The organism is Flavobacterium saliperosum (assembly GCF_900100625.1).
GTDB lineage: Bacteria > Bacteroidota > Bacteroidia > Flavobacteriales > Flavobacteriaceae > Flavobacterium > Flavobacterium saliperosum.
In genome coordinates this window covers 565,453-623,123 of the sequence record NZ_FMTY01000002.1, presented here as the reverse complement: position 1 = coordinate 623,123, position 57,671 = coordinate 565,453, and the positions used below count along the sequence as shown (strand labels likewise).

The window sequence follows — 57,671 nt, the reverse complement described above, 5'->3', positions numbered from 1 at the left end:
CTGAAAATATTCATCAAGCATTGCTTTTTCTAAAATATTATAATTCTGATTTATTTCATTAGGAGCAATTTGCCTCAGTTCTGCTATTTTATGAATTGAAAAAGAATGTGTTTGAGCATTTTTTACATATCTAACTCCAATTGAAGTAATTCTTGGAGTATTACCTTCAGGTAAATCATAAAAGCTTTCACACGAGTAGTGAATAATTAAATATTCTAAGGAATTATCAGAAATTTTCTGTAAAAGTTCTTTTGCGTTTTTTCTTTTTTTAAATCTTTCTGATGGTTTTGACATATTAATTTTTTAATTCTATAGCTTTGGTTTTCAGTCAGTTTTGGTAAAATTGCCTACAACTCATATATATACGCAGTTGTTGAGTAAATAAAGAGTTGGTTAATTTGTTTTAAATCAAATGGTTATGAAAATATATTTAAAAAAATGCATTTCGTTTTTTGAATATATTTTAAATATATATTTCGATACTTTGATAGGGTCAAATATAAAATAAAATAAAATAAATAGTTTTCGGGATAGGTTTGTGGTTTTTCTTATATTTTCATGATTGGGTAATATTTGGATTTATAGATTTTCAATCTTTTCTGTTTAATACTTTATTCGTAAAAGAGTCGCACATCTAAAAAAAAAAACATAGAAAAGCCGCAGAAAGTTCAATTTTGCGGCTTTTTTTCGGTGTAAAGTGTGCTATTTTTTAAGAATGTTGCGTAGTTCTTCTTGAGTTGTTCCTAATATTTTTCTGACTTTATCAAGCATTTCGTCTTTTTTTCCATCTATGTAAAGTAAATCGGTTTCGTTTAAAATAGCGAATCGATCTAAAAGTCTTTCCTTTTGTTCGCACCAATTTTCGCTGAACGGAGCTGTGGTTGTATGTATTTTCATCATTGTACAGTATTTTAGCAGTTTGAAGTATCAAACCAAGATTGTTTTGTATGCCGTCAGACATCATTTTGCTGTTATTTTCCAAAATAAGAAATGAGACAGCGGTTATTGTAGTAACCATAACCACATGTGTCAGTGATGTCGTAGAAATACAGAAGAGACTCAATACCAAATAAATACAGTAAAAATAGCAAGAAGATATATGCAGTTTTCCCTATTTTTTTGTGGAAGGACAAGATAAAAAAACCGTCAGGTTGTTACACGTAACGGTTTTGATATTTTAAAAATTAAAGCGCTGCTATGATTGCTGTCAATTCTTCTTTGGTTTTACCCAATTTGGTTTGCACTTTTCGTAGCATTTCGTCTTTTTTTCCTTCTTCATACTGTAAATCAGCATCGGTTAATGTCGAAAATTTGGCTTTCAGTTTCCCTTTTTGTTCATTCCAATTGGGCTGTTTAACTGTTGACATTGTGTTTTTTGAATTTTCCATTGTGTTTAATTTAATGTACCAGAAGTGGTACAGGGCAAAGATGCGACATAATGTAACATATTGTATTACAAAACTTTAGGAGTAATTTGCATCATTCACAGATTAACATTTCATGTGAAGGAAAAAACCGTTTCCCATTAGTGAATGTCTTCAAGAGCAATTCGTTTTTTGTGTTTCAGCTGTTTGAAAAACGTAGGGGTAAGGCCGGTAATTTTCTTAAATTGGTTGGAAAGATGCGCGGCACTGCTGTAATTCATACTGTTAGCTATTTCGGAAAGAGAAAGTTCATCATACAAAAGCAGTTCTTTAACCCGCTCAATCTTATGAAGAATTATGTAGTGTTCAATTGTAGTTCCCGTTGCTTCAGAAAAAAGATTGGCGAGATACGTATAATCAAATTCCAGTTTTTCACTCAGGTATTCGGAATTCTTTATTTTAGGGAGTTCCTCGGCATGATGAATCATTTCTACAATAACGTTCTTGATTTTTTCAATAACAATAGCCCGCTTGTCGTCCATCAGTTCCAGGCCACTTTCGTCCAATCGTCGTTTTAAAAGATCTTGTAATTCGTTACTAATGTCTTCTTCAATTTCCGCTTCACCTAAATCCACAGTTGTATAACGCAGTCCTAATTGCTTCAACACCGATTTAACGGCCATTTTACAGCGATTGCTCACCATGTACTTGATAAATAATTTCATATCAGACAATTTAAAGAACTGTTTTTTTTGTTAACACTCTCAAATTTAAGTATTTAACTGATGTAAAACGTAAATACGACCATTTCATTTGAAGGGATAATGTGAGAATGACTGCTAAAGGTTCAAAACAAATCATTTGAACAAATCCATTGGAATAATTAAATCGCCTTTACGTATATTTGTAACCATTTTTAGAATAATCATATAATCAAATACATAGTTATGTCAGACGATAAGAAAGTAATATTTTCGATGTCGAAGGTGAGTAAGACCTACTCAAGTACGAACAAACAGGTTTTAAAAGACATTTATCTGAGTTTCTTCTACGGAGCCAAAATCGGTATCCTTGGTTTGAACGGTTCCGGTAAATCGTCATTATTGAAAATTATCGCAGGCGTTGATAAGAACTATCAGGGAGATGTGGTGTTTGCTCCAAATTATACCGTTGGTTATTTAGAGCAGGAGCCGTTATTAGACGAAAATAAAACAGTGATTGAAGTGGTTCGTGAGGGAGTTGCCGAAACGATGGCGATTCTGGACGAATTCAACAAGATCAATGACATGTTTGGTCTTCCGGAAGTGTATGAGGATGCCGATAAGATGCAGAAATTGATGGACCGTCAGGCAGAATTACAGGATCGTATCGATGCGGCTGGTGCCTGGGAGATCGATAATAAATTGGAAATTGCCATGGATGCGCTTCGTTGTCCGGATTCCGATACGCCAATCAGTGTGTTGTCGGGTGGAGAAAAACGCCGAGTAGCCTTATGTCGTTTGTTATTGCAACAACCGGACGTATTGTTATTGGATGAGCCTACCAACCACTTGGATGCCGAATCGGTTTTATGGTTAGAGCAGCATTTGTCACAATACGCAGGAACAGTAATTGCGGTTACTCACGACCGTTATTTCCTTGACAATGTGGCAGGATGGATTTTAGAATTGGATAGAGGTGAAGGTATTCCCTGGAAAGGAAACTACTCGTCTTGGTTGGATCAGAAGTCAAAACGTATGGAGTTAGAAGAAAAAGTGGCTTCCAAACGTCGTAAAACCTTAGAGCGTGAGTTGGATTGGGTACGTCAGGGAGCAAAAGGCCGTCAGACCAAACAAAAAGCACGTTTACAGAACTACGACAAGTTATTGAATGAAGATCAGAAAGAACTTGACGAAAAATTAGAATTGTACATCCCTAACGGACCGCGTTTGGGAACTAATGTTATCGAAGCGAAGCATGTAGCGAAAGCATATGGCGACAAATTGTTATATGACGATTTGAATTTCACTTTGCCACAAGCAGGAATTGTTGGAATTATTGGGCCAAACGGAGCCGGTAAAACCACGATTTTCAAAATGATTATGAATGAGTTGCAGCCCGACAGCGGTGAATTCATCACTGGAGATACCGTGAAGATTGCCTATGTAGATCAGTCACACTCCAATATCGACCCGAACAAATCCATCTGGGAGAACTTCTGCGACGGTCAGGAGTTAATTATGATGGGGGGACGTCAGGTGAATTCAAGAGCCTATTTGTCCCGTTTCAACTTTGGTGGAAGTGACCAGAACAAAAAGGTGGCCACCCTTTCCGGAGGAGAACGTAACCGTTTGCACCTGGCTATGACACTGAAAGAAGAAGGAAACGTATTGTTACTGGATGAGCCAACGAACGACTTGGATATCAACACGCTTCGTGCTTTAGAAGAAGGTTTGGAAAACTTTGCAGGTTGTGCGGTGGTTATTTCCCACGACCGTTGGTTCCTGGACAGAATCTGTACACACATCTTGGCTTTCGAAGGCGATTCTCAGGTATACTTCTTCGAAGGTGGTTTCTCAGATTACGAGGAAAACCGTAAGAAACGTTTGGGTGATGTAGCGCCAACGCGAATTAAGTACAAGAAATTGATTAGAAATTAATTAAAAGAAAGCGGCTTTTTGGCCGCTTTTTTTATTGCCTTTTCCAAACTCCGCAATATAAGTTTAGGTTATGATTCCCTTTCGGATAAACGTGTTTGAAAGGATTATGGTGCACTTTTTGTTGTTACGAAGCCGTTTTCATGCATGTTGTAACTTTTGCCTAATGGGGTTTTGGGCCTCTGAGATGTTCAATTCGGATAGTTAAAAAAGAATCATAAACAAATGTTAAAATTTATAACAAAAAATCTTTTATTTTACATTTTTTTTGATGGTTGTTTGCAATGTGTTTATTAAATTGTCCTTTTTAAAAATAGAATGAACTTTATCCGACTGAACTTCTTTGTATCACTTATTCTGCTGATTTTTCAGGGGGTGCACGCGCAATCTGAAAAGGTAGACCGTACAAGTGTTTTGGATTTATTGTCGAAATCCGGGGAAAGTCTGCATAAATTAGAATGTAGCAAATCATTGGTTTATGCAAAAAATGCCCTTAATAAAGCCTATCAGATTGAAGACAATAGGTTAATTGCCAGATCCTACAATTTAATCGGACTCAATTTTGAAGAATTCTCCGACTTCAACAAAGCTGAAGGATATTACACAAAAGGGATAAAATTTGCCAACCTTACCACGAACGATACTTTAAAAGGATGGCTGCACAATAATCTGGGTAATTTATACTGTTACAGAAAAGTCAATTTTGAAAAAGGAATCAATCATTACAAGAAGGCGTTAGTCTATTCCCAAAATATTAAGGACACATTAGAAATTACCTATTCCAATCTTAACATTGCTGCGGCTCATTTCAGCAAAGAGCAATATGCATTAGGGTTACCTTATCTTGAAGTGGCAGCCCCTCTGGTGAAAAAACTGGACTTGTTGGAAGCCAAACTCTCTTTAAATTCACTCTACGGGTCGTATTATACTTTTAAGAATGATTTCCAGAAAGCCGAAGCTTCATTCAAGGAAGCCATAAAACTATGTAACACTAACGACGTTAATTTTCTCGAAAGTCATGCCAGCGAAGTATATGATGATTTTTCCAGGTATTATTTCAAAGTCAAAGATTATAAAAACGCCTATCTCTATCTCGAGAAATACAACGAGTTGAAAGATAAGATATATACTTCCGAACGAACAAACGAAGTTAATACTGCCGGTTCGAACATAGAATTGGATGAATATAAAAGAGAGATTGATAAAATAGAGAATGAAAAGTTGGTACAGTCTGACCTGTTGAAACAAACCAAACTGCTGGTTATCATGTTTATTTTCATCTTTATCATCCTATTGTTACTGGTGTATGCCCTTTACCGAAGTAACCAACTCAGAAAGAAATCCAATAAGAAATTAAAGGTTGCCAACGAAGAGCTTTTAATAGCCAAAGAACAGGCCGAAGAAGCCTCTTTGCTGAAATCACAATTCATTTCCACCATTACCCATGAACTCCGAACTCCTTTGTATGGCGTTGTGGGAATTACCGATATGATTGCCGACGAACACAAGGAATTGCAAAACAGTACGTACCTTAAATCATTGAAGTTTTCGGCTAAGTATTTGCTTTCCTTGGTAAATGATATTCTTCAGGTATACAAAATTGAAGAAAAGAAGATTGTGTTGGAAAGCTCTATTTTCAATCTTTCCGATGAACTGACCTCCATAGTGGAAAGTTTGCAGTTTCTGGCGGTTAAGAACAACAATAAACTGCGTTTGGAGGTAGATGAAGCTATCCCTGAGTTTATTATTGGGGATAAAGTGCGTTTGTCGCAGATATTCATGAATCTGGTGAGTAATTCACTGAAATTCACCAAAGACGGTAACGTGAAAATAATTGCCCGATTAGAACGGAACGAAGCTTCTTTCTGTTTTGTGACGTTTACGGTCATGGATGACGGTATCGGTATCGCAAAAGAACATCAGCAGAAAATATTTGAAAAATTTGTTCAGATTGAGCGTAAAGAAGACGATTATCAGGGAACCGGATTAGGATTGTCGATTGTAAAACAGTTGGTAACCCTTTACGGCAGTGAGATTCACTGTGAAAGTGAAGAAAATGTGGGAACTAAAATGTTCTTTACCATTGGTTTTGATACTGATGAAGTCAAACGGAACGATTTACTCAAAAACCTGGAGGTGGATTTTTCCGAAGAACGTACCTATAAGATTTTAGTGGTGGAAGACAATAAAATCAATCAGATAGTCACTAAGAAAATATTGGATATCCGCCATTTTGAAAGTGTTATTGTAGACGATGGCTATGAAGCACTGAAAACATTGGAAAATGAGGATTTTGATGTTATTCTGATGGACATCAATATGCCTAAAATTAACGGGTTTGACACCTCAAAACTCATACGTAAAAGCGGAATCACCACACCGATTATTGCCGTAACCGCTTTCGACAAACAGGAAATCATAGAACAGGTCCGCGCTTCTAAAATGAATGAAGTCATAGTAAAACCGTTCGAACCGAATCACCTGTACAAAATGATTATTCAAATTTCGAACAAGAACGAGGAAGAGTTGAAAGCAAAAGTGAATTTAAAAAACTAAAAGATTTGGTGTTCCTGAAATGAATCAATCGTGAAACCCATTGATAGTAACAACAGATTTCACGATTAAATCATTAGACTAACAGTATTGAAAAATTAGTTGATAGGAATATTCTTTTTGGAATTAGATAAACGACTCGAATTTTTAGGAATAGTGATGTGAAGAATACCATCTTTATAAATTGCTTCAATTCGTTCGGTTTCTGCTGCATCCGGAAGATGGAACGAGCGACAGAATGATCTGTAAGAGAACTCTTTTCGGGTATAATTCTCTTTTTTGTTCATCTCCTCCGATCTTTCTTCTTTTTCCGAAGCAATAGAAATGGTTTTGTCTTCAATTTCAACCTTAAAATCCTCTTTTTTCATTCCGGGAGCAGCCAAATCAATTTGATACTCACGTTCGGTTTCCGATAAATTTACAGAGGGCATGGTACTGCCAATGTCTGTGAAATTTTTGAAACTCCACTCCATCATGTCTTTTGGGAAAAACTCGTCCAATAACGAATGTGTGGTTGATTTTGAACCACTGTTTGCTAATAAATCCATAATGTTTGTATTTAAAAAGTTATTAAATATTGACATTATAAAAGTACTAAAAAAACAAAATCAATCAGTGTTAATTTGTATTAATATATTGTTAATCAATATGTTATGTTTAAAAAAAAACATTTAGTATCGGTGTTAAAAAAAAAGCAATGATTACAAAAAGTAACCATTGCCGATTTATAATTTCATGTGGTGTGATTAATACCAGCGCTTTTTATTTTTCTTGGAAGCTTCCGATTTTCTGGAATTTGACTCCGGTTTTTTGTTTGGATCCAGAGGTTTCTTCTTGTTTCTCAAATCAGGTTTTGCGTCGGGATTCTCATCACTCCACTGAAAAGGGTGATCGGTAACGACTTTTACTTTCTGGCGGGTTAGTTTTTCAATATCCTGCCAATAGGTTTTCTCGTCTTTCGCACAAAAGGAAATGGCCATACCTGAATTTCCGGCACGTCCTGTTCGGCCAATGCGGTGTACATAGGTTTCCGGAATGTTCGGTAAATCGAAATTGATTACATAAGGTAACATTTCAATATCGATACCACGGGCAGCAATGTCGGTAGCAACCAAAACAGTGGTTTCGTTGCGTTTGAAACTTTCCAACACACGCTGTCTTGCGCTTTGCGATTTATCCCCGTGAATGGCTTCGGCATTGATGTTTTGCTTTTTCAGGGCTTTCACCACATTATCGGCACCGTGTTTGGTACGTACAAAAACCAAAACACTTTCCAGTTTTTCGCCTTGAATGATTTGATACAAAAGGTTTCTTTTGTTTTCTTTATCAACGAAGTATACCTTCTGATTCACTTTTTCGGCCGTACTTGAAATAGGAGTAACCGATACATATTCGGGTTTTGTTAAGAAACTGTCGGCCAATTCGCGAATGGCAATCGGCATGGTAGCCGAAAATAATAAGGTTTGTCTGTTATCCGGAGTCAGTTTGATGATTTTCTTCACATCATTGATGAAACCCATGTCCAACATCAAATCGGCTTCGTCCAAAACCAAATGGTGCAGGTGGTTCAAATCGATGAATCCCTGTTTGTTCAAGTCCAATAAACGTCCGGGAGTGGCGACCAATACGTCAACTCCTTTTTTCAATTGATCAACTTGTGATACCTGATTAACACCACCAAAGATCACTAAAGTTCTGATATTGGTGTATTTTCCGTAGGTGTTAAAGCTTTCTGCCACCTGAATCGCTAATTCACGGGTAGGGGTAACCACAAGGGTTCGGATATGTTTTGTTTTGGTGGACGATCCAACAATACGGTGTAAAAGATTAAGAATTGGAATCGCAAATGCTGCTGTTTTCCCGGTTCCGGTTTGTGCGCAACCCACTAGATCCGTTCCTTCAAGAATAATCGGAATGGATTTTTCCTGAATGGGAGTGGGGTTGGTGTATCCTTCATCGGATATCGCGTGTTGTATGTTTTTGAGTAACTCTAATTCGTTAAATAGCATAAAAAAACGATAGTATTTAGTGACTATCGTTTGCAAAAGTACTCTAAAATTTTGAGAATGCTATTTATTAGATTTTGCTTTCATGAAATCGGTGATTAAATAGGCAATTAATTTTCCGATCAGATGGTTGTTTTTTTCAAAGGCCAAATCCGGTGCCCCTTCGCAGATGTGCAAATACGAAGCATTTGACTGTTGCCCGAAGTAATGCAAAAACTGACGCAGCTGTTCTACAGAAAAACCGCTTAACGTCATTGCGCTGCTTGGAATGTTGGGAACGGCATCCAGATCGATTTCAATTCCGAACGGGTCCGAACTGATATGTTTTTGAGCCAATTCCATTTCCGCTTCAAAGTTTTTCTCTTTGCGAACGGCAATTTGCTCATAGGTATTGTATTTTACTTTGTCTTCGGCCTTTTTGATGGTTTCCAGGATGCTTTTGGAAGTATAACTTTCGTGCAGTCCGAAAACAAAATACTTTTTCAGAAAACCTTCTTCGTAGGCATAAGAGAATCCATTACCGCTGTGACGCCCTTCCAATGCACGGAAATCGGTATGCGCATCAAAATTTATGGCATTTACGGGTTTTCCTTTGGCTAAAGCAAGTCCTTTGATGTTTCCATAGGCATTATTGTGACCTCCACCAATTACAATCGGGATTTTTCCGGCTTTTACGATTTTACAGACGATATGCGACACTTCTTTATCAATCTTATCGACAAGTTTGAAGAATTTCTTTTTGTGATCTTTGTCGTTAACACTAAGTTCCTCAATCTCTTCCATTTCCGATTTTACGTCCAGGGTGCCTAAAATCATCAGTCGGCTGCCTTTGCAAAAACGATTGTTCTGAATGTTCACGATGCTTTTCAGGGTGCTTTCCCATGCAGAAGCTGCGCCTGGCCTGCCTAAATTGGCACGAATACCAATATCTTCCGGAATTCCGATAAGTACAAATTCGGCATCACTGGCCTCGAGAAATTCTAATGTGTCCATTTCCTTCGGCACAGTCTGAATGCGTTCTCCAAACTTGATTTCGGTACTTCTGTGATTGGTGATTTTGGTTAAATCGCTTAATGTAAAACGAATGAGCTTGTCCATAAAACAAAAAAAGTTGTAGCCAAAAATACTATTTTCTGTAAAACTTTCGTTTAGTTATTGGGTTTAAATGAAAAAAAAATTAAATTTGGAAAAAACTATCTATCTATGGAAAATCAAAAAAGTAATTCTAGTCTAAAAGCAATCATTATTGTCTTAGCACTGTTGTTGTTGGGAAGTTTGGGGTATATGTACAAAATGAGTACTGATAATCAGACATCTGAAAATAAATTAATGACAGACAAAGAAAAATTAAGCGAAGAGTTACAGGCTTCAATTGCAAAATACGACGAAGCAATTGCTTCAAACACCACTCTTTCAGATGAATTGTCTGCAGAAAGAGAGAAATTGGTTCAGTTAAAAGCCGAATTGGAAAAATCACAGGGTGACGTAGCTGCCATGGCGAAGTTCAAAAACGATTATTTGCGTTTGAAACGTGAAATGGACAACCTGATGAAAGAAAACGATGTGTTGAAAAAACAGAATGTAACATTAACAACACAACGTGACAGTACACAAGTTGTATTAAACGATGCAAGAAAAGTGAATGATACTTTAATTGCTAAGAATGATAACTTGGCTAAAACTGTTGAAAAAGGATCTAAGTTGTCGGTTTTGAATTTGCAGACAATGGCTGTTAAACAAAGAAGTTCAGGAAAACAAATCGATACGGATAAAGCAAGCAGAGCCGATGTGTTGAAAATCAGTTTTATGATTGCTGAAAACCAAATTGCAAAATCAGGTGACAAAACTTACCACGTTCAGGTTATCGACAGTAAAAACAATGTATTAGGCGACAAGAAAACCGAGTCTTTCGGAGATAAAACATTAACCTATAGTTTTGAGAAAACTGTTAAGTATGAGAACAAAACCGTGCAGGTAGCTCAGGATTTACCTGTTAAGGATATTGAAGGCGGTACTTACTTTGTAAACATCTTCGACAAAGGAGAATTGGTTTCTAAAACTTCTTTCACTTTGAGATAATAAATTACTTTATTAGTAAATATAAAAAGGCTGTCTATATGACGGCCTTTTTTATTTAATGATTTTCTGTAATGTTTTACCGCAGATTCGCAGATTAATAATTATGGTAAATCCGCGAATCTGCGGTAAGGTTATTTTAATCAGAACTTTTTTGGAATTAAATCAACTGACCTTCAATAATTACCTGATCGATTAAATTACTTCCAAAAGCATACGGAAGTTGGTAATAGGAGGTAAGGGGTTTGGTGATAATAAGATTGGCCGATTTTCCTTTGGTAATACTTCCGTGAGTAGCTGCAATTCCCATTGCATAGGCGCCGTTTATGGTTGCTGCGTTGATGGCTTCTTCGGGAGTCATTTTCATTTTAATGCACGCGGTGGCCACCACAAAATTCATATTTCCCGAAGGTGTGGTTCCCGGGTTGAAATCGGAGGCCAATGCTAAAGGCAATCCCGCCGAAATCATTTGTCGTGCCGGAGTATACGGAATGCTGATAAAGTAAGAACAGCTGGGTAACGCCACCGGCATCGTTTTACTGCCTTTTAAGACTTCAATATCCGCATCGGTTACAATTTCCAGATGGTCCACAGAAAGCGCGTCATGTTTCACACAAGCTGCAATTCCGTTGATGGCAGTAAATTGGTTTACGTGAATTTTTGCGGTCAGGCCGAATTGCTTACCGGCTTCCATAATACGTTCGGTTTCTTCCACGGAGAAATAACCGGTTTCCAGAAAAGCATCAATATAATCGGCTAATTTTTCATCCGCAATTTTAGGCAGCATTTCGTTGATAATCAAATCGATGTAAGCCTCATGGTTTTCTTTGTATTCGGTTGGGAAGGCATGTGCTCCCAAAAATGTGGCTTTTATTTTAATCGGATAATTTTCAGCTAATTTTTTGATGACACGAAGCATTTTCAGTTCGCCTTCCACCGTTAATCCGTAACCCGATTTGATTTCCACAGCTCCGGTTCCCTGTTGCATCACTTCTTCCAAACGCACTTTCGACTGGTTGTAAATTTCTTCTTCGGATGTGGCATTCAGTTTTTTTGCCGAATTTAATATCCCGCCACCACGATTCGCTATTTCTTCATAGCTCAAACCGTTAATCCTGTCCACAAACTCCTGTTCGCGGTTACCCGCATAAACAATATGTGTGTGGCTGTCAACCCATGTTGGAAGCACGGTTTTTCCGCTGGCATCAATAATATTGTCGAATTTATCATCCGGACAGTCGCTCATTGTCCCGAAATCGGCAATAAGGTTGTTTTCAATAACTAAAAAAGCGTTGTCAATCTTTGGTAAAACGGCCATTTCAGCACCGCAAACGCTATCGATATTGTTTTCGCGAACCTGTAAAAGTTCTTTAATATTTTTAATTAATAGTCTCATGTACATTTTGTTTGTGTAAAAATAGAGATAAATGCTGTGGTATTAAAGAAAATGCGGGTTGATCTGTTATTAAAAATAGAGTGTGCTTTGTCGGTTTTTTTTGGTGTTTTACAGATAATGATGTTTTAAGAGCAATTCTTGTTGTTGTAATAGTCTAATTTAGAGGTGATTATAAATAAAATACGTATGTCTTCAAACTTAGTAGATCTCTTGAAAGGATATATTACTCCCGATGTAATATCAAAAGCCAGTTCATTACTTGGTGAATCCGAAAATGGTATTTCCAAAGCAGTTTCAGCGACTATTCCAACATTACTTACAGGATTAGTTAACAAATCAAATGATTCGAATGCTATGGGAAGTGTTATGAGCTTAATGACAGAAAACGAAATTTCAGGAAGCAATTTGTCTGATTTACCATCATTATTAAAAGGTTCAGGTGAAGGGATAGGATCTAAATTGCTGGATTTGTTGTTTGGTGATAAATCTTCTTCCGTAACCGATTTCATTTCGGGCATTGGAGGTATCAGAAATTCTTCGGCCGGTGCCTTATTGGGAATGTTAGGACCAATGATTTTGGGGCATTTCAGTAAATCAGGACTTTCTTCGTCCGGTTTAACCGATTTGCTGTTGTCTGAAAAAAACAATATTCTTTCTGAAACGCCCCGGGGTTTAAGTGGTGTTTTGGGTTTTGCAGATGGTTATAAACACGAAGCAAAAAGTCCGGTTAATCCAGTATCAGGTGGTAATGCCGGTGGAGGTTTGCCAAAATGGCTCTTGCCGTTATTGTTAGTTGGAGTGGCTTTATTAGCGCTGTATTTTTTTACCCAACAATCTAATAAAGAAGTGAAAACGGATCCTGATTCAGAATATATAGCAGATTCTTTAGATGTAGGCATGGACTCTTTAGGAGCTGAATTTGAAGACGCAACCATCGAAATTGACAAGGCTTTAGGGGATTTTCTCAAGTTTAAATTGCCTAACGGAGTGGAATTAAATGCACCCGAGTTTGGTATCGAATACCGATTGGTGGAATGGATGAATGACAAAAATAAACTGGTTGATAAAACAACATGGTTTAATTTTGACCGATTATTGTTTGAAACCGGAAAATCCACCTTGCGTCCGGAATCCAAGGATCAGCTTGAAAACATTTCTACAATTATGGATGCTTATCCTACGATGGAAATTAAATTGGGCGGTTATACCGATAATGTGGGCGATCCTGCAGCCAATTTGAAATTATCCGATGAAAGAGCAAAATCGGTAATGGCAGAATTGGTTAAATTAGGCGTTAAGTCCGAAAGAATCACCGCAGAAGGCTACGGAGAGCAACACGCCATCGCATCAAATGAAACCGAACAGGGAAGGGCTTCAAACCGTCGAATTGCTATCCGTGTCACAAAAAAAATAAACTGATTTTATATTAATTAAGTACGAAAAACTGTCAAAATATCATTGGCAGTTTTTTTTATGTCGATTAATAGCTTAATTTTAAACAGTTTTAGACTACTTAAATTGACAGAAAAGTGCGAAAAATAAAGTATAAAAAAGGACGTAAAACCCACCCTAATTTTTATGAATACACCGGTATTCATAAATCGGATGCTGTCGATATGCAGTTATTTGTTTACAACGACAGTCATTATAAGGAATTTAAAAACATACCCATAGATAAGGTTCAGCAAACACTTGAAAATTCGTTTCATGTAAACGATGTTAAGTGGTTGAACGTTCACGGGTTACATGATGTTGAGATTATAAAAAATATTGGCGAACTGCTTAAGGTGGAACCATATATTGTTGGTGATATTTTAAACACCAACCGACGTTCCAAAATGGAAGAATTGGATGACACGCTCTTTTTCAGTATTAAATCGATTTTACCGGATGAAGATTTGGATAACATGCGGGTGGAGCAACTCAGTTTCATTCTTAAAGAAAATTTGTTGGTTTCTTTCCAGGAGAAGAAGAGTGATTTTTTTACGCATATTCGGGAACGTATCAGAACCAATGCAGGGATTGTCTGTAAAAAGAAAAACGATTATCTGTTGTACCTGATGCTGGATGCGATTATGGAAAACTTCTACATCACCATCGAAAATTACGAAGACCGAATCGAAGCCCTGATGGTGGAAGCCAAAAACAATCACCGCCAGGATGTGTTGGTGCGCATTGAAAATAACCGGGAGAATCTCAATTATTTAAAACGGGCCATTGTTCCGTTACGCGATGCTTTGTACAGTCTGAAAACGTTTCAGGATGATGATGAATACGACGGGATTGAAGCGGCCAATTATAGTTTTTTCGCCCGATTGCATCAGAAATGTCTGGAATTGTTAGAGCAGATTGATTACGATTTGAATTCGTTGGACAGTGCTTCTCATTTTCATTTTTCGGCGCAAAGTCAGCGAATGAATGAAATCATGAAAACCCTTACGGTTGTTTCGGTAATATTCATGCCTCTGACTTTCATAGTGGGTGTTTACGGAATGAATTTCGACTATATGCCGGAATTACGCTGGCATTACGGTTATTTCGAAGTGTTGGCTTTCATGTTTGTTCTGGTCGTCGGAATGCTTGCCTATTTCAAGAAAAAGAATTGGTTTTAAACCATGTCTTCCGGTTTTACCCAAGCATCGAAATCTTCCGCGGAAACATAACCCAACCGAACCGCTTCTTCTTTTAAAGTGGTGCCGTTTTTGTGCGCGGTTTGTGCGATTTCGGCCGCTTTGTAATACCCGATTTTTGTATTCAGGGCCGTAACCAGCATAAGCGAATTACCCACCAATTCTTTAATTCTGTTGTAATTCGGTTCAATGCCTTTCGCACAATGCTCGTTGAAAGAAACGCATGCATCGCCTATTAATCTTGCCGATTGTAAAAAATTAGCGGCTATCATTGGTTTGAAGACATTCAGTTCATAATGACCCTGAGTGGCACCAACGGTAATCGCAACATCATTTCCCATCACTTGAGCGCAAACCATGGTTAGGGCTTCACATTGCGTAGGGTTCACTTTTCCCGGCATGATGGAAGAACCGGGTTCGTTTTCGGGAATCAGGATTTCACCGATACCACTGCGCGGACCGGATGCCATCATTCGTATATCATTGGCGATTTTATTAAGAGAAACAGCCAGTTGTTTTAAAGCGCCGTGTGTTTCCACCATCGCATCGTGGGCGGCCAGCGCTTCAAACTTGTTTTCAGCGGTTTTAAAGGGAAGTTTTGTAAAATCGGCTATGTATTCGGCCACTTTTATGTCGTAGCCTTTTGGAGTGTTTAAACCTGTTCCTACGGCCGTTCCGCCCAATGCCAGTTCGGATAAATGATCTAACGTATTTTTTAGGGCTTTCAGTCCGTGGTTCAATTGCGAAACATAACCCGAAAGTTCTTGTCCTAAGGTTAGGGGAGTGGCGTCCATTAAATGGGTTCGGCCAATTTTCACTACCTCTTTAAATGCCTCTGATTTCAACTGTAAGGTATCACGAAGCTGTTCAATGCCCGGAATCGTGGTTTCGATTATGATTTTATAAGCCGCAATGTGCATGGCAGTTGGAAAAGTATCGTTGGAAGATTGCGATTTATTGACATCGTCATTGGCTTTGATAAAAGGGTCTTCTCCGATTTTTCTTCCGGACAAAACCTGTGCGCGATTCGCAATGACTTCGTTTACATTCATATTGCTTTGTGTACCCGAGCCGGTTTGCCAGATTACCAACGGGAAATTGTCCTCCAGTTTTCCTTCCAGAATCTCTTCGCAAACCTGAGCAATGGCGTCGCGTTTTTCTTCAGACAGGACACCCAAATTGCAATTGGCGAAAGCCGCTCCTTTTTTTAAATAGGCGAAAGCTTCGATGATTTCTTTGGGCATGGACGCCGGTTCGCCTATTTTGAAGTTATTTCGGGAGCGTTCGGTTTGTGCAGCCCAGTATTTTTCTGACGGAACCTGCACTTCACCCATAGTATCTTTTTCAATTCGGTAGTTCATGATGATGGTAATTTCCCTTAAAATTAGTGAATATCAATCGTTTAATTGTTATCCTTAAAATAATTTTAAGAAAGTATTGTTCAGGCTGATTTTTACCCGTATATTTGGCAAGAATTCATAAAATTCCGGAAAACATGTTTGAATTTCAACAGTATTTAGGCTTTTTACTTTTCTTAGGTATTTTCTTAACAGGATTTTGGCTTATGCTTTTCTTGGTAAACTTCGTTTTTTACTGGATTGGCGGCGCTTTATTCGAGTTGTACAAAGAGAAAAGAGCTGAAAGAGCACAAAAACAAGCGTAAAAAAATTTACGCCTGTCTTGAAATAAAAAAGTCCCGATGTATCGGGACTTTTTTTATTGGTTTTGTTTCCAAAAGTTTTATGGTTTATGCTTTAGCCCCGTCCCGATAGCTATCGGGTGGAGCGGTATCTTTTTTGTCTTTTCCAGTAACAAAAACGGAAAAGACAAAAAAGATATAGCGGAAAACGGGAACATGGACTGCCGGTACCTCCCGAGCCACTCGCTCCAGAGTAATCAGAGCTTGGTTTTAGCCACCGATGAATTCCTCACCGTTGTCGCCACCATTTTTAACCGGTCGTTCTTTTTCGTTTTTCTTTTTGTTGAAACGATAGGTGAACGAAAGGTTTATCTGGCGTTGTCTCCACTGCATTTCGCTATAAGAGTTTAATACGTTTTCCAGATTGGTTTCTATAATTCGCTTTCTGGAATTAAAGATATCGCTCACGTTTAACGCTAAAGTTCCTTTTTCTTTGAAGAAATCCTTGCTCAACGCTAAATTCGCCGAAAGCACTCCTTTGCTGGTTCCCTGTGCATTTTTTTGCGGCGCGTTATAGGTTCCGTTGGTTTGCCAGTCAATTCCGTAAGGTAAATTGATTTTTGATGTTATTCTGGAAAACCACGAATAGGCTGTATTGTCAAAATTCTGAACCACTTCTACACCGGCAAAATTGGTGTAAGCGTAATCGCCTTTTGTTTCGTTACGGAAGAAGTTGAAGTTTCCGTTTAATTTCCACCATCGGTATGGGGAATAATTCAGCGTGAATTCAAATCCGGTGCGGTATTGTGTGGCTAAGTTAATTGGCGTGCTTAGAATTACCGGAACACCGTTTACGAAATCACCGGATTCTCTTCGGATAAACTGATAAGAATCGGTAGTTTTATTGATATAGGCCGAAGTGTTGAACGTTAATTTTTCCCAACGTTTCATGTAACCAATGTCTATTGCATCGGTCATGGCCGGATCGATATCCGGGTTTCCTTTGAAAAGATTGATGTTACTGGAGTAATTAGAGAAAGGATTTAAGAAATGACCTCTCGGACGGTTAATACGTCGGCTGTAGGATATACTGGCGCTGGATTTTTCCGAGAATTCATAGGTAAGAAAAACACTTGGAAAGAAATTGCCGTATGATTTTGTGTTCAGATCATCGGTAGTTAACTGATTCACGTTGATTTTAGAATTTTCATATCGTAAACCAAGCAAATAAGAAAACTTATTGATTTTTGTGCCGAATTGCGTATAAAAAGCGTTAACCTTTTCTATGTATTCCAAGGTGTTGGTATAACGGCTATTATTTACCCAAACATCGTTATCGTCTAAAAATTGAACTTTAAAATCGGTTTTTAAATTGGTGAAGTTTCCGCGATATCCTGCTTCAAACTGGCTGTTTTTCCCGATGGGCAACACATAATCCGCCTGAATTAAATTTCGTTTCTGGTTTTCTTTACTGATGGTTCTTTCGAAGTCCGTATTGGCTTCATCTCCAAGAATATAATCCGAGATTATTGAATTGTCATCCTCCCTGTCACCTGAAAAAGCCCCGTCAATGGTTAATTTATGTCCGTCTTTTTTGAATTTTTTCGTGAAATTGGTTGAGTACTCCAAATTAATTTCTTTGTTGTCCTGATCGTTAAATCGGTTTCTGACGAAAGTGGGCGTATTGTTTTCATCGAAATTATAATACAGTACATTGTCCGGATTGGTTCCGTTGTTTTTTCTAACAGAAAGCGTATTGGTCCAAGAGATGGATTTGTCTAAAAACCATTCAAAACCGAAGTTGCTGTTGAAACCTTCACGCGCTCTTTCATTATTTCGTCTTTCGTTGATGTAACCTGTTGTGGCTCCGGTATTCCTGTCAAGATATTCGGTATCCGTCATGGAATTTCCGGGACTTTTACTGTTGGTGTATCCGGAAGTGGTGAACAAATTGAATTGCTCGCTTCTAAGGTTAATGTTCCCATTCAGCCCATAATTTTGAGGGTCTCCCACCGTTGCGGTAACGCTTCCGTTGATTCCCTGTGCTTTTCCTTTGCGAAGGATGATATTTACGATACCGCCACCGCCTTCAGCTTCGTAACGTGCAGATGGGTTGGTGATTACTTCCACTTTTTCAACGGCATCTGCCGGTAGCATTCTAAGTGCATCGGCTACATTACCGGCCATACCGGATGGTTTTCCGTCGATTAGAACCCTTACGTTATCGTTTCCGCGCAAACTTACATTTCCGTCAATATCCACAGACACCGAAGGGACGTTATCCAATACATCGCTGGCCGTTCCTCCTTTAACCATCATGTCCTGCCCAACGTTGTATACTTTTTTGTCCAATTTGATTTCCACGGTTGAACGTTCGGCAATAACTACCACTTCGTCCAATTGTTTCGAATCCTGAACTACATTTACAACACCAAGATTGGTGTCTTTATCAATAACCTTGTCTTTAAATTCAACGGTTTTAAAACCTAAAAATTCCACTTTAATGTAGTACGTACCCGCAGGAACATCAAAAGTGAATTCTCCTTTCGCATCTGTCATTCCTCCTGAAACGATAGCAGGATTTTTAGAGTTTTGTGCATAAATACTCGCGTATTCCAAAGGTTGATTGGTTGATTTTTCAATTACCTTTCCTGATACTTTTACTTTTGCTTTTTGCGGTCCTCGTTGTGCAAATGAAAATAATGTGGTTGCCAGTAATAAAAAAGTTATTACCGATTGAAGCTTTTTCATGAATGATTTGTTTGATTTGCTCTTTATGACTGCAAAATTACTCCTTGGTTTAAGGCTATATTCACAAATGTTTGTTAAAACAAATATTGAATTATTCTAAATAATCTCAAGAATTCGTTCAACAGGTCTGCCAATCACGGCTTTATCTCCGTTGATAATGATGGGTCTTTCGATTAGGACCGGATTTTCGAGCATGGCAGTGATGATCTGATCATCAGAAAGTTCTTTGTCTTTGAAGTTGTCTTTCCAGAGGGTTTCTTTGGTTCTGACCAATTCGATGGGTCTGATGTTTAGTTTTTTGATGATGGAAGTCAGTTCGCTTTTCGTGATTTTTTCATCAAGATACTTAAACGTCTCAAATTCAATTCCTTTTTCTTCCAGTAAACAAACGCCTTCACGGGATTTACTGCATCTTGGGTTATGATAAATGGTAATCATTTTAATTTTTTTACAAAAGTACTCCATATACTTCGAAAAATCGAGTAAATTCGAGCGGATAAATCAATTATAGAAAAGCGTTATGTATATCGAACAAATAAAAAGCAAAGAGTTTAGTTTTATCTTGTATCTCCCTGTTTTACTGGGTTTCTTCACATTAATGGCTGCCAATTATTTTATGACCCAAGGTGTTAGTACCGATGATTTAATGCATCAGTTAATTGCACAATGGGGGGCCAATATCACTTTTGTTATTGTGATCGTACCTTTGTCGTTAATGTGTCTGGGATTGCTGTTTTGGGTGAAATTCATTCACAGACAAAGCATCAGAAGTTTAACCACATCCCGTAAAAAAGTCGATTGGAACCGTATTTTGTTTTCTTTTGGTTTATGGGCGCTGATTTCGTCTGTATTAACCGGAGTGGCTTATTATTCATCACCCGAAAATTTTGTAATCAATTTTGAACCGGTTCCGTTTTTTACATTTATGCTTTTGGCCGTAATCCTGATTCCTTTGCAAACGAGTTTTGAAGAATATTTGTTCCGGGGTTATTTAATGCAGGGCTTAGGCGTAGTGACCAATAGCCGACTGATTCCTTTTTTAACCTCCTCTGTTTTGTTCGGATTGATGCATATTGCGAATCCGGAAGTGGGTAAATTGGGCATGGTAATTATGATTTATTATATAGGTACCGGAATTTTTCTGGGAATTTTAACTTTGATGGATGAAGGATTGGAACTCGCTTTAGGGTTTCATGCTGCCAATAATTTAATCGGAGCCCTTTTGGTTACCGCGGATTGGACCGCTTTTCAAACGAATTCGGTTTTAAAAGACATTTCGGAACCAACAGCTGGTTTCGACATCATTGTTCCGGTTTTTGTGGTTTTCCCGCTGCTTTTGCTTTTGTTTTCCAAAAAATACAAATGGACCAACTGGAAAGAAAAACTTACCGGAAGGCTGACTCCCGAAACAGATATTGAAACAATCGGACGATAATGAAACACAAGTATCAAACGGTACATCCCGGTTTTAAATTCAACGGAAAACATTTCAGTAAGAGCGAATTATGTCTTTTTGCCAATGAAAATGCGGTTTCAAAAGAAGAATATGAGGAACAGTTGGCTAAATTCATTTTGGAATGGTTTGACGATAAAGACTATGTTGCACTAACCACATCCGGAACAACGGGAACACCGAAAATCATCCATTTGAAGAAAGAAGCTATGGTAAATTCCGCTTTGGCTACAGAAGTTTTTTTTGATTTAAAGGAAAACTGTAAAGCGCTGCATTGTCTGCCAACACAATACATCGCCGGAAAGATGATGTTGGTTCGCGCGCTGGTTTTAGGTTGGGATTTAGATTTTGTAAAACCTGACACTCATCCGCTTGACGGTAATAAGGAAACGTATGATTTTGCTGCTATGGTGCCGCTGCAGGTGGAAAAATCGCTGGAGCAACTGCATCGTGTTAAAACCATTATAATTGGAGGGGCAAAACTGAATCCGACATTGGTTAACAAACTGAAAATCATTCCTTCAGACCTTTACGAAACGTACGGAATGACCGAAACGATTACGCATGTCGCAGCCAAAAAAATACAGGATAATGCTTTTTCGGTTTTACCGGATATTCGGATTTCTACCGATAAAAGAAATTGTCTGATAATTGCCGCACCACGACTTTCTGAAGACAAGATCATCACGAATGATGTGGTAGAAATCATTGACGGAAATAAGTTTATCTGGCTCGGACGTTTTGACAATGTGATTAATAGCGGCGGCGTGAAGCTGTTTCCAGAGAGAATAGAGGAGAAGCTTTCGGGTAAGATTCCGCAGCGTTTTTTTGTTATCGGAAAACCGGACAGTTCTTTGGGCGAAAAACTCATTTTGGTTGTTGAAGGAGAACCGTATGCCATTGGGAATTCCATTTTTGAAGGTTTGGATAAATATGAAAAACCGAAGGAAGTTGTGTTTGTCTCGAAATTTTCGGAAACGGAAACGGGTAAAATAAAACGCGCGGAGTCGATGCAATAAAAAAAACCACAAAGCGCTTTTTCAGTTCACATCGCCCCAATGACGAAGGTTAAGCATGCTTTGTGGTTATTATGTATAGAAAAAAGTTGTTTTCCTTATTGCTGCATTTTAAAATAATAATCTGCAGAGTGTTTGCCGCTTCCGTAGAACAGGAAGAAGACACAAAGAATTAAGGTAACGGATGCGAGAATGAAATTCTGCGTGTTGAATTCTCCGATGAAATTTACGGCAACCGCTCCAAGAAGAATGGGTAACTGTGCCCAAATGGACCATCTTGTCAGTAATCCGAAAACAATCATCAGGCCTCCCATCATGTGGGCTGCCGCGATGTAATGAATCAACAGCATTTCACTTCCGAAATTTTGCATTGAATTCAGAATTTCACTCAGATATTGCTTGTTGGTTATGAAAGAAATTCCTTTTATGATTAGAAAAACTCCCAAAGCAATTCTTAATATATCCAGCGGATAGCTCGTGTGTGCATTCGCCCATTTGTTTAAATTTTTTACAGTATCCATGGTATTTCCGATTTGATTTACCCTAAATTATTAATTACAAATTAGGTAACGTAATTTTTTCGTTAAAACCAATTTTAAAATCGACAAAGCGTTTATTTGTACATAAATAACTACGAATCAGTACATTAAAATAATAAATGAGACTTGTAATCGGTTCTATTTCAGTTCGTTTATTTTGAAATACTGAAAAACATTTTCGTTTTATTGAATGCTACCTTATCCAAGTTGGTTTTCTTGGGTAGGCTTTGCCAGTTATTGGTTGCGTTAATTCTTGAAACAAATCCGTCAAGCGTATATTCTACCGGCATTTCAAAATTTGCAACGTCGGTTTTCCAGCGTATCTGTACATTTTTTTTATGCTGACGCACTTCCAGAACGGGAATGTTTTTATAACGTAAATATTGGTTGAAAATCGGAGTAAGGTTTAAGCCCGACTCTTTGTTGAAGAAATCCACAACGGTTTCCGTATCGATAATTTGATGGCGGTAGGTTTCGGAATACTTTAATATCAGCGCCCACCACTTTTCATCCTCGTTGAGAACATGGCGAAGGGTGTTTAACATTAACGATCCTTTGTAATACATGTCGCCGGAACCTTCGTTATTAACCCCATAAGCACCGATAATTGGTTTGTCGTTTTGAACATTCAGACGTTGTCCGTTAATGTATTTCATGGCTTTTTCATAACCTTGCGTACATTCTATGAAAACCGTTTCCGAATAAGTGGTGAAACCCTCATGAATCCACATGTCGGCTATATCTTTCGAAGTCACGCTGTTTCCGAACCATTCGTGACCGGTTTCGTGAATGGTGATATAATCGAAAGCCAATCCCACACCGGTGAAGCTCAAATCGTTACCTAAATAACCTTTCATGTATTTGTTTCCGTAGGCCACGGCACTTTGGTGTTCCATGCCCAGATAAGGGGTTTCCACCAATTTATACCCGTCTTCTTTAAACGGATATGTTCCGAATTTCGATTGAAAACAATCCATCATAGGTTTAACATCGGCTTCAAAATGTTTACGGGCTTTTTCTTCATTGGCTCTTAAAACGTAATAATCCAAATCCAAACCTTTGTAAGTGTCATGAATATGAACGTAATCGGCAATATTTACAGTGATGTTGTAGGTGTTAATCGGACTTTTAACCTCCCAATCCCAACGGGTGTATCCGTTTTTTAAATCTTCGGAGCCTAAAAACCGACCGTTGGAAACATTCATCAGTCCGTTTGGAACAGCCACTTTCACGGAAGATCCAAAATCAGGTTCGTCGCTTTGTGAATCTTTTACCGGATACCACAAACTGGCTCCGGTTCCCTGAACGGCAACACCAATCCAGGGTTTGTCCTGCGTGTCTTTTTTGAAAACAAATCCGCCGTCCCAAGGTGCATTTCGGGCTACCAAAGGCTTTCCGGAATAATAAAAACGAATTTTGCCTTCCGTTCCGGGTTGCATCATTTCATTAAAATTGATAAAAACCGCATGATGATCCCGTTTGTATTGTAGCTTTTTCATATTGAAAACGATACTGTCCACTTTCATGTTGTCGAACAAATCGATTTGGATTTTTTTTGTCGGCTCCGCAATTTTAAATGTTATATCGTTATAACCGATGATGGTTCTTTCTTCGGGATTGATTTTGATATTCAAATCATAACGTTGCACATCGAAACTTGTTCGCTCATGGCGTAATCCGCCTTGTAACGTATCTTTGCGGGTGAAATGCTGAGCTGAAACCTGCTGTAACCCTAAAAGAAATAGGGAAATGTAGAGAATGTTTTTCATAATACTATAAAGTTAAAAAAAATCTGCTACGGTATAGGTAGCAGATTTTGTTGTTTTGTTACTTTGTATTGATAATTCATTAATCGTTTCTACTCGATATGCTTTATCATATGTGGTATGTTAGGTTCATTCTTACGAAGTTTATTTGCATTTTCATGAAGACCGTCAAACGTTTCTTCATCAACGCCTTTACATATTCCGTACGAATAATGGTATTTAAGTATTTCTCTGTCAAGAATACTGAATTTTTTTTCCCCTTCCGTACAAATTGAATAGAAACTGGAACAGTTCAGTTCATCTGTTCCTTTGAAATGCCCTAACGACCGAATGAAAAGTTCTTTCATTTTTTCTGTCATTAGCGTTTCAGTAAAGAAAACAACAGGATTAATTTTAATGTATCCTTTTGTGATTTGATTTTTGCCATTCCAATTCAGATAATAGTCTGCGTCAGAATTTTCCAAACTGGTATTATATTCAAAATCACCATTCAGGTAAATAACATAATTGGCCTCATTAATATTTTTCTTAAATGAAATATGAAGCGAATCAATATCTCTTGAAATTTCATCAGCAAAACGTTTTAGTGCTTTTTGTGTTGAAAGAGGCACACTTTCACTCAGGTAAATCTTTATTCCGTTTTTCCAGTATTTTAAACGTGTTTTTCCGTCTTTACTTTTGTTGTTATCATTAAAAGCAATTTTTTTATAGGTTTCAAGAAAATTAGCATCTTTATATTCAAACGGAACCACTTTGGCTTTAAGGTTTTCAACTCCAACCAAGGTGTCACCGTGTACAATAAAATAGTTTTTGGGATCACTTAAATCAGGTTCTTTTTTGAAGATACTCACATATTCATCTATAGAAATGAAAATCCTTTTATCCTTTGAATTTTTTGAACCGTGATGTTGTGCCAAAGCTGTGGTGACACACAAAAAGAATGCTGTAAAAAGAAAAACGTTTCTCATGTTATAAAGTTAAAGTGAACTTTCCGCTTGTGTTGGTAAAGGTTGTACTTTGGATTTTCTGTAATAGTTTTTTGAGTTCGGGATATCCGATTGCATTTTTATTATATAAACCGTAATGAAATCGAAGAATAGTGTAATCATAATTCGAAATTGTTCTGCTCCACTGATAATTCTCTGACAACAAGCTATCCGTTCCCAATTCATTTCTAATGCAAAAATTACCAAGGGAAGCAAAGAAAAACTGCCTCAATTTTGTTTTCAGTACCGTATTGTCCTTTAACTGATTCGGATTGAATAGTATTCTGCCACCATAAAACTTATTGGACTCATCTGTTAACAGGGAAAATGTTATCCCTTTATAGAAATCAAGTTCAAAATCATCCAATTTTTCAGTTACAGGGTAAATATAAAAGTTGGATTCTTTTTTATTGCGGACAAATGAAATGGTTAACTTCTCGATTTTTGGTAAAAATGTTACGAACTGTATAAAATCATCCTGAACGTCTTTAGGGATTTTGGAATCCAGATAAATTTTTATAGGTACAGACCAATGCTTGGTTTTACTGTAATCCCCGCTTGACACTCTGGTGAAAATGTGACGGTAATAGTCGTAATGAAATTCCTTTTTTAAGTTGAGTAAGCTAAACTCCTTCGGATTAACCCCTCCCGACATTACCAATGAATCATCCGTGAATGCATAATCCTGATATAACCGATTCTCAGAGTTATGGTGCTGGGCATTTAAAGAGCCTGCATATAAGAGCAGGAGTGCAAACAGAAATAGCTTCATTAAATGTTTTTGAGTTATAATTGAAAGTCAATTCAAACTTAATTAAAAATATAAAATTAAACTTACTTTATATTGTTTTTTAATGACAAAAGCCTGAAGAAAATATTCTTTCAGGCTTTTTGTTGTACTGAAGATTCCTGTCTTAAACCTGAATCACTCCCAAATTAAACTGTTTTTCAATAGGAGCGTGGTTGGCGGCTTCGATTCCCATGGAAATCCATTTTCGGGTATCCAACGGGTCGATGATAGCATCGGTCCATAATCTGGAAGCGGAATAATATGGGGAAACCTGTTCGTCGTAACGTGATTTTATTTTATTGAATAATTCGGCTTCTTTTTCCGGAGTGATTTCCTCGCCTCTTGCTTTCATGGACGATTCTTCAATCTGTAATAATACTTTTGCGGCTTGGGCGCCACCCATTACGGCTAATTCGGCACTTGGCCAGGCGAAAATCAAACGAGGGTCATATGCTTTACCGCACATGGCGTAGTTTCCTGCTCCGTAAGAGTTTCCAACGATAACCGTGAATTTAGGCACAACGGAATTGGCTACCGCATTTACCATTTTGGCGCCGTCTTTAATGATTCCGCCGTGTTCGGATTTGGAACCTACCATGAATCCGGTAACGTCATGAACGAATACCAACGGGATTTTCTTTTGGTTGCAATTGGCAATAAAACGGGTAGCTTTATCGGCTGAATCAGAATAGATTACGCCACCGAACTGCATTTCGCTTGGTTTGGTTTTTGCTCCTGTTGTTTTTACGATTTTACGTTGGTTGGCTACGATTCCCACTGCCCATCCGTCAATACGGGCGTAGGCCGTGATTATGGATTGTCCGTAACCGGCTTTGTATTCGTCCACTTCCGAATTGTCTACCAAACGTTTGATGATTTCCATCATGTCATATTGTTCGGTACGTGCTTTTGGAAGGATTCCGAAGATTTCATTTTCGTCTAAGGCTGGTTTTTCGGCTTTGATTCGGTTGTAACCCGCTTTGTCATAATCACCTATTTTTCCAACGATGTTTCGGATGGTGTCTAACGCATCTTTATCATCTTTTGCTTTATAATCGGTTACACCTGAGATTTCACAATGTGTAGTGGCACCACCTAAGGTTTCATTATCAATACTTTCTCCGATGGCGGCTTTCACCAGATAACTGCCGGCAAGAAAAATACTTCCTGTTTTGTCCACGATAAGCGCTTCGTCACTCATAATCGGTAAGTAAGCGCCACCGGCAACACAACTTCCCATAACGGCTGCAATTTGGGTGATTCCCATACTGCTCATGATGGCGTTATTGCGGAAAATACGTCCGAAATGTTCTTTGTCGGGAAAAATTTCATCCTGCATCGGAAGATACACTCCGGCGCTGTCCACTAAATATATAATAGGTAACCGGTTTTCCATGGCGATTTCCTGAGCACGCAAGTTTTTCTTTGCGGTTATTGGGAACCAGGCTCCGGCTTTTACGGTAGCATCATTGGCAACGACCACACATTGTTTTCCGTTAACATATCCAATTCTCACGACAACTCCTCCAGAAGGGCATCCACCGTGTTCTTTGTACATTCCTTCACCAACAAAGGCGCCGATTTCAATACTTTTTGCACCTTTATCCAAAAGATATTCGATACGTTCACGGGCTGTCATTTTGCCTTCTGCATGTAATTTTGCGATACGTTTTTCACCGCCACCCATTTTTACTTTGGCAAGACGTTGTTTCAGTTCGGAAAGTAAAAGTTTGTTGTGGTCTTCGTTTTTGTTGAAGTTAATGTCCATTATGTTGTTGTTTTAGCTCTGATAGTGTAATTTTGGTTGGCTAAAATACGAAACTTTTCATTCTGAAAAACAAAGATTTGCTCATCTTTTTCGACTTTCTTATTAATTGTGAATTAACATTGTCTTAACGTTAACTTAACATTGCACCGGTACTTTTGCGGCAATAAATTAACATACGATGTCAATAAACAGTATTTTCCAATTTTTGGTACCAAAAGACAAAAAATTCTTTCCTTTATTTGAGCAAGCAGCTGCTAACTTAACATTACTGGCGGAAACATTACATGAGGCAGTAAATGCTCCGAAAAACGAAAGAGAGACTTACTACAAAAAAATCGAAGAATTAGAAGCCAACATTGAGGAAATCACTCATAAAACGCATCTTGAACTAAGCAGGAACTTCATTACTCCGTTTGACAGAGAAGACATTCATGCTCTTATCAAAGCAATTGATGATGTTGCAGATTATATGCATGAGGGGGCAAGCAGAATGCGTTTGTACCAAGTGGAAAAAATCACAAAATCCATCCGTAAATTAACGGAAATTAATCTTGAAGCTTGTCAGTTAATAAGCAAGGCGGTATTGGAACTTAAAGATCTTAAGAATCTTAAGTCTATTACTGACGCCTGTAAGCGTATCAACAAATTAGAGAGCAAAGCGGACAGTGTATTTGATAAAGCGGTTGCAGACATTTTCGAAAACGAAACGGATGCGAAAAACGTAATTAAATACAAAGAAGTTTTGTCTTCATTGGAAACAGCAACTGATAAGTGTAAAGGAGTTGCGAATGTTTTAGAATCGATTGTTGTTAAACATTCTTAATTTCTTTTCAATCAGAAAGTAATCTATGGATTTTACATTATTAATACTAATCATCGTATTAGCACTTGTTTTTGACTACATTAATGGTTTTCATGATGCGGCCAATTCCATTGCTACGATAGTTGCCACTAAAGTTCTTACGCCTTTTCAGGCGGTGCTTTGGGCTGCATTTTTTAATTTTCTTGCTTATTGGGTTTTTGGTTTTGGTGTTGCGGATACCGTAGCAAAAACAGCTAAGACGGAAAATATTGATTTGGTTGTGATTCTCGCAGGTGTGATTGCGGCTATTATCTGGAATTTACTTACATGGTGGAAGGGAATTCCTTCCTCTTCATCACATACTTTAATTGGTGGTTTTGCCGGTGCGGCTATTGCGCATGCTGGTTTTAATGTGGTAAACTGGTACAAACCGGGTTCGGATGGTGCACTGCCTTCTGGTGTTTTGGTTGTAGTTGCGTTTATTGTTTTGGCGCCTTTATTAGGAATGCTGATTTCCTATTTCATATCCTTGTGGTTGATGTATTCTTCCAAAAAGAATATTTATCCTAAAATACTGACTTTGGTTTTGATGCTATTGGCTGGTTGGTTGTTATCGACTTTGCTTGTAGGTTATGAAGACATTAAAAAACCACGATTTGAAAGTCATTTTTGGAGTGTTTTAACCGAACCTTCCAATATAAAATGGTTTTTGGTAGCATTTATATTTTTTAGTATTGCCATTTTTAATTTACTTTTCAGTAGTTTTTCTTCAGCAAAATCGGAAGCTATTCTTAAGAAGATGCAATTATTGTCGTCAGCTTCTTTCAGTTTAGGACATGGTGGTAATGATTCGCAAAAAGTAATGGGTATTATTGCAGCTGCGGTTGCGGTGTATATTCATACCAGCGGCGTTACTGCGGATTCAATGCCGGATTGGTTGCATGTGATTTTACCTTCTGAGAAAGACGGTATTAAAACAGAAGGGCATATGCCGGGTTGGATTCCGTTAGCATGTTACGGCGCGATTGCGGCAGGAACATTAAGTGGCGGATGGAAAATTGTTAAAACAATGGGCTCAAAAATTACCAAAGTAAATGCTTTTGAAGGTGTTGTAGCAGAATCTGCCGGTGCTTTAACCTTGTTTATGACGGAGCATTTTAAGATTCCGGTTTCTACGACGCACACTATTACGGGTTCGATTATTGGAGTAGGAGTAACTAAAAGGGTTTCTGCCGTTCGATGGGGTGTAACCGTTAGTTTATTATGGGCTTGGGTACTTACGATTCCTGTGTCAGCTTTAATTGCGGCTATTGTTTATTACATTATGAAAATTTTCATGTAATCTCCCATGAAAAATGATAAAAAAAACCACGCTAAATGCGTGGTTTTTTTATACTATCTTTTTAATGACCCGGAGCTTATGCGTGTGTCTTCCGGTATCGATATTGTATATTCCCAGATGATCCAATCTGTCGATGCGTACTTTACCATGTGCGTGAATGATGTAATTGTCTTCCATAATCATGCCTACATGTGTGATTCGTCCTTCGTCGTTGTCGAAAAAGGCCAAATCGCCCGGCTCGCTTTCTTCTATAAAACTCAACGCTTCTCCTTGTGTTGCCTGTTGTGAAGCATCACGTAAAATGGAATACCCGTTGAGTTTGTAAACCATTTGAGTGAATCCGGAACAGTCAATGCCAAAAGGTGTCTTTCCGCCCCATAAGTACGGAGCATTCAGGTACATGAAAGCGGTTTTGATTAATTCCGATTTCGGTTTAATTCCGCATACTTTTAGTCCTTCAAATGAAAATTGGGAAACGTTAATTTCCGGATTGTCTAAAAAAGAAAGGGAACTTCCAATTGGAATGGGCAATAAGTAATTGTTTGGAGTCGTTATGTATTCCACCAAATCAGCGCTCATAACCGAAGCCGAATTGGAAAGGGAATTGTAATTTGCTTCCGAAATCATTTGGAATTGCTTGTTGTCAATCCATCCTTCATAACCATCAAAAGCCAACTGAATTCTAGACCATTTGTCAGTTTGTTCTAAAATTGTAAAGTGTTCCCCAAAGAGAACCTGAGAAACTAATTCGCTTCTGTCACTTGGCTCGACACGCAATGGAACTATGGCTAGATTACAAATAGCAAACATTTGGAAGAATTATGGGTTAAAAATTATGAGTTATGAATTATAAATTTTTCATCAATTTATAATGCACAACTCATAACTGATAATTTATTTATGCTCTTTCGATAACAATGGCTGAAGCACCACCACCACCATTACAGATAGCTGCAGCACCAACTTTTGCGTTGTTTTGCTCTAAAACATTAATTAAAGTAACAACGATTCTTGCTCCGGAACATCCTAGAGGGTGTCCTAAAGAAACCGCACCACCGTTAACGTTTACTTTTTCGTTATCCAATCCTAAGATTTTAGCATTGGCTAATCCAACTACGGCGAATGCTTCATTGAATTCGAAGAAATCAACATCAGCGACAGATAAACCTGCTTTGTCCAATGCTTTCGGTAATGCTTTTGCAGGAGAAGTGGTAAACCATTTTGGTTCTTGAGCCGCATCAGCATACGATTTGATGTACGCTAACGGTTTTAATCCCATTGCAAGTGCTTTTTCCTCACTCATTAGAATTAAGGCAGCAGCACCATCATTGATGGTAGAAGCGTTTGCAGCGGTAACTGTTCCGTCTTTAGTGAAAACAGCGTTTAAAGCTGGAATCTTATCTAATTTTACATTGCTGTATTCTTCATCTTTTGCGAAAACAATTGGGTCGCCTTTTCGTTGCGGAATAGATACCGGTACGATTTCGTTATCAAATTTACCTGCTTCCCATGCTTTTGCAGAACGCTCATACGATTGAATTGCGAAAGCATCTTGCTCTTCACGGGTGATTTTGTATTCTGAAGCACATAAGTCGGCAGAAACTCCCATAGCGTTGTTGTCGTACGCGTCGGTTAAACCGTCTTTCTGCATTCCGTCCAATAGCGTAGCCGGCCCAAATTTAGCACCGTTTCTCATGTGTACGTAATGCGGAATCAAACTCATGTTTTCCATACCACCGGCAACTACGATTTCTGCATCTCCGGCCATAATAGCCTGTGCGCCTTGCATGATTGCTTTCATTCCGGAAGCACAAACTTTATTTACAGTAGTACAAGCAACGGTATTTGGTAAACCTGCATAAATAGCAGCCTGACGTGCAGGAGCCTGACCAACGCCGGCCTGAACCACGTTACCCATTATAACTTCATCTACCAAATTCGGGTCCAAATTGATTTTATTTAAAGCACCTTTAATTGCTGTTGCGCCTAATTGTGGAGCTGTAACGGTTGATAAGCTTCCCATGAAACTTCCGATAGGAGTTCTTACCGCCGATACAATAACTACTTTTTTATTCATGATGTAATGTTGTTAGTTCGTTGAAGATGCGAATTTAACCAAAATTGTCAAGATATTTAAATTTGGATTTAAAAATATGAGCTTTTACGCCTTCCGGCAATTAATATGATGGGTAGTGATGGAAAGTGTTTTTTTTATGAAAACCTATATTACTGACTATGAAACAGTTTTAAATTATCTTTATTAAAAAATAAAAAAAACAGGCAAAATAGTTGCAGGAAAGATATCGTTAAGTTACATTTGCAACCGCAAAAAAGGATAACTTCTTTGCAAATAGGAGAGGTGCCAGAGCGGTAATGGAGCAGATTGCTAATCTGTCGACGGGTAACCGTCGCCAGGGTTCGAGTCCCTGTCTCTCCGCTTTTCGGGGTGTAGCGTAGCCCGGTCATCGCGCCTGGTTTGGGACCAGGAGGTCGCAGGTTCGAATCCTGCCACCCCGACGAAATAAATTTCAGTATTCCCAATTGAACTGAAAAAGAGTAAGGTCCCGTAGCTCAGCTGGATAGAGCAACTGCCTTCTAAGCAGTAGGTCTCAGGTTCGAATCCTGACGGGATCACAAAAAAAAACCACTGAATTTCAGTGGTTTTTTTGTTTTATATCGTTTTAGGGTTTATTCTAAACACTTCAGGTAATTTATGAAATAATTTTCCGGAAAAAAGGTGCCTTTAAAAGCTTCTGATTTCAATTCCTTTTTGAAGACGTAATCTACAGTTTCCGAAGCGTATTTTACCTTCATAAGACTAATCGGATATTTTTTCAAATCCTCAAAACCGTCTTTACTGAAAAGGAAGTAATTGTTTAACAGCCTAATGTTGTTTTTTTCTTTTTCATCATAATTTAACTGACTGCAGATGTCACCGGCACTCAATAAAGTGACAATTTTTCCATTGGTTAATTGAAGTGAAATTTTCGAAGTGGCATCAAAACATTTCGGGTTTATGAAATCTTTACTTTTTTGCAATAACTGAAAATTCAAATATGGTGTATCGTCAGAATTGACCAATGCAAAAAAAACAAAGTCTCTCGAATTCACAAAGTCTTTTTCATGAATCAGATAATCAGTCGTTTTTTTAATAAAAGTGGAGTCTGTTTTCTCTTCTATATCATAATCACATTTCGTTTGTTGTGCATTCAGGCTTATTCCTATAACTAAAAGTAAGGCGGATAGTAATTCTCTCATGTTATTTGTTTAAATTTTTTCGCAAAGTAAAATTATTTTCTCATTATTCAGGTTAGTGGTAAAAAAGCAATAATCATTTCCACCTTCTTTTATTTTCCATTTTTTACGGATTTCTTCCACGGAAATAGGGAAGTTCCTTATTGTGACATTCATTTTTTTGCCTTCCAGATGCTTTTTTATTTCCGTTTTTTCAAATGGATGCATTGCTTTTATTTCAAATTTCCTGCCAGGAAAGTCAATTTCGATGTCTGAAGTGTATAAATGTGAATGCTGATGGAGTTTTTCAAGATTATAATGAACACCAATCGCTTCAAAAGCCCCGGTTTTCATCATGGCAGCATTAGGTTCGTAAAGGTATTTTTTTGGCAGGGAATAGTTTGCTTTTACTTCGGACTCGCCATAAATCACAGAGAAAACTTCCGTTGTATCTTTTGCAATGGCAACGGCATTCAATGTAATTGGTCCGGAATAGTCTTTTTCAATTTCCCAAAGTAATTCTTTTACTTCATTGTCGAGGGCGATAATATGAATGGTTTTTACTGATTTCAGTTCCGACAAGCCGGCTGTTATGTCCAGAATCGGGGCGGTTTTAACCAGAATATTGTCGGAAAACCCAAAATACGTTTCCAGTAAATTCGGAACGTTCGGTAAACAGTCTTTCAACATGAAAACCTTTCCTTTCACGTCGCTTCTTCTCGAAGGATCAATATAAATCCAACTCCAGTGCTGATTTAATGTTTTGAGTATTTCCAGACTGTCCCCATGATAACATTCAATGTTTCGCTGTTCTAAAATCTGATAATTATGCCTTACAATTTTTGACAACTCCTCATTGATTTCGCAATGAACCACTTTATTGAATTTTTGGGCAAAGTAAAAATCATCAACGCCAAAACCACCGGTTAAATCAATTAAAGTAACTCCGTTAATCAGGGAGGCTTTATATTTGGCAGTTATTTCGGAAGAAGTCTGCTCTATCGAAATCTTTGAAGGATAGAGGATGTATTTGTGTGCAAACCAAGTGGGAAGTTTTTCTTTAGCCTTGTTTTTTGAGGCAATCTGGTTTAGAATGTCATTCCATTTTACTTCGGGGAACGGATTTTTCATCAGCGCAATTTTCGGAAAATTGGCCTGTAATGAATTGGCTATGAAATCCTGTACGTCGGAATTTAAAAGAGGAGAGTCCAAACTAAATATCTTTGGTTAATATTTGTACAATCTTATTTTCGGGAATGAATTCTTTTCCGACTACCTTTAAAACAGTATACAACGGAACGGCAAACACCATTCCGATTATTCCAAACAGGTATCCGCCAATCAGGATAATCAGAAATATTTCGAGAGGATGGGATTTTACACTGTTCGAAAAAATTATAGGTTGACTTAAATTGTTGTCAATCAGTTGAATTACAAAAAAACCAATCATTACATATAGTGATGTAGGAAGTGTTTCACTGATGAAATCGCCGCCAAGGTTGCCAATCATTGTCAGGATAACCGCCAAACACGTTCCTATGAGTGGCCCAACGTAAGGTATGATGTTTAATATAGCACACAGAAAAGCTATTATTACGGCATTTTGAACTCCAAAAATCAGTAAAACAATCAAATAGAGAATGAAAATTATAAACAATTGCAGGAGAATACCGATGAAATATCGGGAGAGTAATTCATTTGTTTTATCGATAGATGCTATAATTTTATCTTCATGCTCGTCCGGTAACATCCATTTGAAAATCAAATTGAACATGTTTTTATCTTTCAGTAAAAAGAACGTGATAAAGAAAACCGAAGCAATTCCTACGCCGAAACTACTCAAGGTATTTATGAATGAATTTAAGAAATCAGAAATGAAAGTCATTTTAAATGCGGTACCAATTCCGGATTTTTCATAAAGCCGTTGCGCATCAATATTGTGATTTGCCAAATATTCATTCATTTGAAGGAGTAATGAATTGAAATCCTTTTCCATTTCCGCCGTATTGAGCAGTGAGAGGCTTTCCCCTTGTGAAATCAGCAAAGGAACAAACAGTAATATAAAACCGATAATAACCAATGAAAAAAGGAATAAAGTCATTATGACGGCAATAGTGTTTTTAAATTTCAATTTGCGTTTAAGAAACCGAACGATTGGATTTCCGATTAACGTTAGAATCAAAGAAATGATGATATAGGTAAGTACGGCGCTGATTTGATAAACGAAATAACAAATAAGAGCAATTCCTACCAATGTTAAAACAGCCCTGATAATTCCGTTTGAAATTTCTTTTGATGTCATAAAATGGTTTTCATTTGAGAATTAAAAATATAAAAAAACTCGCTTTTTAAGCGAGTTTTTGTAATTTATTTCTAACGGCTATTATGGTTGAGCGAAAGAATTTCTTGCACCACCTGTAGCGAATATAGCTAACATTCTTGATTTCTGTGCGTTAGAGAACATAAACATTCCTCTGTCGTCAGTATAATCCATGTAGTTCATGTACATTTCAAGTGGGGTACCAGTACAAGTACTTCTGTGACCTGCAGCCGGAACACCATAGTTTGGCGCATTGTGTAATGGAGTATCAGATACATAATCATTTCCACAAGTTGCATCACCCCAGATGTGACGTAAATTCATCCAGTGACCTACTTCGTGAGTGGCAGTTCTACCTAAGTTGAACGGATACGTTGCAGTACCGGTAGTTCCGAAGTATCTTGAATCGATAACCACACCATCAGTTGAAGATGAACCTCCAGGGAATTGTGCATATCCTAAGATTCCACCACCAATTGTACAAACCCATAAGTTAAGTTTTGTTGTAGGTGAAGTTGGGTTCATACCGCCTTGCGTTGATTTTTTCATCGCATCAGCAGTACCCCAAGAAGTTTTTGTAGTCGATTTTCTGTAAACAGCATCCAATACGAATGAAATTCCAACATTTGCCTTAACTCCTGAAAAAGCGGAAGGAACTTTGTTGAAATCGGAGTTTAAAGCGTTAAAATCCTTGTTTAATACATCAATCTGTGATTGAATCTGAGCTAGTGAAATGTTTTCGGCTGTAGTTCTGTAAAGTACGTTAACCACAACAGGAATCTGAATTTTTCCGTTTACCAAACGACCTTCACGTACAGCTTTCTCAGTGAATGTTTCGATTTCATTCATTGTAATTGCTAACTCAGGATTTTGTCTCATTTGTTCCTGGTGCACTTCGTGAGAAGCACAACCTCTATGTGCTAAAGTTGATGATTCATTTGCAGAAGAATTCTCTTCTTTAGTACAGGAAATCAGAGACATCAACACTAAGGCTGACAAAAGAATTTTTTTCATAAAAACGATTTTTTTGTTAAATAGTTGGTTAATTGTTTAATAGATTGCAATAATATAACATTTTTTTTAATTTCAAAACGTATTTTGTAATAAAATTAATGCTAATTCATTTTTGTGTTAAAATCACTGAATTTATTATTTTTGTGATAATAATTCAATAAAGAGTCTTTTGGAAAATAACGAATTGATGAATTCGCATTGATTTAAAGCTCTTTTTAATTGTAGGGTTTCTTTTAAATAAAAAAAACCGCAAAAGATTGCGGTTTTCAATTATTTATGATGGTTTTTTTATGGTTGAGCAAATGAATTTCTTGGACCTCCAGATGCGAAAACCGCAGCCATTCTGGATTTTTGTCCTTCAGAGAACATGTACATTGCTCTGTCGTCTGTATAATCCATATAATTCATGGTCATTTCAATTGGTGTTCCGGTACAAGTACTGTAATGAGGGTAGGCTGGTGCTCCGTAATTAGCAGTATTATGTAAAGGTGTATCTGCCACCTGGTCATTACCACAAGTAGTATCTCCCCAAATGTGACGTAAGTTCATCCAGTGACCCACTTCATGCGTTGCTGTTCTGCCTAAATTGAATGGATAGGTTGCTGTTCCAGTTGTACCTAAATATTTGGAATCGATAACCACACCGTCAGTGGCTGATGAACCTCCCGGAAATTGGGCATATCCTAAGATTCCGCCGCCAATGGTACAAACCCATAAATTAAGTTTGGTGGTTGGCGATGTCGGGTTGATACCACCTTGTTTTGATTTTTTCATGGCATCACGGGTACCCCAAGATGATTTAGTGGTTGATTTTCGAATTACCTGATCCAATTCAAAGGATATTCCAACATTGGCCTTAACGCCTGAAAAAGCGGCAGGAACCTGATTGAAATCCGAATTCAGCGCATTGAAATCTTTGTTTAACACATCAATCTGTGATTGAATTTGCGCTAATGAAATATTTTCAGCAGCTGTTCGGTACAAGACGTTTACCACTACCGGAATTACTATTTTTCCATTTACCAAACGTCCTTCTCTCATTGCCTTCTCTGTAAACGATTCGATTTCGTTCATTCTGACAGCCAATTCAGGATTCTCTCTTAATTGGTCCTGCAGGACTTCATGGGAGGCACATCCTCTTTTTTCGAAGCTGAGATTTGTTGCTTGATCATTGGTTGATTCCTCATTGTTACAGGAAACGAGCATTGCTATCATGGTAGCTGCTAAAATAATTTTTTTCATAATTATAAGATTAGGTTAAAAATTCAAAAAACTGATTCTTTTGTAAATAGGGGACAATTTTAAGTATAAAACCAACAATTATGAAAAATATTGTATAATCGGTAAAAAAAGTCGTTAAAAATTACATTATTGATGTTTTTAATAGCGGTAAAGTGCTGCGGGTAAGGATTTTAAGGGATAAAAAAAAACAGACAATTTTAATTATTAAATACATAATTAAGGATATTGGCTCCCATTTTTAAAGCTTTTGTACGAACATCAATCGGATCATTGTGAACTTCCTGGTTTTCCCAACCGTCACCTAAATCCGTTTCAACAGTATAAAGTAAAACCAATCGGTCATCAATGATAATGGCAAAAGCCTGCGGTTTTTTATTATCGTGCTCGTGAATTTTGGGTAATCCGGCAGGAAAGGCAAATGGTTTTTGAAAAATAGGATGTGTGGACGGGACTTCGATTAAAGGGTTGTCAGGAAAAACACGCTTGATTTCCTTACGGATGTATTGGTCCATTCCGAAATTGTCGTCGATATGCAGAAATCCACCGGAAGTAAGGTAATTTCTCAGATTTATAACGTCATTATCGCTAAAAACGACATTTCCGTGTCCGGTCATGTGCACAAAAGGATAGGATGTTAAATCCGGACTGCCTACTTCAACAGTTGGTATTTTTAAACTGATTTTGGTATTAATGTTCTGATTGCAGAATTTAGCCAGATTGGGCAACGATGTTGGGTTTGAATACCAGTCACCGCCTCCCGAATATTTTAAAAGCGCAATTTCCTGAGAAAAGCCCAGTAGTGAAGATAATCCGAACAATAAAATCGCAATTTTTTTCATGAATCTGAATTTATTCGTTTGTAAAAACAATACTATGACAGGCTACTACAGCAGCGGTTTCCGTTCGCAATCGGGTATTTCCCAAAGATACCGCCATATACTTGTTTTTCAATGCCAAATCGATTTCTTTTTCCGAAAAATCGCCTTCAGGACCTATCAGAATGGTGTACTTTTCGTTTGGAATTATGACTTCCTTGAGTAATTTTTTATCCGTTTCTTCACAATGCGCTATGAAAAGATGTCCTTCGTGATGTTGTTTGATAAAGTCTTTCAGTGCTATTGGCTCGTTTAGTTTTGGTAAATAAAACTGCAGCGATTGCTTCATTGCGGATTGAATGATTTTATCGAAACGTTCGGTTTTAATGATTTTTCGTTCGGAATGATCACAGATAATCGGCGTAATTTCATGGACACCAATTTCCGTTGCCTTTTCCAGAAACCATTCAAAGCGGTCATTCATTTTTGTAGGTGCAACGGCCAAATGAAGATAAAATCCGGATGGGTGTTGCGTTTCTGTTTTGGTGATTGTAACGGTACATTTTTTATCCGAAGCCAATATAATTTCGGTATGAAATAAAAAACCTAACCCATTAGTAACATGTAAAATATCGCCTTCTTTCTTTCGTAAAACTTTAACTATGTGTTTGCTTTCTTCCTTGTCAAAAGAAAACTCATTTAAAGCGGAATTGATATCGGGATTGTAGAATAATTGCATGTTAAAATTCGATACGGGCTTTAGACACTACGGAAGCATCGTTAAACTGATTTTCTAAAAATTTATGATAGCCCACAATACCAATCATCGCGGCATTATCGGTGGTATATTCAAATTTCGGAACAAAGGTTTTCCATCCGTATTTTGCTTCTGCTTCTTTTAACGTGTTTCGAATCCCGGAGTTGGCTGAAACTCCGCCACCAATGGCAATTTGAGTCATTCCGGTTTCGGCTACCGCCATTTTTAACTTGTCCATTATTATCTGAATAATGGTGTGTTGAATGGAAGCACAGATATCATTTCGGTTCTCCTCAATAAAATTAGGATTCAGAGCGACATTTTTCTGTACGAAATATAAAATTTGTGTTTTCAATCCGCTGAAACTGAAGTTCAATCCATCTACTTTTGGTTTGGTGAATTGAAACGCTTTCGGATTCCCTTCTTGGGCATATTTGTCGATTAAAGGACCGCCGGGATAGGGAAGGCCTAGTATTTTGGCACTTTTATCAAACGCTTCACCTACGGCATCATCGGTGGTTTCTCCGATAATTTCCATTTCGAAAAAACTTTTCACTTTGATAATCTGCGTATGCCCGCCGGAAATGGTCATGGCTAAAAAAGGAAAAACAGGTTTGTCAAATCCCTCTTCGTCAATAAAATGAGCTAAAACATGAGCGTGCATGTGGTGTACCGCCATTAACGGAATATTCAGCGCCATTGCCATCGATTTCGCAAACGAGCTTCCCACTAATAGCGAGCCCATTAAACCAGGACCCTGAGTGAAAGCAATTCCGGAAAGTTGCGATTTGGTAATGTTTGCTTTTTTTAAGGCGACATCAATTACCGGAACTATATTTTGCTGGTGTGCCCTTGAAGCCAATTCGGGTACAACACCGCCATATTCATCATGAATGGACTGTCTGGCAACAATATTTGATAAAACTTTATTGTTTTCAAGTACCGCTGCAGCCGTGTCATCACAAGAACTTTCGATTGCTAGAATATAAATTGGTGGTTTTGTCATAAAAAAGGCACGAAATTTGTATTAATAATTCTGGCGACTGTATTATCTTTGAAATATCAATAAACAAGGGCTGAAAAACCTTGTATTTGTTTCTGAAAAGGTTAAATTTACAAGTCGGTTCGACAAATTTAAAACAAATTAAGGTATCAAAAAATTTAAAAAAATAGCATTTCGAATAATTTTAGGAATTATCCTATTATTGTTGCTGCTGGGTATCGCACTTTCTTTACCGGTGGTACAGACAGAAATTGCCAAATATGTTACCGAAACTCTCAATAAGGATTATAAGACCGACATTAAAATCGATAAAGTGGCCATTTCTGTTTTCGGAAGTGTGAAACTGAAAGGCATTTTGATTTCCGATCACCATAAGGATACTCTTTTCTTTGTAAATCGACTGCAAACTAATTTGTTAAGTATAAGAGAAGTGAAAGATTCGCGTTTGTTTTTTGGAAAAGCAAGAATCGACGGATTGAACTTCAAGCTGAAAAAATACAAAGGTGAACCTAAAACAAACCTGGATTTGTTTGTGGCTATTTTTGATAACGGAAAACCTGGTTCGGGGAAATTTCGTCTGCGAGCGGATGACTTATATGTAACCAACAGCCGTTTCCAGTTGATCGATGAGAATTTGAAAAATCCAAAAGCACTTTATTTCACTAAACTTAATGGTGAATTGGAAGATTTTTTCATAAAAGGACCTCAGGTTACTACCCTTATTAAAAAGCTGTCTTTAAAGGATCATCGCGGTTTGTTTGTTGAGAATTTGGCGGCGGATTTCACTTATACCAAGAAAAACATCATCCTTAAAAAAATGGATTTGAAAACGGATGAATCTTCTTTAATTGGTGATGTTACCTTAAAATACAATCCGAAAGATTTTACCGATTTCAATAATAAAGTTGTTTTTGATGTCAACATGGAAAAAGCTTCCGTTTCTTCCAATGAACTCAATTTTTTCTATAATGAATTCGGAAAAAACCAACGTTTCTTTCTGAAAACCCACGCAACGGGAACTTTAAACAATTTCGTGCTGAACGATTTGAAATTATTGGACAAGAACCAATCGGAAATCATTGGTAAAGTTAATTTCAAAAACCTTTTCAATAAAAAAGGGGAATTTTACATGAACGGCAATTTTGACAGGGTTAGTTCTGATTACGATCATCTGAAAGCCATTTTACCCCGAATTTTAGGTAAAAGTCTTCCCGAAACATTAAAAAGACTCGGGAAAGTCGATTTGGTGGGGGACGTGAAACTGACCAAAAAAACGATTGATGCCGATGTGTATATCTTGTCGGAACTGGGAGAACTGGAGTCAAAGCTGTCGATGAACAACATTAATAACATCAACAATGCCTCGTATAAAGGATATATTTCCCTGCATGATTTTGATTTGGGAACTTTAACCGGTCAAAAAGACATTCAGCGTGCTACCGTCGATTTGAATGTTGACGGGAAAGGATTTAATAAAAAATACCTGAATACTTCGGTGAAAGGACAGATTCATCAGTTCAGATATAACGGCTACACTTATCAGAACATTAGTGTTGACGGAACTATGAAAATGCCTTATTTTAAAGGCTATTTTAACAGTAATGATCCCAATCTGAAAATGGATTTCAACGGATTGGTGGATTTAAGTTCCAAGGTGAAAAATTACGATTTCAGTGCGCATATTGATTATGCTGATCTTCATTTGCTGAATTTCAGAAAACAGGATTCCGTCGCTATATTTAAGGGAGAACTGATGTTTAAGGCTAAAGGGAATACGCTTGACGATATCGACGGAAGACTCGAAGTGGCCAACGCATCTTATCAGAATATAAAGGATACCTACTATTTCGATGATTTTCATGTAGAGTCGACTTTTGATGCCAATCGTGTGCGAACCATCATGGTGAATTCACCGGATATCGTTCAGGGAAAAGTGGTTGGAAAATTCAAAGTGAATCAGGTTCAGAAAATTGTTGAGAATGCTTTGGGAAGTTTGTATGCCAATTATTCGCCAAACAAGCTGAATCCGGGTCAGTTTCTGGATTTTGATTTCGTGATTTACAATAAAATCATTGAGGTTTTCAATCCGAACATTACCCTGGCTGAAAACACCGTTTTAAAAGGTAAAATCAATGCCGATGAAGGGAATTTTAAAATGAATTTCTCGTCACCCAACGTTGTCGCATACAAAAATACGTTTGACAATATCCGCGTCGATATCGACAATAAAAACCCGCTTTACAACGCTTTTATCGAGTTGGACAGTATCAAAACAAAAAATTATAAGGTTTCCGATTTCAGTCTGATTAACGTTACCATGAACGATACCCTTTTTGTGCGTTCAGAGTTCAAAGGTGGAAACACGAATCAGGATTTTTATAACCTCAATTTGTATCATACAATTGACGAAGAGAACAAATCGGTGGTAGGTTTCAAGAAATCGGAAGTTAATTTTAAAAATTATTTGTGGTATCTGAACGAAAACGATACCAAAGACAATAAAGTGGTTTTCAATAAAAAACTGACGGATTTCTCCATTGAAAAAATCGCACTGACACACAAAGGTCAAAAAATGGAATTATCCGGAATGTTGCAGGGTAAAAACCAAAAAGACATTCAGCTTTCTTTTGACAATGTCGATTTAGCCAAGGTAACTCCGGCGCTTACGAATTTGTCGTTTGGCGGTAATCTGAACGGAAAAGTCAGTGTGAAACAGAATGAAGCGATATACCAGCCGGCTTCTGCCTTAACCATTGATACCCTACAGATTAACGGTTATAAATTAGGTAACATGGATTTGCAGGTAACCGGCGACAATTCGTTCCGAAAGTTTAATGTGAATTCCACCATTAAGAATGAAGATGTAGAGAGTTTCTACCTTAACGGAAACGTTGAAATTGTGGATAATCAGAGTTTGTTATCTCTTGAAACCCGATTTTCAAAATTCAATATCGGAGCATTCGGACCACTGTTGGGTACTATTTTTTCAAACGTGCGCGGATTCGCCTCAGGTCAGGCCGCCATTGTGGGAACAGTGAACAACCCGGAAATAGACGGGCGTTTGTATCTCGAAGATGCCGGTATGAAAGTACCGTATCTGGGTGTCGATTACGATATGGAAAAAAATGCTGTGGTCGATGTCACGGAACATCAGTTTCTTTTCAGACACATTAAAATTACGGATACAAAATATAATACTTCTGGATATGTAAACGGTAGTGTGCGTCACAACAAGCTGGCCGACTGGAGTTTGGATTTGGATATCACGTCTGATAATCTGTTGGCTTTAGATACCAAAGACAGTGATGATGCAGTGTATTACGGCGTGGCTTTTATCGACGGGGAAGCCAGTATTAAAGGTCCTACCAATGCCTTGGTTGTGAATATGGAAGCCAAGTCAAATAAAGGGACGTCCATTAAAATTCCGGTAAGTGATTCTCAGGGATTGGGAAATAATTCATACATCCATTTTGTTACCGAAAAAGAGAAAAAAGACAAAGAAAGAGGGATTCCGACCGCCGAAAATAAATACAAAGGACTGGAATTGAATTTCGATTTCAATATCAATCAGAATGCGGAAATTGAAATTATTCTCGACAGAAACTCCGGTCACGGGATGAAGGGACGCGGGGAAGGAACCATCAGTATGGAGATCAATACGCTTGGGAAATTCAATATGTGGGGGGATTATCAGGTGTATGAAGGAGAATATAATTTCAAAAGCTACGGATTAATTGATAAAAAGTTTACAGTTAAAGAGTACAGTACGATTCGATGGGATGGGGAACCGATGAATGCCGCCCTGAACCTTGAAGCGGTTTATAAAACAGAATCCAATCCTGCAGTAATTTTAGACAACGCCTCTTTCAACAGAAAAGTGCCAACCGACGTAATCATTACGGTAAACGGAAATTTGAGCAATCCGGAACCGGACTTTATAATCGACTTTCCAACGGTAAGTTCAGTTTTGAGATCGGAAATCGATTATAAACTGAGTGACAGAGACGTACGTCAAACCCAAGCCCTGGCATTGTTGTCCGGTGGTGGGTTTTTATCGCCTGAAAACAGTGCAAATGCCGTTACAGGAACCTTATTTGAACGTGCCAGTGGTTTGTTTACCGATATATTTACCGGTGAAGACGATAAGTTCAAAGTCGGCTTGAATTACGTGCAAAGTGACCGAAATCCGTTGTTGCAATCGCAGGAAAGAGTAGGAGTTACCATGTCAACTCAAATCAACGAGAGAATTACCATCAATGGAAAATTGGGTGTACCGGTTGGAGGAACAGAACAGGCTGCCATTGTGGGTAATGTAGAGTTACAAATGCTTTTAAATAAGGAAGGAAGTTTAAAAGCCCGTGTGTTTAACAGAGAAAACGATATAAATTATATTGGTGAAGGTATTGGATATACGCAAGGTGTCGGATTGTCTTATCAGGTTGATTTTGATAATGTTAGGGAACTTTGGAGAAAAGTATTCTCTAAAAAAGACTCCGAAGTTACCTCAGATAATCCGGTAGATCAGGATTCGGATTCGGATTTATCACCGGAATTTATTAATTTTATCGAAAATAGGAAGAAAAAAAGTGCCGAAGAACCTAAAAAAGACTTACAAAAGGTTCCCGAAATAGAATAACTTCCCCAACAACAACACTTCTAAATTTTACGACAACACAACATTAAGAAATTCGTTTTTCACTGAAAAATCGGATATTCTTTAGGCTTTTGTGTGTTTATTTATTAAATTTAATAAAAACAAATTTTGTAATGTCAGCAAGTATTAAGAAGATTGGAGTACTTACTTCGGGCGGTGATGCTCCGGGTATGAATGCCGCAATACGCTCCGTTGTTAGAACCTGTGCCTATCACAATATTGAGTGTATGGGAATTTACAGAGGTTTTGAAGGAATGATTGAAGGTGACATCATGGAAATGGGGCCCAGAACCGTTAAAAATATTGTGAATAAAGGCGGAACGATACTCAAATCGGCTCGCTCTGCGGAATTTATCACTCCGGAAGGAAGAAAAAAAGCCTACGAACACCTTAAAAAAAATGAAATCGATGCCTTGGTAATCATAGGTGGCGACGGTAGCTTTACAGGCGGATTGGTTTTTAACAAGGAATTCGGTTTTCCGGTAATGGGAATTCCGGGCACCATCGACAACGATATTTTCGGAACCATGTTTACTTTGGGATACGATACTGCTCTAAATACGGTTGTTGAAGTCATTGACAAAATCAGGGATACGGCCAACTCACACAACCGCTTGTTTTTTGTGGAAGTGATGGGACGTGATGCCGGCCATATCGCTTTAAATGCCGGAATTGGCGCAGGAGCAGAAGAAATCCTCATCCCGGAAGAAAATTTAGGTTTGGATCGTCTGTTGGAATCCCTTAAAAAAAGTAAAGCATCCGGTAAGTCATCGAGTATCGTAGTAGTTTCCGAAGGGGATAAAATAGGTAAAAACGTATTCGAATTGCGTGATTATGTCGAAGAAAACATGCCGGAATATGATGTGCGTGTGTCGGTGTTAGGTCACATGCAGCGGGGTGGTTCACCTTCTTGTTTCGACCGGGTTTTGGCATCCCGTTTAGGAGTGAAAGCCGTAGAATCCTTATTGGAAGGAAAAACCAATTACATGGTCGGACTGATTGCCGATAAAATCGAACTGACCCCATTGGAACAGGCGGTAAAAGGCAAATCAAAAATCGATGCGGAATTGTTGCGCGTTTCCGATATCATGTCAACATAATACAGCGAATAATAAAAACAGAAATAGATAGAAATTTAAAGGCCCGTGCCGGGTAAAATGATCAAGATTATGACGAAAGTAATATTAGGAATTAACGGATTCGGAAGAATCGGCAGAATTGTTTTCAGAGAAACAATCAAAAGAGACAATGTAGAAGTAGTAGCCATAAACGATTTACTGGGCGTAGATCATTTGGCTTATTTATTAAAATACGATTCGGTTCACGGACGTTTTGACGGAAAAGTGGAAGTGAAAGACGGACAATTGTTTGTAAATGACAAACACATCCGCGTTACTGCCGAAAAAAATCCCGAGGTTTTAAAATGGGACGAAGTAGGCGTGGACGTGGTTGCCGAATGTACCGGAATTTTCACCACCGTGGAAATGGCTTACAATCATATAAAAGGAGGTGCTAAAAAAGTAGTGATTTCTGCACCTTCAAACGATGCACCCACATTTGTAATGGGAGTAAATCATGAAAAAGTGAAACCAACCGATGTAATTGTGTCCAACGCGTCATGTACAACCAATTGTTTGGCACCTTTGGCTAAAGTATTACATGATAATTTTGAAATTGTGGAAGGTTTAATGACAACCATTCACGCCACAACCGCAACGCAATTAACAGTTGACGGTCCTTCAAAAAGAGATTTCCGTGGCGGAAGAGCGGCTTTGTTAAATATCATTCCTGCAGCGACCGGAGCGGCGAAAGCGGTTACGAAAGTAATTCCAGCTTTGGAAGGGAAATTAACCGGAATGTCCATGCGTGTTCCCGTTGCCGATGTTTCCGTAGTGGATTTAACGGTGAAGGTAAAAAAAGGAACTTCTTATGATGAAATCATGAATGTCTTGAAAAACGCTTCCGAAACATCCATGAAAGGCATTATGGGCTTTACTGAAGACGATGTGGTTTCTCAGGATTTCGTTTCCGATTCCCGCACTTGTATTGTGGATGCTAAAGCCGGTATCGGTTTGAATTCAACCTTTTATAAGATTGTAGCCTGGTACGACAACGAATACGGCTATTCTTCAAAACTGATTGATTTATCGGTGCATATTGCCAATTTATAAAAAAATATTACATTTACTGAATCCCGTTTAAAGCGGGATTTTTTTATAAACAACACACATGAAATTAGTAGTAGACAGTGGCTCCACAAAAGCCGATTGGATTGCATTGGATGAAAACGGAAACATCCAGTTTACCGCAAGTACATTGGGATTGAACCCGGAAGTTTTAACAAAAGAGGAAGTTTTAAACCGAATTAATGACCGGTTTGACATCGCTCAAAATGCAGCTATTGTAAAAGAGATTTATTTCTACGGAGCCGGTTGCGGAACCGACCGAATGAAAAATCATCTGGCAGAAATTCTTCAGGAATATTTTGTTAACGCCCATATCGAAGTCAAGGAAGATACGTATGCAGCGGTTTTTGCAACCACACCAAGAGGCGAGAAGGCCATCGTTTGTATTTTGGGAACCGGTTCGAATTGCAGTTATTTCGACGGCGAAGAATTGCATCAGAAAGTACAATCGTTAGGGTATATGGCGATGGATGACTGTAGCGGAAACCAGTTCGGACGTCATTTGATTCGCGCTTATTATTTCAATAAAATGCCGAAAGAATTGGCGGAGGTTTTCGAAAAAGAATACGATTTGGATGCCGATGCCATCAAACATAATTTATACAAGGTTCCAAATCCAAATGCGTATCTGGCAACATTCGCCAAGTTCCTGATTCAGCATAAAGACCACGAATTCATCCAGAAAATTGTGCTGCACGACATGCAGAATTTCGTAGATTTCTATATCACACAATTCGAAAACTGCAAAGAAGTTCCCGTCCATTTTATCGGTTCGATTGCCTATTATCTGAAGGAGGAATTGGAATTGGTTTTAAGCAAAAACGGATTGAAACTCGGTAATGTTTTCAGAAAACCTATCGATGGATTAATTAATTACCACTCAGTTACCGTATAATATGGAAATCGCAATAATAGCCCACGATACCATGAAGGCCGATATGGTTCAGTTTTTAAACGAACACAGAGCCTTTTTACAGGCCGAAGATATCAGTTTGATTGCTACGGGAACTACCGGAGGGAAAGCCGAAAATGCCGGATTTAAAGTAATGAAAATGCTTTCTGGTCCGTTAGGAGGTGATGCACAAATTGCTTCGCGTGTGGCGGAAGGGAAATGCAATTTGGTTTTGTTTTTCAAAGACCCTTTAGCAAAACACCCTCATGAAGCCGATATTAACATGCTCATAAGGGTGTGTGATGTTCATAACGTGCCATTGGCCACGAATCAGGCAACGGCAAGATTGTTATTGAAAGCTATAGAGATGCAATCATAGAAATTTCAACGTTCACGTTTTTCGGCAAACAAGCCACCTGAACCGTTTCGCGTGCCGGAGCGGTTTTTTCGTCGAAATAACTTCCGTAAACAGCATTGATTTTAGCGAAATCATTCATGTCACTAATGAAAATCGTTGTTTTAAATACGTTTTCAAAAGTCATACCTGCAGCTTCCAAAACGGCTTTCATGTTTTCCATAACCTGTTTGGTTTCCACTTCAATGTTGTCTAATACCAATTCTCCGTTAGCCGGATTGATGGCAATTTGTCCGGAAGTGTACAAAGTATTTCCGACTAAAACAGCCTGATTATATGGCCCGATTGGAGCCGGTGCTTTTTCGGTGAAGATTATTTTTTTCATAGTATCATTGCGAGGATTGAAGCAATCTCATCCTCTTTTTATGTATAGGTTATAACTTAAATTATCTCAAACGTCTGTCGGGAACATTACGTTTTTCCCATTTGATATCGCTCAATACGGAAGATTTGATTCCGATAAAGAAGCCCCAGTTGGTATACGCTCCGATTGGTACCCAGTTAAAACTCATTCGCCAGCTCAATAAATCCCTTTCAAAACGAAGTTGGGTAAAGGTTACCCCTTTTTGTACTAAATCATAACCCGAAGAGAATCCCATCTTCCAACGCGGAGTGATATCAACATTTCCCGACATCATCAATGAATTTCCAACAATTTCATTTTCACGATTGGTATTGGAATAGGTCAGGGAATAGGCCAGGGTAAGATCCCACGGGATTTTTAAACTGTAAAATTCGGTTGGCTCCTTTTCTTTATTTTCTTCTTCCTTATTAAAAAGACTTTGTCTCTGATCGCTTAAATCGGTTCCGCGGCCAAACAAATCATCTTCACGACCTCCATTTAAAGTGGTTTGCTCAGTTGTTTTGTTTTTATTTTTCCCGTCTGCACTGGAAAGCGCATAGTTTATGGTTACGTTGGCAGAGGTCATTCGGAACAGACTGCCGCCATTATCAATATTGAACTGATCGATTCTTCTGCCGGAATTGTCAATGGCATACGGATCTAATATTGCTCCGAAGTTTAAATTCAGTTTGTTTTCAAAAAACTGTGTTCCTCCCGAAACCCGCATTGGCGACCAGGCTAAGGAATCGGCAGCCATGTTGTAACCCGTTGAAAAATTCAAGTTGTTTAGCAGCATTACTTTTTTAGGCTCTGTTTTGGTTTCGTCTTTATCACGAAACTTTGCTTCAAAAGTATTACTTAACGACATTCCTATGTTATTCGAGTAATTTTTACCGGGTGCTCCGAAAATGCCATTTTCAAAACGGGTATAATCGGCATAAGTTGTTCCGGTTGCGTCAAGCGCATAGGTTTCATAATAACGGTCGAAACTCGGCGTATAACCGTAAGAAACGGACGGACGCATTACATGACGGATTGCCTGAATCTTTTTTTCATCACCAAATTTGAAGGTACCGTAAACGGTAGTTCCTATATTGGCGGCAAAATTATAGGTTCTGTAAGTGTCAAAACCATTGTTATCAATTTCTTCGACCTTATTCGTTAATGGACTGTATTCTTTTTTTAGGGTTTTGAAGTACCAAACTTCATTGTAAGCGGTACTTGTCGATACACTGAAATATTTTAAGAGTTTAAAATTGGTGCTTATCGGAATGCTGTGTTGGAATCCGTTTTTGGCGTCACGAAACATCTCCGATTTAAAGAAAAGGGAATCACTCGTTCGAATTCTGTTTTCACCTCTTAAATTATATTGGAAGTTGATGTTTTTTATGAACCCTTTTTTGATTCCGTTTTTAGGTGCAAAAGGGAAAATACGATCCACACTGGCCTGTAAGGTAGGCAGCGTCATGTCAATTTGTTCCGTATTGGTGTTTTGGGAGTGTGTGGCCGTTAATGAAAAATTCACCTGCGGTACGGTTTGGAATGTTTTTGAATAGGAAATCGATGAACTCAAATTGTTATTCAAAGACGATCCGATATTGGTCTGATTAAACGATTGTCGGAAATACTGGCTACTCCCCAAATTCACGGAAGCGGAAAATCTTGAATCGGGACTGGCTTTTGCGTCCTGACTGTGAGACCATTGAATATTATATTGTCTTGATTTCGAATAATCCGGAAAACCTCTTTCACTGAAAATTTGGTTTTCAAAACGCAAATTAACCCTTCCGCTGAATTTATAACGCTGCGCATAGCTGCTTTCCAAACGCAATGCATAACTGCCATTGGTGAAATAATCCCCTAAAACGGATAAGTCGTAATAATCGCTCAAAGCAAAATAATAGCCTCCGTTCTGAAGAAAGTAACCTCGTTGTTGTGTGTCTCCGAATGTAGGAATGATGAATCCGGATACTGATTTCTCACTCATCGGGAAATAAGCAAACGGAAGACCCAGCGGAGTGGGAACATCGGCAATTACCATATTTGTAAAACCGGAAACCACTTTTTTCTTTGGAACAAACTTTATTTTACGGGCAAGAAAATAATATTCAGGATCTTCGATATTTTCAGATGTGGTAAATCGGGCATTCCGCATGAAATAAACCGAGTCGTTCTCTCTCTTGGTTACCTCTGCTTTTACTCTGAATTCTCCCTGTTGGGTTCTCGAATTCCAAACCAAAGCTTTTTTGGTTTTGGTGTTAAATCGTATGGAATCGGGCTCTATAACATTATCCCCTTGTTTGAAAACCGGATTTTGAGTATAATTTCCGATACTGTCTTTGATTCGCCCGGCATACACTTCGTCCTTTTCATAATTAAAAACGATGATGCCTGCTTTGAGTTCAATGTCCTTATAATAAAGTTCTGCTTGATTGTACAGGGTCAGTTCTTTCTTTTTTTGGTCAATTTTTTCATAATCAACCGCTTTACGTTTTACAATTCCTTCCAGAATGGCTTTCTTTTTTTTAATGGTATCGTTCTTAACGGAATCGATTGGTTTCAAAACATCCTTAATGGTGATATTTAGGTTATCATTCTGTTTTACAGCAGGTACGGAAATTGTTTTGGAAGGATTTTCCTGAGCTTGAAGTTCAAAATTTCCAAGTGTTAGGAAAATTGATAATAAAACGATATGAAATAAGTTTGTATGCAACGCTTTTAATACTATTTTTGTAAAAATGTGGCTCAATTTTTGACGGGTCAAACTTACATATATTTTTTGTCAAAATTAAGTATTTAGTAAAATTATAACCATTGTCATTTTTTAGTCTGTATATGCCTGATAAAGTTAGATTATATTTATTCATTTTCGCACTGTTTTTGCCTAATATTCTGCTTTCTCAGTCGAAACAGAAGTTTAAGGTGGTTTTAGACGCCGGTCATGGAGGAAAAGATTTCGGTGCTATTAAAAACGGGTTACGGGAAAAGGATGTGGCGTTGGATGTGGTTTTGAAAATTGGTCGGATTTTAAATGATAATGAAGACATAGATATTTTGTATTCCAGAAAAACGGATGTTTTTGTCGAATTACGGGAAAGAGCTGATAAAGCCAATAAAGCAAAAGCCAATTTGTTTGTTTCGGTTCATTGTAATTCCTCTACATCATCAAAGCCTTACGGTTCGTTGACATTAGTTATGGGATTGTCGCGTACTTCCACTAACCTGGAAATAGCAAAAACAGAGAACTCCGTGATTTTTCAGGAGGCGAATTATAAGAAAAATTACAAAGGTTTTGATCCGAACAAACCGGAGACCTTAATAGGGTTGAAGATTTTACAGGAAGAATCACTCAAATCAAGTATCGATTTTGCGAGTACGATTCAGTATAAATTCGGAAATAAGCTAAACCGAAAGAACAAAGGGGTTCATCAGCAGCCGTTATGGGTTTTGGATGCGACTTACATGCCGGGCGTTTTAATTGAACTTGGTTTTATTTCGAATAAAAGCGAAGCACAATATTTAGGTTCCGAAAAAGGAAAAAAAGAATTAGCCAAAGCAATAGCCGAATCAATTATAAAATTCAAGGAAGATTATTTTTCAGTCACTGATTCAGCGAATAATGCAGCTTCTAATCCGGCAACTGAAGAAAAAGATATAGCAAAAGAAAAAAAAACCGGAAGTAAAAAGACCTATAAGGTTCAAATTGCTACCAGTAAAAAGAAAGTAGATGCGACAGCATCGAATTTCAAAGGTTTAAAAAATATAAGCCGAAAATTTGAAAACGGTTACTATAAATATTTCTACGGAAGTGCCGACAGTAACTCAGAATGTAAAAAATTATTGATCGAGGCTAAAAAGAAAGGATATGAATCCGCTTACATTGTTGCCGACAATGATAATAAATAATTAATAAGGAGTATGAAAATGACTAATTTTTTTAAAATCACTTTACTGGCTCTACTTCTCAATGCAGGAGTAAGTCATGGTCAAAATAACGCAAAATTCAGAGTCGTTCTTGATGCCGGTCACGGTGGTAATGATTTTGGAGCAACGTATCATGGTTATGTAGAAAAAAACAATGCCTTAAATGTAGTCTTAAAAGTAGGGCGTATTCTTGAAAATGATCCGGGAACACAAGTGATTTATACCCGAAAAACGGATGTTTTCATTCCGTTAGACGAGCGTGCGGATATTGCAAATAAATCCAAAGCAGATATTTTTGTGTCAATCCACTGTAATGCCAACAAAAATCAGGCTGCCAGCGGTACGGAGACTTACGTAATGGGGGTTACCCGAAATGCCTCCAATCTGGAGGTGGCAAAGAAAGAGAATGAGGTAGTAACTTTGGAGAAAGATTATAAAATAAAGTACGATGGTTATGATCCGAATTCACCGGAATCTGTCATCGGAATGACGGTAATTCAGGAAGAATATCTTGACCAGAGTATTGAACTCGCAGCGGGTATTCAGGAAGGTTTTGAAGATGGGTTGGGCAGAAAAAGCCGTGGCGTGAAGCAGGCAGGTTTCCTTGTACTGAGAAAAATCTACATGCCTCGTGTATTGGTGGAGATGGGATTTGTTTCCAATAAGGAAGAAGGGGCATACCTAAGTTCAGACGCGGGTCAGGAACAACTTGCCGAAATGATTGCCAAAGCCATTTTAGATTACAAAAAAGAATATTTTGTTCCGGGAACCGAAGAATATGTGCCTGTTGAAAGACCTAACACTCAAGACCGAGAGGGTATTCAAAAAGTAGACTCTCCTAAAGTTCAGGATGCCAATGCCACAAAAGGAGTGGTTTTCAAAATCCAAATTTCAGCCAGTGCGAAAAAAATGGATTTGATACCAAGTAATTTCAGTGGACTGAATTCCATTTCAATGGAAGATGACGGAAAAATAATCAAATACTTCTACGGAAACACCAATAAATATGCAGAAGCTAAAAAATTATTGGATGATGCCAAGGAAAAAGGATATACTTCCGCTTTTATTGTAGCTTATAAGAATGGTCAAAAACTTTCCATTCAGGAGGCTTTACGTTAATATAAATCCATTCTAAACTATTTTGTTTTAATTTTGTTTTAAAAATATATTGATTTTGAAAATTACCAGAGAAGTAAAAACCGCAATTTTAGTTATTGGCTCCATATTATTGTTCTTTTGGGGTTATAGCTTTTTAAAAGGAAAAAATTTATTCGATACCACCAGAAAATTCTATGTCGTATATGACAACGTAGAAGGATTAGCTCCGTCAGCAGCTGTAACCATTAACGGTTTGACGGTAGGTAAAGTGAACACAATTACTATTCAGGAAAAAACCGGAAAATTATTAGTTGAAATTCAGATGGATAACGAGGTTCCGGTAGCTAAATCCAGTACGGCAAGTATTTATGAACCCGGATTTATCGGAGGAAAGCAAATTGCCATTAATCCGAACTTCGAGGATACCAACTACGCAAAATCCGGCGATTATCTTCAGCCGAAAGTGATATTAGGTTTAACCGCTTCTTTGGAAAAGAATTTGGCTCCCATTCAGGAAAAGTTAGATAAGGTTTTGGCCAATGCCGATGCTTTATTGGTTAATTTGAATGATGTTTTGGATGCCAATACGAAATCAAACCTTAAGAAAACGATAGCCGAGTTAAATACTACAATGACCAATTTCAGCTCCGTATCCGGTAATCTGGATAAAGTCGTGGCGGATAATAAGGAGAAGTTAGGTTCGGTTGTAACCAATCTTGATAAAACAACCGGTAACTTCGCTAAAATTTCAGAAGATCTGGAAAAAGCCAAATTGGGAGCTACAGTTGAAAATCTGGAGAAAACATTGGTGAGCGTGAATAAAATGATGGCCGACATGGAATCCGGAAAAGGAACTATGGGCAAACTGATGAAAGACGAGGCCATGTACAATAACCTTACAAAAGCTTCTAAGGAAATAGAATTATTGTTACAGGATTTGCGTTTGCACCCAACCCGTTATGTGAATGTTTCCCTTTTCGGAAAAAAAGAAAAACCGTATACTGCACCTGCAGAGGAACCAAAAAAATAGAACTATTTAAACCAACCCTATGAGTTATTTAGACAATATATTATTTGCAGTACTTCTTATTTTAGGAGGCGGTTATTTTGCGCAAAACGTAAAAAAACTTATCCGTAATATCAAACTTGGTCAGGACGTAAACCGTTCAGATAATCCTTCGGAACGCTGGAAAAATATGGCGATGATTGCTCTTGGGCAGTCAAAAATGGTTCGAAGACCCGTTGCAGGAATACTTCATCTTTTTGTGTACATCGGATTTGTTATCATCAATATCGAAGTTTTGGAGATTGTAATCGACGGTCTTTTCGGAACCCATCGTGTGTTTTCTTTCATGGGCGGATTTTATGATTTTCTGATCGGATCCTTCGAAATTTTGGCATTATTGGTTCTTGTAGCAGTCATCACTTTCTGGACAAGAAGAAATATTGTAAAACTGAACCGATTCATTCACAATGATTTAAAAGGATGGCCAAAAAGCGACGCCAATTACATTCTGTATTTTGAAGTGGTGTTGATGTCATTATTCCTTTTAATGAACGCCGCTGATTTGCATTTACAGACTATTGGAGCTCCTGGATACGAAAGTGCCGGTGCTTTTCCGGTTTCTCAGTTTATCGCTCCGATGTTCAACGGTATGTCCGAAAGTCTGGTACATTTAATTGAAAAAGGCGCATGGTGGGTTCACATCATTGGGATTTTAGTTTTCTTAAACTATTTATATTTCTCTAAGCACTTACACATTTTATTGGCTTTCCCGAATACTTATTTTGCTAACCTGAAACCTCAAGGACAATTTGATAACTTGGAATCGGTTACCAATGAAGTGAAATTAATGATGGATCCTAACGCCGATCCTTTTGCAGCGCCGGCTCCGGATGCTGAAGCCACTCATGTTAAATTTGGCGCAAGTGATGTTCAGGATCTGAATTGGGTGCAGTTGTTGAACGCTTATACGTGTACCGAATGTGGGCGATGTACTTCTTCTTGTCCAGCCAATCAAACCGGTAAGAAATTGTCGCCTCGTAAAATCATGATGGATACGCGTGATCGTTTGGAAGAAGTGGGCAAAAATATGGATGCCAACAAAGGCGTTTTTGTTCCTGATGGAAAGGCATTATTAAATGATTACATCACTCCGGAAGAACTTTGGGCTTGTACTTCTTGTAATGCCTGCGTTGAAGAATGTCCGGTAAACATCAGTCCGCTTTCGATTATTATGGACATGAGACGCTATTTGGTCATGGAACAAAGTGCCGCACCAACCGAATTGAACAACATGATGACCAATATCGAAAACAACGGTGCACCTTGGCAATACAACCAAATGGATCGTTTGAACTGGAAAGACGAAGCATAATTTAAATCAATTTAAAAACTATGCAACTTAGTTACTAAGCTAGTTTGCAACTAATATAAAAAGATATGTCAGCAAATTTAATTGTACCTACAATGGCCGAAATGATGGCACAGGGTAAACAACCGGATGTGTTATTTTGGGTAGGTTGTTCGGGTAGTTTTGATGATAGAGCAAAAAAAATCACGAAAGCATTTGTAAAACTTTTAAACCACGCCAATGTTTCGTTTGCGGTTTTAGGTACCGAAGAGAGTTGTACCGGAGATCCTGCAAAACGCGCCGGAAACGAGTTTTTGTTCCAAATGCAGGCGATGACAAATATTGAAGTGATGAATGCTTACGAAATTAAAAAAATCGTAACGGCTTGTCCGCATTGTTTCAATACCATTAAAAACGAATACCCCGAATTGGGCGGAAAGTACGAAGTCGTGCACCACACCGAATTCCTGAAATCATTATTGGACGAAGGTCGTTTGTCTATTGAAGGCGGTCAGTTTAAAGGGAAGAAAATCACTTTCCACGATCCTTGTTATTTAGGACGTGCCAATAATGTATATGAAGCGCCACGGGATTTGATTCTGAAATTAGATGCCGAATTGGTGGAAATGAAACGCTCCAAGAAAAACGGTTTGTGTTGTGGAGCCGGTGGTGCCCAGATGTTTAAAGAACCGGAGAAAGGAAACAAAGATATTAATGTGGAACGAACAGAAGATGCTTTGGAAACCCAACCGGATATTATCGCAGCAGGTTGTCCTTTCTGTAATACCATGTTAACGGACGGTATCAAGTTCAAAGAAAAAGAAGGATCCGTTAAAGTTATGGATGTGGCAGAATTGATTGCTACTGCTCAAGACTTATAAAATAGTTTCAGATTAAAAACAGGAAAGTCCGTAATTGAATTACGGACTTTTTTATTGAGAATTTTCGTCGATTTAAATTGTTTTTTCGTCGATTTTGATGTTTTTTATCAATTTTTAAAGCATTTCAACGGATTATTTTAATTCTTTTTTATTGAAAAATTAACTTGGCTCTACAATTAAAAACAAGGGGTCATGATAAAAAATTACACATTAAAAGCAGTATGTGTGGCTACATTACTGTTTTTCCAGCTGGGTTATGCCCAAGTGGGAATCGGAACGACAAATCCATTATCCACATTGCATGTTCAGGGAACGATGCGCATTACAAGCACTGATAACACAACCCAAACAACAAAGTTGGCAGGAACTTGTGATTCTGGAATTGTTGGCGATATCAAAGTTGGAAGAAACCTGTCATTGGTTGATAATGAATTAAGTGCAGGGGACGGAGACAACTCAAGTTACAAGGTGGCAGCAATTCGGCTGACAACAACATTTTCAAATCAGGCATTTGACAATTTGGATTTACAACTGGAAGGCGCCAATGACGGAGTAGTTATTTTTAGAATTTATGGTTCAGCACATAACTTTTCTATCAAAGGAATTCAAGGCGGTACCGACGGAAGACATATAATTTTATACAACTCTTCACCAGTCAACATGAAAATGGATCATTTGATTTCGTCAGTACCTATAAACAATATTGATACGATAGGTTCCTCCACATCTACTTCAGGAATTGGAACAGTAGAATTAGTTTATGATGGCTCATCATCAAAATGGATTGTTATCAGTATTAGAGATTGATAAAAAATAAGGGGTTAGTTATTTTTGTGGCATGAACCACTGTATCTTCGAGATATAGTGGTTTTTTTATGCTAAAATAGTTTTAAGATTTCGGCAATCTAAATCTAAAAGGCTATTTTTGTGGTATACTTGAAAATTATGTACGTAGAATTTGATACCCTTCCCGAAGAATCCAGAATTTGGATTTACCAATCCAACAGAAAATTTTCCGATGAGGAA

The 57,671-nt window shown here is 38.0% G+C and carries 50 protein-coding genes and 3 tRNA genes (2 of these 53 only partly in view); 25 read left to right on the top strand and 28 right to left on the bottom strand.

Annotated features, from left to right (window positions below):
- The 4 genes from BLQ05_RS06285 to BLQ05_RS06270 all read right to left on the bottom strand — a co-directional run.
- On the bottom strand, positions 1–294 hold the 5' portion of the coding sequence (locus BLQ05_RS06285; protein ID WP_023576865.1) for a hypothetical protein. It extends 519 nt beyond the left edge of the window; the window shows 294 of its 813 coding nt (coding positions 1–294); its start codon is at positions 292–294; its stop codon lies beyond the left edge, outside the window.
- A 408-nt stretch (positions 295–702) separates the two neighbouring features.
- On the bottom strand, positions 703–900 hold the full coding sequence (locus BLQ05_RS06280) for a hypothetical protein (protein ID WP_023576864.1): 198 nt from the start codon (positions 898–900) through the stop codon (positions 703–705).
- A gap of 284 nt (positions 901–1,184) precedes the next feature.
- A complete protein-coding gene (locus tag BLQ05_RS06275) occupies positions 1,185–1,367 on the bottom strand; it encodes a CsbD family protein (protein ID WP_035654626.1) in 183 nt (60 codons plus the stop codon).
- A 158-nt stretch (positions 1,368–1,525) separates the two neighbouring features.
- Complete coding sequence (locus tag BLQ05_RS06270; protein ID WP_023576862.1) at positions 1,526–2,089, bottom strand: helix-turn-helix domain-containing protein; 564 nt, start codon at positions 2,087–2,089, stop codon at positions 1,526–1,528.
- A 222-nt stretch (positions 2,090–2,311) separates the two neighbouring features.
- On the opposite strand from BLQ05_RS06270, the gene ettA reads away from it, so the two are divergent.
- Positions 2,312–4,003 (top strand): energy-dependent translational throttle protein EttA, encoded by a 1,692-nt coding sequence (gene ettA, locus BLQ05_RS06265; RefSeq protein ID WP_023576861.1) that lies wholly within the window; start codon positions 2,312–2,314, stop codon positions 4,001–4,003.
- A gap of 315 nt (positions 4,004–4,318) precedes the next feature.
- Entirely contained in the window at positions 4,319–6,556 is a 2,238-nt protein-coding gene (locus BLQ05_RS06260; protein ID WP_023576860.1) for an ATP-binding response regulator, read from the top strand.
- Positions 6,557–6,651: 95 nt separating this feature from the next.
- Here the strand turns inward: BLQ05_RS06260 and BLQ05_RS06255 are convergent, their stop codons facing one another.
- From BLQ05_RS06255 to BLQ05_RS06245, 3 genes are all read right to left on the bottom strand, one after another.
- Entirely contained in the window at positions 6,652–7,101 is a 450-nt protein-coding gene (locus tag BLQ05_RS06255; RefSeq protein WP_023576859.1) for an Hsp20/alpha crystallin family protein, read from the bottom strand.
- Positions 7,102–7,299: 198 nt separating this feature from the next.
- Complete coding sequence (locus tag BLQ05_RS06250; RefSeq protein WP_023576858.1) at positions 7,300–8,562, bottom strand: DEAD/DEAH box helicase; 1,263 nt, start codon at positions 8,560–8,562, stop codon at positions 7,300–7,302.
- Positions 8,563–8,622: 60 nt separating this feature from the next.
- A complete protein-coding gene (locus BLQ05_RS06245) occupies positions 8,623–9,657 on the bottom strand; it encodes a formimidoylglutamase (RefSeq protein WP_023576857.1) in 1,035 nt (344 codons plus the stop codon).
- 105 nt (positions 9,658–9,762) lie between these two features.
- Here BLQ05_RS06245 and BLQ05_RS06240 point away from each other — a divergent pair, with 105 nt between their 5' ends.
- The gene (locus BLQ05_RS06240; RefSeq protein ID WP_023576856.1) at positions 9,763–10,638 is read left to right on the top strand and encodes a hypothetical protein; all 876 of its coding nucleotides are present in this window, start codon (positions 9,763–9,765) and stop codon (positions 10,636–10,638) included.
- 157 nt (positions 10,639–10,795) lie between these two features.
- Here BLQ05_RS06240 and hutI read toward each other — a convergent pair whose 3' ends face one another.
- A complete protein-coding gene (gene hutI / locus BLQ05_RS06235) occupies positions 10,796–12,031 on the bottom strand; it encodes an imidazolonepropionase (protein ID WP_023576855.1) in 1,236 nt (411 codons plus the stop codon).
- 186 nt (positions 12,032–12,217) lie between these two features.
- On the opposite strand from hutI, the gene BLQ05_RS06230 reads away from it, so the two are divergent.
- A complete protein-coding gene (locus tag BLQ05_RS06230; RefSeq protein WP_035654610.1) occupies positions 12,218–13,450 on the top strand; it encodes an OmpA family protein in 1,233 nt (410 codons plus the stop codon).
- Positions 13,451–13,560: 110 nt separating this feature from the next.
- Complete coding sequence (gene corA, locus BLQ05_RS06225; protein ID WP_023576852.1) at positions 13,561–14,643, top strand: magnesium/cobalt transporter CorA; 1,083 nt, start codon at positions 13,561–13,563, stop codon at positions 14,641–14,643.
- On the opposite strand, the gene fumC is transcribed toward corA, so the two are convergent.
- On the bottom strand, positions 14,640–16,022 hold the full coding sequence (gene fumC / locus BLQ05_RS06220) for a class II fumarate hydratase (RefSeq protein WP_023576851.1): 1,383 nt from the start codon (positions 16,020–16,022) through the stop codon (positions 14,640–14,642). The genes corA and fumC overlap by 4 nt on opposite strands.
- Positions 16,023–16,156: 134 nt before the next feature.
- Between fumC and BLQ05_RS13775 the strand changes: the two genes are divergently transcribed.
- Positions 16,157–16,324 carry a hypothetical protein gene (locus tag BLQ05_RS13775; protein WP_023576850.1) on the top strand — a complete coding sequence of 56 codons (168 nt, stop codon included), beginning with the start codon at positions 16,157–16,159 and terminating at the stop codon, positions 16,322–16,324.
- Between the two features lie 246 nt (positions 16,325–16,570).
- On the opposite strand, the gene BLQ05_RS06210 is transcribed toward BLQ05_RS13775, so the two are convergent.
- Entirely contained in the window at positions 16,571–19,051 is a 2,481-nt protein-coding gene (locus tag BLQ05_RS06210) for a TonB-dependent receptor (protein WP_023576848.1), read from the bottom strand.
- Between the two features lie 96 nt (positions 19,052–19,147).
- Complete coding sequence (gene arsC / locus BLQ05_RS06205; protein ID WP_023576847.1) at positions 19,148–19,489, bottom strand: arsenate reductase (glutaredoxin); 342 nt, start codon at positions 19,487–19,489, stop codon at positions 19,148–19,150.
- Between the two features lie 82 nt (positions 19,490–19,571).
- Here arsC and BLQ05_RS06200 point away from each other — a divergent pair, with 82 nt between their 5' ends.
- Positions 19,572–20,486, top strand: a complete 915-nt coding sequence (locus BLQ05_RS06200) for a CPBP family intramembrane glutamic endopeptidase (RefSeq protein WP_023576846.1) — start codon at positions 19,572–19,574, stop codon at positions 20,484–20,486.
- Positions 20,486–21,523, top strand: a complete 1,038-nt coding sequence (locus BLQ05_RS06195) for an AMP-binding protein (protein ID WP_035654609.1) — start codon at positions 20,486–20,488, stop codon at positions 21,521–21,523. The genes BLQ05_RS06200 and BLQ05_RS06195 overlap by 1 nt, the downstream gene beginning before the upstream one ends.
- A 95-nt stretch (positions 21,524–21,618) precedes the next feature.
- Here the strand turns inward: BLQ05_RS06195 and BLQ05_RS06190 are convergent, their stop codons facing one another.
- From BLQ05_RS06190 to BLQ05_RS06170, 5 genes are all read right to left on the bottom strand, one after another.
- Positions 21,619–22,041 carry a DoxX family protein gene (locus BLQ05_RS06190; RefSeq protein ID WP_023576844.1) on the bottom strand — a complete coding sequence of 141 codons (423 nt, stop codon included), beginning with the start codon at positions 22,039–22,041 and terminating at the stop codon, positions 21,619–21,621.
- Positions 22,042–22,211: 170 nt separating this feature from the next.
- On the bottom strand, positions 22,212–23,828 hold the full coding sequence (locus BLQ05_RS06185) for a M1 family metallopeptidase (protein ID WP_023576843.1): 1,617 nt from the start codon (positions 23,826–23,828) through the stop codon (positions 22,212–22,214).
- An 89-nt stretch (positions 23,829–23,917) separates the two neighbouring features.
- Positions 23,918–24,793, bottom strand: a complete 876-nt coding sequence (locus BLQ05_RS06180; protein ID WP_023576842.1) for a hypothetical protein — start codon at positions 24,791–24,793, stop codon at positions 23,918–23,920.
- 1 nt (position 24,794) lies between these two features.
- Positions 24,795–25,583, bottom strand: a complete 789-nt coding sequence (locus BLQ05_RS06175; protein WP_023576841.1) for a hypothetical protein — start codon at positions 25,581–25,583, stop codon at positions 24,795–24,797.
- 142 nt (positions 25,584–25,725) lie between these two features.
- Positions 25,726–27,369, bottom strand: a complete 1,644-nt coding sequence (locus BLQ05_RS06170; RefSeq protein ID WP_023576840.1) for an acyl-CoA carboxylase subunit beta — start codon at positions 27,367–27,369, stop codon at positions 25,726–25,728.
- A gap of 178 nt (positions 27,370–27,547) precedes the next feature.
- Here BLQ05_RS06170 and BLQ05_RS06165 point away from each other — a divergent pair, with 178 nt between their 5' ends.
- Positions 27,548–28,192 carry a DUF47 domain-containing protein gene (locus BLQ05_RS06165; RefSeq protein ID WP_023576839.1) on the top strand — a complete coding sequence of 215 codons (645 nt, stop codon included), beginning with the start codon at positions 27,548–27,550 and terminating at the stop codon, positions 28,190–28,192.
- Between the two features lie 25 nt (positions 28,193–28,217).
- On the top strand, positions 28,218–29,513 hold the full coding sequence (locus BLQ05_RS06160) for an inorganic phosphate transporter (protein WP_023576838.1): 1,296 nt from the start codon (positions 28,218–28,220) through the stop codon (positions 29,511–29,513).
- Between the two features lie 48 nt (positions 29,514–29,561).
- Here the strand turns inward: BLQ05_RS06160 and BLQ05_RS06155 are convergent, their stop codons facing one another.
- Both BLQ05_RS06155 and BLQ05_RS06150 read right to left on the bottom strand, forming a co-directional pair.
- Positions 29,562–30,323, bottom strand: coding sequence for a C40 family peptidase (locus BLQ05_RS06155; RefSeq protein WP_035654608.1), 762 nt, complete (start codon positions 30,321–30,323; stop codon positions 29,562–29,564).
- 88 nt (positions 30,324–30,411) lie between these two features.
- Positions 30,412–31,590 (bottom strand): acetyl-CoA C-acyltransferase, encoded by a 1,179-nt coding sequence (locus BLQ05_RS06150; RefSeq protein ID WP_023576836.1) that lies wholly within the window; start codon positions 31,588–31,590, stop codon positions 30,412–30,414.
- 276 nt (positions 31,591–31,866) lie between these two features.
- On the opposite strand from BLQ05_RS06150, the gene BLQ05_RS06145 reads away from it, so the two are divergent.
- From BLQ05_RS06145 to BLQ05_RS06135, 3 genes are all read left to right on the top strand, one after another.
- Positions 31,867–31,950: transfer RNA gene (locus BLQ05_RS06145), tRNA-Ser, on the top strand.
- 5 nt (positions 31,951–31,955) lie between these two features.
- Positions 31,956–32,030, top strand: a tRNA-Pro gene (locus BLQ05_RS06140).
- Positions 32,031–32,073: 43 nt separating this feature from the next.
- Positions 32,074–32,147, top strand: a tRNA-Arg gene (locus tag BLQ05_RS06135).
- A 54-nt stretch (positions 32,148–32,201) separates the two neighbouring features.
- On the opposite strand, the gene BLQ05_RS06130 is transcribed toward BLQ05_RS06135, so the two are convergent.
- The 8 genes from BLQ05_RS06130 to tsaD form a co-directional block, all read right to left on the bottom strand.
- The gene (locus BLQ05_RS06130) at positions 32,202–32,771 is read right to left on the bottom strand and encodes a hypothetical protein (protein WP_023576835.1); all 570 of its coding nucleotides are present in this window, start codon (positions 32,769–32,771) and stop codon (positions 32,202–32,204) included.
- Positions 32,772–32,780: 9 nt separating this feature from the next.
- Complete coding sequence (locus BLQ05_RS06125; RefSeq protein WP_023576834.1) at positions 32,781–33,959, bottom strand: THUMP-like domain-containing protein; 1,179 nt, start codon at positions 33,957–33,959, stop codon at positions 32,781–32,783.
- A 1-nt stretch (position 33,960) separates the two neighbouring features.
- Positions 33,961–35,049, bottom strand: coding sequence for an AI-2E family transporter (locus tag BLQ05_RS06120; RefSeq protein ID WP_023576833.1), 1,089 nt, complete (start codon positions 35,047–35,049; stop codon positions 33,961–33,963).
- Positions 35,050–35,130: 81 nt separating this feature from the next.
- Positions 35,131–36,081, bottom strand: a complete 951-nt coding sequence (locus tag BLQ05_RS06115) for a zinc metalloprotease (RefSeq protein ID WP_023576832.1) — start codon at positions 36,079–36,081, stop codon at positions 35,131–35,133.
- Between the two features lie 288 nt (positions 36,082–36,369).
- Positions 36,370–37,323: a zinc metalloprotease gene (locus tag BLQ05_RS06110; RefSeq protein WP_023576830.1), complete on the bottom strand. Its 954-nt coding sequence runs from the start codon at positions 37,321–37,323 to the stop codon at positions 36,370–36,372.
- Between the two features lie 197 nt (positions 37,324–37,520).
- The gene (locus BLQ05_RS06105; RefSeq protein ID WP_023576829.1) at positions 37,521–38,162 is read right to left on the bottom strand and encodes a DUF4159 domain-containing protein; all 642 of its coding nucleotides are present in this window, start codon (positions 38,160–38,162) and stop codon (positions 37,521–37,523) included.
- Between the two features lie 10 nt (positions 38,163–38,172).
- Positions 38,173–38,877, bottom strand: a complete 705-nt coding sequence (locus BLQ05_RS06100) for a 16S rRNA (uracil(1498)-N(3))-methyltransferase (protein WP_023576828.1) — start codon at positions 38,875–38,877, stop codon at positions 38,173–38,175.
- A gap of 1 nt (position 38,878) precedes the next feature.
- Entirely contained in the window at positions 38,879–39,901 is a 1,023-nt protein-coding gene (gene tsaD, locus BLQ05_RS06095; protein ID WP_023576827.1) for a tRNA (adenosine(37)-N6)-threonylcarbamoyltransferase complex transferase subunit TsaD, read from the bottom strand.
- A gap of 232 nt (positions 39,902–40,133) precedes the next feature.
- On the opposite strand from tsaD, the gene BLQ05_RS06090 reads away from it, so the two are divergent.
- From BLQ05_RS06090 to BLQ05_RS06070, 5 genes are all read left to right on the top strand, one after another.
- Complete coding sequence (locus BLQ05_RS06090; protein WP_238321144.1) at positions 40,134–44,534, top strand: translocation/assembly module TamB domain-containing protein; 4,401 nt, start codon at positions 40,134–40,136, stop codon at positions 44,532–44,534.
- Positions 44,535–44,665: 131 nt separating this feature from the next.
- Positions 44,666–45,652: a 6-phosphofructokinase gene (pfkA, locus tag BLQ05_RS06085; protein ID WP_023576825.1), complete on the top strand. Its 987-nt coding sequence runs from the start codon at positions 44,666–44,668 to the stop codon at positions 45,650–45,652.
- A 69-nt stretch (positions 45,653–45,721) separates the two neighbouring features.
- A complete protein-coding gene (gap, locus tag BLQ05_RS06080; RefSeq protein WP_023576824.1) occupies positions 45,722–46,723 on the top strand; it encodes a type I glyceraldehyde-3-phosphate dehydrogenase in 1,002 nt (333 codons plus the stop codon).
- Between the two features lie 58 nt (positions 46,724–46,781).
- Positions 46,782–47,633: a BadF/BadG/BcrA/BcrD ATPase family protein gene (locus tag BLQ05_RS06075; protein WP_023576823.1), complete on the top strand. Its 852-nt coding sequence runs from the start codon at positions 46,782–46,784 to the stop codon at positions 47,631–47,633.
- A gap of 1 nt (position 47,634) precedes the next feature.
- Positions 47,635–48,009, top strand: coding sequence for a methylglyoxal synthase (locus tag BLQ05_RS06070; protein WP_023576822.1), 375 nt, complete (start codon positions 47,635–47,637; stop codon positions 48,007–48,009).
- Here BLQ05_RS06070 and BLQ05_RS06065 read toward each other — a convergent pair.
- Together BLQ05_RS06065 and BLQ05_RS06060 are read right to left on the bottom strand one after the other, a co-directional pair.
- Positions 47,990–48,370, bottom strand: a complete 381-nt coding sequence (locus BLQ05_RS06065) for a RidA family protein (RefSeq protein WP_023576821.1) — start codon at positions 48,368–48,370, stop codon at positions 47,990–47,992. The genes BLQ05_RS06070 and BLQ05_RS06065 overlap by 20 nt on opposite strands.
- Before the next feature lie 61 nt (positions 48,371–48,431).
- The gene (locus tag BLQ05_RS06060; RefSeq protein WP_023576820.1) at positions 48,432–51,152 is read right to left on the bottom strand and encodes a putative LPS assembly protein LptD; all 2,721 of its coding nucleotides are present in this window, start codon (positions 51,150–51,152) and stop codon (positions 48,432–48,434) included.
- A 71-nt stretch (positions 51,153–51,223) separates the two neighbouring features.
- On the opposite strand from BLQ05_RS06060, the gene BLQ05_RS06055 reads away from it, so the two are divergent.
- The 7 genes from BLQ05_RS06055 to BLQ05_RS06025 form a co-directional block, all read left to right on the top strand.
- On the top strand, positions 51,224–52,294 hold the full coding sequence (locus BLQ05_RS06055; protein WP_023576819.1) for an N-acetylmuramoyl-L-alanine amidase family protein: 1,071 nt from the start codon (positions 51,224–51,226) through the stop codon (positions 52,292–52,294).
- A gap of 18 nt (positions 52,295–52,312) precedes the next feature.
- A complete protein-coding gene (locus tag BLQ05_RS06050; RefSeq protein ID WP_342341496.1) occupies positions 52,313–53,431 on the top strand; it encodes an N-acetylmuramoyl-L-alanine amidase family protein in 1,119 nt (372 codons plus the stop codon).
- Between the two features lie 55 nt (positions 53,432–53,486).
- Positions 53,487–54,440, top strand: coding sequence for an MlaD family protein (locus BLQ05_RS06045; protein WP_035654622.1), 954 nt, complete (start codon positions 53,487–53,489; stop codon positions 54,438–54,440).
- 19 nt (positions 54,441–54,459) lie between these two features.
- A complete protein-coding gene (locus BLQ05_RS06040) occupies positions 54,460–55,788 on the top strand; it encodes a 4Fe-4S dicluster domain-containing protein (protein ID WP_023576816.1) in 1,329 nt (442 codons plus the stop codon).
- Positions 55,789–55,853: 65 nt separating this feature from the next.
- The gene (locus BLQ05_RS06035; protein ID WP_023576815.1) at positions 55,854–56,645 is read left to right on the top strand and encodes a (Fe-S)-binding protein; all 792 of its coding nucleotides are present in this window, start codon (positions 55,854–55,856) and stop codon (positions 56,643–56,645) included.
- 192 nt (positions 56,646–56,837) lie between these two features.
- The gene (locus BLQ05_RS06030) at positions 56,838–57,452 is read left to right on the top strand and encodes a hypothetical protein (protein WP_023576814.1); all 615 of its coding nucleotides are present in this window, start codon (positions 56,838–56,840) and stop codon (positions 57,450–57,452) included.
- Between the two features lie 138 nt (positions 57,453–57,590).
- Positions 57,591–57,671 carry the beginning of a hypothetical protein gene (locus BLQ05_RS06025; RefSeq protein WP_023576813.1) on the top strand. Its footprint extends 402 nt past the window's final position, so the window shows 81 of its 483 coding nt (coding positions 1–81); it begins with the start codon at positions 57,591–57,593; its stop codon lies off the right edge, out of view.

What these genes read in the sequence shown, in the direction of transcription:
- BLQ05_RS06115 (WP_023576832.1), bottom strand. Translation starts at nt 36,081, where the DNA reads ATGAAAAAAATTCTTTTGTCAGCCTTAGTGTTGATGTCTCTGATTTCC.
- BLQ05_RS06160 (WP_023576838.1), top strand. Translation starts at nt 28,218, where the DNA reads ATGGATTTTACATTATTAATACTAATCATCGTATTAGCACTTGTTTTT.
- BLQ05_RS06070 (WP_023576822.1), top strand. Translation starts at nt 47,635, where the DNA reads ATGGAAATCGCAATAATAGCCCACGATACCATGAAGGCCGATATGGTT.
- tsaD (WP_023576827.1), bottom strand. Translation starts at nt 39,901, where the DNA reads ATGACAAAACCACCAATTTATATTCTAGCAATCGAAAGTTCTTGTGAT.
- BLQ05_RS06245 (WP_023576857.1), bottom strand. Translation starts at nt 9,657, where the DNA reads ATGGACAAGCTCATTCGTTTTACATTAAGCGATTTAACCAAAATCACC.
- BLQ05_RS06030 (WP_023576814.1), top strand. Translation starts at nt 56,838, where the DNA reads ATGATAAAAAATTACACATTAAAAGCAGTATGTGTGGCTACATTACTG.
- BLQ05_RS06105 (WP_023576829.1), bottom strand. Translation starts at nt 38,162, where the DNA reads ATGAAAAAAATTGCGATTTTATTGTTCGGATTATCTTCACTACTGGGC.
- BLQ05_RS06250 (WP_023576858.1), bottom strand. Translation starts at nt 8,562, where the DNA reads ATGCTATTTAACGAATTAGAGTTACTCAAAAACATACAACACGCGATA.
- pfkA (WP_023576825.1), top strand. Translation starts at nt 44,666, where the DNA reads ATGTCAGCAAGTATTAAGAAGATTGGAGTACTTACTTCGGGCGGTGAT.
- BLQ05_RS06055 (WP_023576819.1), top strand. Translation starts at nt 51,224, where the DNA reads ATGCCTGATAAAGTTAGATTATATTTATTCATTTTCGCACTGTTTTTG.
- fumC (WP_023576851.1), bottom strand. Translation starts at nt 16,022, where the DNA reads ATGAACTACCGAATTGAAAAAGATACTATGGGTGAAGTGCAGGTTCCG.
- BLQ05_RS06040 (WP_023576816.1), top strand. Translation starts at nt 54,460, where the DNA reads ATGAGTTATTTAGACAATATATTATTTGCAGTACTTCTTATTTTAGGA.
- BLQ05_RS06255 (WP_023576859.1), bottom strand. Translation starts at nt 7,101, where the DNA reads ATGGATTTATTAGCAAACAGTGGTTCAAAATCAACCACACATTCGTTA.
- BLQ05_RS06170 (WP_023576840.1), bottom strand. Translation starts at nt 27,369, where the DNA reads ATGGACATTAACTTCAACAAAAACGAAGACCACAACAAACTTTTACTT.
- BLQ05_RS06155 (WP_035654608.1), bottom strand. Translation starts at nt 30,323, where the DNA reads ATGTTTGCTATTTGTAATCTAGCCATAGTTCCATTGCGTGTCGAGCCA.
- BLQ05_RS06180 (WP_023576842.1), bottom strand. Translation starts at nt 24,793, where the DNA reads ATGAGAAACGTTTTTCTTTTTACAGCATTCTTTTTGTGTGTCACCACA.
- BLQ05_RS06065 (WP_023576821.1), bottom strand. Translation starts at nt 48,370, where the DNA reads ATGAAAAAAATAATCTTCACCGAAAAAGCACCGGCTCCAATCGGGCCA.
- BLQ05_RS06035 (WP_023576815.1), top strand. Translation starts at nt 55,854, where the DNA reads ATGTCAGCAAATTTAATTGTACCTACAATGGCCGAAATGATGGCACAG.
- BLQ05_RS06185 (WP_023576843.1), bottom strand. Translation starts at nt 23,828, where the DNA reads ATGAAAAACATTCTCTACATTTCCCTATTTCTTTTAGGGTTACAGCAG.
- BLQ05_RS06100 (WP_023576828.1), bottom strand. Translation starts at nt 38,877, where the DNA reads ATGCAATTATTCTACAATCCCGATATCAATTCCGCTTTAAATGAGTTT.
- BLQ05_RS06210 (WP_023576848.1), bottom strand. Translation starts at nt 19,051, where the DNA reads ATGAAAAAGCTTCAATCGGTAATAACTTTTTTATTACTGGCAACCACA.
- BLQ05_RS06050 (WP_342341496.1), top strand. Translation starts at nt 52,313, where the DNA reads ATGACTAATTTTTTTAAAATCACTTTACTGGCTCTACTTCTCAATGCA.
- BLQ05_RS06195 (WP_035654609.1), top strand. Translation starts at nt 20,486, where the DNA reads ATGAAACACAAGTATCAAACGGTACATCCCGGTTTTAAATTCAACGGA.
- BLQ05_RS06270 (WP_023576862.1), bottom strand. Translation starts at nt 2,089, where the DNA reads ATGAAATTATTTATCAAGTACATGGTGAGCAATCGCTGTAAAATGGCC.
- BLQ05_RS06230 (WP_035654610.1), top strand. Translation starts at nt 12,218, where the DNA reads ATGTCTTCAAACTTAGTAGATCTCTTGAAAGGATATATTACTCCCGAT.
- BLQ05_RS06165 (WP_023576839.1), top strand. Translation starts at nt 27,548, where the DNA reads ATGTCAATAAACAGTATTTTCCAATTTTTGGTACCAAAAGACAAAAAA.
- BLQ05_RS06110 (WP_023576830.1), bottom strand. Translation starts at nt 37,323, where the DNA reads ATGAAAAAAATTATTTTAGCAGCTACCATGATAGCAATGCTCGTTTCC.
- arsC (WP_023576847.1), bottom strand. Translation starts at nt 19,489, where the DNA reads ATGATTACCATTTATCATAACCCAAGATGCAGTAAATCCCGTGAAGGC.
- BLQ05_RS06200 (WP_023576846.1), top strand. Translation starts at nt 19,572, where the DNA reads ATGTATATCGAACAAATAAAAAGCAAAGAGTTTAGTTTTATCTTGTAT.
- BLQ05_RS06175 (WP_023576841.1), bottom strand. Translation starts at nt 25,583, where the DNA reads ATGAAGCTATTTCTGTTTGCACTCCTGCTCTTATATGCAGGCTCTTTA.
- BLQ05_RS06130 (WP_023576835.1), bottom strand. Translation starts at nt 32,771, where the DNA reads ATGAGAGAATTACTATCCGCCTTACTTTTAGTTATAGGAATAAGCCTG.
- BLQ05_RS06280 (WP_023576864.1), bottom strand. Translation starts at nt 900, where the DNA reads ATGATGAAAATACATACAACCACAGCTCCGTTCAGCGAAAATTGGTGC.
- gap (WP_023576824.1), top strand. Translation starts at nt 45,722, where the DNA reads ATGACGAAAGTAATATTAGGAATTAACGGATTCGGAAGAATCGGCAGA.
- BLQ05_RS06150 (WP_023576836.1), bottom strand. Translation starts at nt 31,590, where the DNA reads ATGAATAAAAAAGTAGTTATTGTATCGGCGGTAAGAACTCCTATCGGA.
- hutI (WP_023576855.1), bottom strand. Translation starts at nt 12,031, where the DNA reads ATGAGACTATTAATTAAAAATATTAAAGAACTTTTACAGGTTCGCGAA.
- BLQ05_RS13775 (WP_023576850.1), top strand. Translation starts at nt 16,157, where the DNA reads ATGTTTGAATTTCAACAGTATTTAGGCTTTTTACTTTTCTTAGGTATT.
- BLQ05_RS06260 (WP_023576860.1), top strand. Translation starts at nt 4,319, where the DNA reads ATGAACTTTATCCGACTGAACTTCTTTGTATCACTTATTCTGCTGATT.
- BLQ05_RS06120 (WP_023576833.1), bottom strand. Translation starts at nt 35,049, where the DNA reads ATGACATCAAAAGAAATTTCAAACGGAATTATCAGGGCTGTTTTAACA.
- BLQ05_RS06275 (WP_035654626.1), bottom strand. Translation starts at nt 1,367, where the DNA reads ATGTCAACAGTTAAACAGCCCAATTGGAATGAACAAAAAGGGAAACTG.
- ettA (WP_023576861.1), top strand. Translation starts at nt 2,312, where the DNA reads ATGTCAGACGATAAGAAAGTAATATTTTCGATGTCGAAGGTGAGTAAG.
- BLQ05_RS06240 (WP_023576856.1), top strand. Translation starts at nt 9,763, where the DNA reads ATGGAAAATCAAAAAAGTAATTCTAGTCTAAAAGCAATCATTATTGTC.
- BLQ05_RS06190 (WP_023576844.1), bottom strand. Translation starts at nt 22,041, where the DNA reads ATGGATACTGTAAAAAATTTAAACAAATGGGCGAATGCACACACGAGC.
- BLQ05_RS06075 (WP_023576823.1), top strand. Translation starts at nt 46,782, where the DNA reads ATGAAATTAGTAGTAGACAGTGGCTCCACAAAAGCCGATTGGATTGCA.